Raw genomic sequence first — 55,764 nt, forward strand, 5'->3', positions numbered from 1 at the left:
ACCGGGGCGGGGGGGTCGCCCTGGGCGCCAGCGCCGCGAGCGGCCCCGCCCCCGGCGCGGGGGCGGTGTCGGAGCGCACGCCCTCGGGGTGGGGGCGGCGGCGGCCCGGGGGGGCCGCCGCCGCCCTGGTCTGCTCATGCGCGCTGCTCGCCCTGCCTCTGCAGTCGTCGCTCGCCGGCATCGGAGCGTGCTGGATCCTGGTGCACGGCAGCGTGAACGCGATGCACGCCGCGCTGTGCGCCACCGTTCCCGACCGCGTTCCGGTCAACCAGCGCGGCATGGTCTCGGCCGTCGCCGCGCTCGCGATGCCGCTCGGGCTGGTGCTGGGCACGCTGCTCGTGTCGGGCCTGCCCAACTGGGCCGGGTACGTCATCGTGGGCGGTGTCGTGGCGACGCTGGCCGTCCCGTACCTCGTGCAGAAAGAGGATCCAGCGCCGGCTCGCGACCGGCGCCGGGAAAAGGGCGGCCGGGAGCAAGGACGACGGCGCTCGGTCCGCGGTCTCCTGACAGACCTGTACGTCAGTCCACGGCACAACCCGGACTTCGCGTGGGCGTGGGGCGGCCGGTTCTTCTCGCAGCTGGCGTCGTCGCTCGCCACGCTCTACCTGCTCTACTTCCTGCGCGACGAGGTGCGGCTGGCCGATCCCGACGGCGGGGTCGTCGTGCTCAGCCTGCTCTACACCGTGGGCGTGGTCGCGGCGAGCGTGGCGGCGGGACGCATGTCCGACCGCACCGGCCGGCGCAAGGTGTACGTCGTCGTCTCGTCGGCCCTGATGGCCGGCGCGCTGATCTGCATGGCGCTGCTCCCGGTCTGGCCTGCGGCCCTGCTGTCGGCGGCCGTGCTCGGCGCCGGCCACGGCGTCTACCTCGCCATCGATCAGGCCCTGGTCACCCAGATCCTGCCCAGGGCGCGGGACCGCGCCAAGGATCTCGGCCTGATCAACATGGCCGGCAGCAGCGCCGTCGCCCTCGCGCCGCTCCTCGCCGCCCAGTCGGTGCTCCTCGGCGGGTACTCGCTGCTCTTCGTCCTCGCCGCCGGGCTGGCGTTCGCCGGCGGGCTCCTCATCCAGCCGATCAGCTCGGTCCGCTGAGCCGGTCCGGTGGAGCCGCCGACCTGTCGAGAGAGGTGCCGCAGCTTTTGCTGGCAAGACGTTCAACCGAACCACAACCCGCGTCGCCCGCGTCGCCCGTGTCGTTCGAGGTGCTGGGGCGGCTCTCGATCAGCGCCGGGCGGCAGCCCGTGGCGCTGCCGCGCTCCCAGGTCCTCCAGGGCCTGCTCGGCGTCCTGCTGCTCGCGCAGGGCGAGCCGTTGCGCACCGAGCGGCTCACCCGGCTGGTGTGGTCCGACCGGGCCGAGCTGACCAGCCGGGAGTCCGTGCACGTCGGGATGTCGCGGCTCCGCAAGTGGCTCCGGCAGGCCGGCGGCGGCCGGCTGTCGATCGATCACCAGGACGGCTACCGGCTCGTGGTCCCGGCGACCGATCTCGACCTGCACCGGTTCCGGGCGCTGGCCGGCCGGGCGCGATCGGCCGAGGATCCCGACCTGCGCGGCTCGCTGCTGCTCTCCGCGCTCGACCTGCGCCGCGGGCCCGTGCTCGCCGGGATGGAGTACCTCGACCGCGACGACATCCTGGTGCGCTCGATCGACCAGGACGTCCGCGAGGCGGTGATGAACCTGGCGGCCCTCGCGCCGCGCCTGGAACGGATCGAGCCGGTCATCCGCGTCGTCGGCGCGCTGGCGCGGGAGCTCCCGTTCGACGAGCCGCTGCACGCCGCCCTCATCGAGCTGCTGGCGGCGGGCGGCCGGCCCGCCGACGCCCTGGACGCCTACCGCCGGCTGAACGAGCGGCTGACCACCGAGCTCGGCGTCGAGCCGAACCGGCAGGTCCAGGACGCGCATCTGCGGATCCTCGCCCGGACCCGGCCGTTCACGAGCGCGGCGGAGGCCGGCGAGGCCCTGCCCGTGCCCGCCCAGCTGCCGCCCGACGTCCCCGACTTCACGGGCCGCGCGGACGAGGTGGCGCGGATCGCCGAGAGCCTGGTGGACCCGGCGGACAAGCGGGGATGGCGGGCGCGGTCGGTGGCGGTCACGACGGTCGCCGGCATGGGCGGCATCGGCAAGACCACGCTCGCCGTGCACGTCGCCCACATGCTGACCGCCGCGTTCCCCGGCGGGCAGCTCTACGCCGACCTCGGCGGGGACGGCGACCCGGCCGAGCCCGGCGAGGTGCTCAACCGGTTCCTGCGCGCGTTGGGGATGAGCGGCTCCGGCGTTCCCGCCTCGCTCGCCGAGCGCACCGCGCTCTTCCGCAGCCGCGTCGCCGGGCGCAGGGTCCTCATCGTCCTCGACGACGCGGCGAGCGAGGAGCAGGTGCGCCCGCTGCTGCCCGGGGCCCCGGACGCGGCGGTGCTCATCACCGGCCGCAACCGCCTGACCGGGCTGGAGGGCGCGACGCTGCTGGACCTGGAGGTCCTGTCGCCGCCGCAGGCGGTCGACCTCCTGGCCCGGGTCGTCGGCTCGCGGCGCGTCGCGGCCGAGCCCGGCAGCGCGGTGGAGCTCACCCGGCTGTGCGGGTACGTCCCGCTGGCGGTGCGGATCGCCGCCGGCCGGCTGGTCGGCCGCCCGGACTGGACGCTCGCGCACCTGGCCGAGATGCTCCGCGACGAGCGGGGGCGGCTGGACGAGCTGGCCGTCGGCGACCTGGGCGTCCGGGCCAGTTTCGAGCTGAGCTACCGGCCGCTGCCGCCCGCGACCCAGCGGGCGTTCCGGATCATCGGGCTGCTGGACGCGCCGTCCTTCGCCGCCTGGACGGTCGCGGCCCTGCTCGGCATCCCGCTGAACGAGACGCGCCCGCATCTGGAGACGCTGATCGACGCCCAGCTCGTCGGCGTCGCCGGCCCCGACGACGCCGGCGAGCTGCGGTACCGGATGCACGACCTGGTCCGGCTCTACGCCCGGATGTGCGCGACCACCGAGGACGCGCCGCGGCAGCGCACCGCGGCCCTCGGCAGGGCCCTCGGCGCCTGGCTGTGGCTGGCCGAGCGCGCCGCCGACCGCGTCCCCGGGCCCGCCTACGCCGCCATGCACGGCACCGCGCCGCGCTGGCCGCTGCCGCCGGCGACCGCCGCGCGGTTGCTGGCCGACCCGATGCGGTGGTTCACCGCCGAGCTGCCCGCACTGGTCGCCGCCGCCCGGCAGGCCTGCGACCTGCGGCTCGACGAGCTGGCCTGGGACCTGGCCGCCTGCATGGAGAAGTACTGCGACGTCAGGGGCGTCTACGACGACTGGCGGCAGACGCACGAGCGCGCGCTGCGGCTCTGCCGGGCGACCAAGAACAAGCGCGGCGAGGCCGTGCTCCTCCGGGGGCTTCTGGAGGTGACCACCTGGACGTCGGCGGAGCGGTCGGGGCCCGCCATGGCCACGATGCGCGACACGGCGGAACGGGTCCTGCGGCTGTTCGAGGAGCTGGGCGAGCCGCGCGGAATGGTCGACGCGATGACGGCCATCGGCTGGGGCCAGGTGGCGCAGGGCGACGAGGAACAGGCCCTCGCCACCGCGGACGAGGCCGTCCGGCTGGCCGAGAGCATCGACTACCTGGGCGGGCAGGCCCGGGCGCTGCAGCTGAAGGCCGTGGCGTACGGCGAGAGCAACGCCGAGCAGGCACTCCCCTGCCTGGAACAGGCCCACAAGCTCGCCGACCTGCTGGGCAACCCCCGCCTGGAGGCCACGATCGTGCAGTTCCTCGGCGCGGCCCACGCGCTGACGGGCGACATCGTCACCGGAGAGGAACTCCTCAACACGTCGGTCACCATGGCCCGCCGGCTCGACGACCGTTATCTGGAGACCTTCTCGCTGATCTATCTCGGGAAGCTGTTCGCCGCGCTGGGCGACGAGCGGGCCCGGCCGACCGTGGAGCTCGCCCTCGCCTACAGCCACGCGGGCAACTTCGGGCACCATCTGGCCGAGTCCCTCGCCCTCCTCGGCACGCTGAACCTGGCGGCGGGCGACGCCCCGGCGGCCGTCGCCTGCCTGGAGAAGTCCGTCACGGTGTGGCGCACCCGGGGCTGGTTCTCGTTCCTCGCCGCGACCCTCCGTACGCTGGCCGATGCGCACGATGCCGCCGGAAACGACGAGGCGGCGCGCGAGGCCCGCGCGGAGGCAGATTCCCTACTATCAAAGTAGGTAATCTGGACAAATCGCGAAAGGTCCGGTAAGGGCCCAGTAAGGGGCGTGCCGGTACCGTCGAAGGGCATTGCATTACTTCCCCGCTGCAATGCCGAATCGGTGATTGCCACGCTCCCAAGACGAGGTTATGCATGCACCTCTCGGCACACGACCAGCAGCAGATAACCGCGCTTCTCGGCACGGCGCGAAGCGAGATCCTCTCGCTCGTTCCGTCTTGCGAGGCGCCCTTGTGCGACGCCTACTTCCGCACCCCGACACGGTCGCGGATCGTCGTCTCCCGTTCCCGCCGCGCCCCGTGCCCCTCCCGCGACGGCGCCTCCGAGGTCCGCCTCGGCCGGCGGTTCTCGACCTTCCTTCTGATCGTCGACCGCAAGAGGGCGCTGGCCAAGAACGGCGACGTGCCCCTCGGCCGCTCGGTCGTCCAGCCCGCCGAACTCGACCGGTTGATCGCCCTCTTCGACGACCACTGGGACCGGTCGCTCCCCGTCCCGCGGGGCCCCGCCCGGCTCACCGAGCTCCAGCTGGACATCCTGCGGCAGCTGGCGACGGGCCTGACCGACCAGGCCACCGCCAACGCGCTCAAGATCTCATCGCGCACCGTCCAGCGCCAGGTCAGCCAGGCCATGGATCAGCTGGGCGCGCGCAGCCGCCTGGAGCTGGGCGTCTACCTGGCCGCCACCGAACTGATCTGACCCTGGCCGGTCGCGGGACGACCGGGCCGCGAGGAAGCGGCCCGGCGGTCCGCCGTCCGGCTAGATGATCAGGCCCAGCGCGAGGACGAAGACCAGGCCGCTCACGGAGATGATCGTCTCCATCAGCGACCAGGTCTTGATGTTCTGGCCCACGCTCAGCCCGAAGTACTCCTTGACCAGCCAGAAGCCGGCGTCGTTGACGTGGGAGAAGAACAGCGAGCCGGCGCCGATGGCCAGCACCAGCAGCGAGGTCTCGCCGGTGCTCAGGGTGGTGACCAGCGGCGCCATGATCCCCGACGCGGTGACGGTGGCGACCGTCGCCGAGCCGGTGGCGAGCCGGATCAGGACGGCGACGACCCAGGCCAGCAGCAGCACCGACATGCCGCTGCCGTCCACCCAGTCGGCGACGAGCTTGCCGATGCCGGTGTCGATCAGGGTCTGCTTGAAGCCGCCGCCCGCGGCCACGATGAGCAGGATGCCCGCGATGGGCGGCAGCGACCGTTCCAGCGACGTCGCGATCCGCCCGCGGTCCATGCCGGAGCCGAGGCCGAGGGTGAACATCGCGACGACGACGGCGATGAGCAGCGCCACCAGCGGGGTGCCCAGGTTGTCGAGCACGGTGCGGACCCTGGTGCCCTCGTCGGCGAGGATGTCGGCCAGCGCCTTGCCCATCATGAGGACGACCGGCAGCAGCACCGTGCCGAGCGTGAGGCCGAACGAGGGCCGGGAGCGCTCCGGCTCGTCCTTGCCCGGGTCGGCCTCCGGGTCGGCCTCCGCGCCGTTCTCCGAGCCGTTCTCCGCGGTCCGGTAGAGCTCCGGCGCGGGCACGTTCACCCAGCGGGCGGCGTAGCGGGCGAACAGCGGGCCGGACACCGCGATCGTGGGCAGCGCGACGAGCACGCCCAGCCCCAGCGTGACGCCGAGGTCGGCCTTGAGCGCGTCGATGGCGACCAGCGGGCCGGGGTGCGGGGGCACCAGGCCGTGCATGGCCGACAGCCCGGCCAGCGCGGGGATGCCGACCTGGATCAGCGACAGCCCCGAGCGCCGGGCGACCAGGAAGATCACCGGCATCAGCAGGACCAGGCCGATCTCGAAGAACATCGGCAGCCCGATCAGCGCGCCGACCAGGGCCATCGCCCAGGGGAGCGCGCGCGGGCCGGCGCGGCCCACGATGGTGTCGACGATCTGGTCGGCGCCGCCGCTGTCGGCCAGCAGCTTGCCGAACATCGCGCCGAGCGCGATCAGCGCGCCGACGCTGGCCGCGGTACTGCCGAACCCCTCGCCGAACCCCTTGACGGTGTCGGCCATGGGCAGCCCCGCGACGAGGCCGACGGTCAGCGAGCCGAGGGTCAGGCTCAGGAACGGGTGCACCTTGAGCCAGGTGATCAGCACGACGATCAGGCCGATGCCGAGGAGCGCGGCCAGTACGAGCTGGCCGCCGCCCGCGACGGGCTGCTGGGGTGGCGCTAGGGCCAGGGGGTTCATCGGGTGGCCTCCGGGGTCCCGTGGGTTGTCGTGGCGAGGTAGGCGTCGGTGAGGTCGCCGACGGAGGCGTCGAGGTCGAGGACGACCCCGCGCTCGTCGGGTTCGAGGGGCTCCAGGGCCCGGAACTGGGAGTCCACCAGCGAGGCGGGCATGAAGTGCCCCGGGCGGCCCGCCACGCGCCGCCGGACGACCTCCCGCTCACCGTGCAGGTGGACGAAGCCGACGCCGGGCGCGCAGTCCCGCAGCAGGTCGCGGTAGGCGCGCTTGAGCGCCGAGCAGCCGACCACGCCGCCGCGGTGCGCGTGGCCGGCGAGCCAGGCGCCGATGGCGCGCAGCCACGGCAGCCGGTCGGTGTCGTCGAGCGGGACACCGGCCGACATCTTGGCGATGTTGGCCGGGCCGTGGAAGTCGTCGGCGTCGGCGAACGGCACCCCCAGCCGCTCGCCGAGCGCGGCTCCGAAGGTCGTCTTGCCCGAGCCCGAGACGCCCATGACGACGAGCAGGGGAACGGCCGGCGCGGGATCGGCGGCGGCAGGCATCAGTGTGCTCCCTTCGGATGACGTTTGGCCGAGTGTGACATGAATCATCTGCTCTCATCAAGAACAGTGGTTCATTAATCAGATCTTTTGTCCCGAATGGCCTTCCTGCTGCTCAAATGTGTGATGATTGAGGACTGTGACGGACAATGACCAGGCCGGGCTGCACGGCAGCGTCCTGGACCAGCTCGGCGTGCTGATCACCTCGGGGGAGCTCCTGCCGGGCCGGGTGCTGCGGATCGAGCAGCTGGAGTCCCGCTTCGGGGTGTCCCGGTCGGTGATCCGCGAGGCCATCCGGGTCCTGGAGGCCATGGGCATGGTCAGCAGCCGCCGCCGGGTCGGGATCACCGTCGCCCCCCGCGCGCGGTGGAACCTGTTCGATCCCCGGATCATCGGCTGGCGCCTGGAGGGCGAGGGCCGGGACGAGCAGCTGCGCTCGCTGAGCGAGCTGCGCCGCGGCATCGAGCCGGTGGCCGCGTCCCTCGCCGCCCGCTGCGCCACCCCCGAGCAGTGCGGCACCCTCACCGGCGCGGTCATGCGGATGGCGGTGCACGGCAGGTCGGGAGACCTGGAGGCCTACCTCGACGCCGACATCGTCTTCCACCGCACGCTCCTGGAGGCCTCCGGCAACGAGATGCTGGGCGCCCTCGGCGACGTGGTGGCCGCCGTGCTGACCGGCCGCACCCATCACCACCTGATGCCCACGCGTCCCGAGCCGCAGGCGATCAGCTGGCACGCCGAGGTCGCGCAGGCCGTGCAGGCCGGAGACGCGGCCGCCGCCGAACGCGCGATGCGCGACATCGTCGAGGAGGCGACCCAGGCGATGCTGAACAACGGCTCTCCGGCGCCCGACGCGCCCTGACGAACACCCCTTCCACCACTAAGGGTGCGATACGGCCGGAAGCGGACATGGTCTTGAGTCACCCGTGATGCGGCAGAGGATGGTGGGTGCTCCCGGATTCCCGTTCAAGGAGAGGGAATTGCCATGCGCCGTCGCTCTGCCGCCCGCACCCGCAGCCGTCCGAGCGTGATGGCGGTGATCCTGGCACTGGCGGCCGCAGGGGTGGCGTCCGCCGGGGTCGCGCTGCCGGGTGCCGCGCAGGCGGCCCCTGCCTCCGGCGCTGCGCCCGGTGCCCCGGGCAAGGCCGCGACCTGGGCGGCGGGCGACAAGGACGGTCTCGGCACGGCCAAGAACACCAAGAGCAAGGTCTGGTACACGCTCAACGACGGCGCCCTCACCGAAGTGTTCTTTCCGCGTGTCGACACGCCCGCGACGCGCGACACCCAGCTGGTGGTGTCGGACGGCACCACGTTCACCGACCGGGAGGACCGTGACACGGTGTCCCGCGTCCGGCTCACCGACTCGCGCAGCCTGATCTACCAGCAGGTCAACACGGCCAAGTCCGGCAAATACCGGATCACCAAGACCTACGTGACCGACCCGGCGCGGTCCGCGGTGCTGGCGGACGTCCGGTTCGAGTCGCTCACCGGCCGGCCGTACGCGGTGTACGTCCTGCACGACGCGGGGCTGGGGCTCAACGCCAACGACGACACCGGCCGTACCGAGGGCGGCGGGCTGGTGGCCACCGACGGCGTGATCAGCAGCGCCGTGCTGGCGTCCCCTGGCTTCACCAAGACCTCCAGTGGCTATGCCGATCGCAGCGACGGCTGGACGGATCTGCAGGACAACCGCCGCATGGACTGGTCCTACAGCGCGCCCCAGCGGGGGAACGTGGTGCAGATGGGCCAGACCCGGCTCACCGGCCTGCCGGGGAGCCAGCGTCTGACCCTGTCCTTGGGCTTTGACGCCGGGCTCGACGCGGCGCTCACGACAGCCCGCGCCTCACTGGGCCGTGGCTTCTCTTCGGCGCGGTCGGCCTACTCCTCTGAATGGCACCGCTACGTCTCCTCGCTCAGCCCCGTCCCCAAGGCGGCGAAGGCGTGGCGTCCGGCCTACCTCGCCTCGGTGATGCTCCTGGCCGCGCACGAGGACAAGACGTTCCGCGGCGGCTTCGTCGCCGCCGCGTCCCGGCCCTGGGCCTGGGCGAACGAGCTGCAACACCTGCCGGTCTACATCGCGGTGTGGTCCCGCGACCAGTACCAGATGGCGACGGCGCTGCTCGCGGCCGGCGACAGGGCCGCCGCCGGCCGGGCCCTCGACTACCTGTGGACCGTGCAGCAGCGTCCGGACGGGTCGTTCCCGCAGAACTCGCGGCTCGACGGCGAGCCGGTCTTCGGCGGGCTGCAGATGGACGAGGTGGCCTTCCCGATCGTCCTGTCCCACCAGCTCGGCCGGACCGGATCCGCCGAATGGGCACGGGTGCGCCGGTCGGCGGACTTCCTCGTCGCCCGCGGACCCCGCACCGACCAGGAGCGGTGGGAGAACATCGGCGGCTACTCCCCCGCCACCATCGCCGCGGAGATCGCCGGCCTGGTCGGCGCGGCCGACATCGCTCGCCGGAACAACGCCGCCGGCCTCGCCGCCGGCTATCTGCGCACAGCGGACCAGTGGCAGCGCGACCTCGACCGGTGGACGCTGACGACCAACGGGCCGCTGTCCAGCGAGCCCTACTACCTGCGCATCACCGACAACGGCGACGCGAACTCGGGCGCGCCGATCCAGATCGCCGACGGCGGCCCGCTGGTCGACCAGCGCCAGGTCATCGACCCGAGCTTCCTGGAGATGGTCCGCCTGGGCGTCAAGTCCGCCAAGGACCCCGACATCCTGTCGACCCTGCGGCTGATCGACGCCAAGCTCATGTACCGGACGCCGAACGGCCCGTTCTGGCACCGGTCGAGCTTCGACGGCTACGGCGAACGGCGGGACGGCACCCAGTGGGAGCCGGTACCGGCGGGGTCCGGCGAGACGGTCGGCCGGGGCTGGCCGCTGCTGACCGGCGAGCGCGGCGAGTACGCCCTGGCCGCCCGGCTGTCAGCCCGGCGCTACCTGGACGCCATGGGCCGGGTGGCCCAGGATTCCGGTGGCCAGGTCATCGCCGAGCAGGTCTGGGACCACAATCCTCCGGCGGGCGCGGGGCGCTTCACCCCGGGCGAGAACACCTTCTCCGCCACCCCGCTGGCCTGGTCGCACGCCCAGTTCATCCGGCTCGCACGCTCGATCGACGCCGGACGCCCGGTGGAGACCCCACGGATCGTCGCCTGCCGCTACAAGACGACGCTCTGCTGATGTTTCACCACAGCGCCTCCACCGCGGCGTCGGCTGCGCCGATCACGTCGTCGTCGGGCGGATAGAGCAGACTGCGCCCGACGACGAGACCCCGGACGTTCGGCAGCCGCATGGCCTTCTGCCATCCCGCGAGCGCCGCGTCCGGGTCGGCGGGCACCTCGCCGCCGAGCAGAAGGGCGGGCATCGTGGTGGCGGCCATCACCCGTTCCATGTCGTCGACCACCGGCACCTTGAGCCAGGTGTACGCGGACGTCGTCCCGAGCCCGGACGCGATGGCGATCGCACGGATCATCGCCTCGGGGGTGAGCAGGTTGCGGACGCGCCCGTCGACCCGATGCGACAGGAACGGCTCCACCATCGCCATCAGCCCGCGCTCGGCCAGCCCGGAGACCGCCCCGGCACAGGACTCGATGGTGGCCACCGTCGCAGGGTCACGTTCGTCGATCCGCAGCAGCATCTTCCCGCCGTCGAGCCCGGCGGCGCCGATCGCCGCCGCGCTGTAGGCGGTGAAACGATCGTCGATCTCGAAGACGGCCCCGGCCAGCCCGCCGCGGTTCATGCTCCCGATGACGACCTTCCCGTCCAGCGCGCCGAGCAGCAGGAGGTCCTCGATGATGTCCGGGGTGCCGAGGACTCCGTCCACGCCGGGTCGTTCCAGCACCGTGCACAGCCGTTCGAGCAGGTCGCGCCGGTCGGCCATCGCCAGTGACCGCGTGCCCGCGCCGAGCGACCCCCGGGCCGGATGGTCGGCGGCGACGATCATGAGGCGCCCGCCCGGCCCGAGCAGGTTCCCGCGCCGCACCCTCCGCTGCGCCGCCTCGCCGATCGCCCCGGGCCGCACGGCCCGCGTCTCGATCAGTGCCGCCATCCGATCGGCGAAGGTGCCCTCACCCACACGTCCTCCCCAGCGAGTCCGGCTGCCCACGGTACTTCGCGGACCTCAAGCACCGGCGCGCTCAGAGTTTGCGGACGACCACTCCGACGCATTCGCCCGGGCGAATGAAGCCGAAGTCGCGCGAGTCCCAGCTGGCGCCCGGATTGTCGCCTAGGACGACGAGGGAGGCAGGTGGTACGACCGTCTCGGGTGCTTCGCGCAGCGCGGGGATCCGTTCCCGAGGCACACGGTCGCCTGGGACGGCGATCGCTCGCTTGATGAGCAGTCGTTCGCCTGGCTGCGGCAGGGTTTCCACGGTGGTCGTCGCGAGCTCGTCCTCGGCCGGGAAGGTTCCGGGTGGCAGGTGCACGAGGGGCGGGTCGGGCGCGATCACGACGACGATCTGGCCGGTGCGGATTCGCTGGGTCCGCCGCACCAGGACGCGGTCCGCGTCGCAGAGGGCGGGTTCCATGCTGCGGCCCGAGACGGTCGTCAGCAGGTAGCGCCGCCGGATCCAGAGCGTCGCGAGGCCGCCCGCCACCGCGAGGCCGGCGCCCACCGCGGTGCGCGCCCGCCTCCGCTTCATACCGCCGAGCCGAGGGGCAGGTCCTCCAGGCGGCCGCCGGTCGCGACGACCGCGTGGTCGGGGCCGAGCAGGTAGACGGCGGGAGTCCAGGAGTTCTGGAACGCCCCGGCCACCGGCCCGTCGTGGTCCTCGACGACCACCCGGGCGACCGGTGCCAGCGCGGCGGCCAGTTCCTCGTCGTTTCCGCCGATGACCGCGAGGACGTCGGCGCGGCCCATCGCGCCGGCGCGTTCGGCGAAGTGCGGCAGCATCGCGTGGCAGGGCTCGCACCCCGCGGAGAAGAAGCCGACCAGCCCGGTGAGGTCCGCGGCCGAGACCTGCTCGCCCGCGGTGGTCGTGGCGGTGAACGCGGCCGGGCGCGATCCCGGCTTGAGCGCGACCGGCGGGGTCGCGCTGACGGCGTGCCCGTGTCCCTGTTCACGCAGGCGCCGGATGACGGCGAGGGTGAGCGTCAGGTTGAGGACGCAGAGGACGCCGACGAGGACGACGGCGGCGGTCAGGTAGGCCATCAGCAACTCCCTGCGGGCGGGTGAGGAGACGGACGGCGGCCGGAGCGCCGCCGCCCGTCGAAGGGTCACTCAGACCGGGTCAGCACTTGCCTTCTTTGACGGTCTGGCAGCCCTGGTCCAGGCAGCAGACCCGCACGTACTTGTTACCCCCACTGCAGTAGTGGTAGTAGCTGCAGCCCGCCTGGGCGCTGGCCTTGGGTGCAAGGCGCGAGATCAGGCGGTCGGCGAGACGGGACATGGTCGTCTCCTCTCCGGCCGGGTTACGGCCGATGTGGCGTGTCGAAAACGATCATGGGAACGGGCGGGTTTCGGCACAAGGCCCCTAGATCGACTTCTTGGAAAACGATCAAGAAGCCCAGGTCGGCGATTCTCGGCCGACCCCCGGGCGGCCACCCGGGCGACCGAAACGATCTTGACATTCCCCACAACCGGTGGGTTGGACGATCTTGTCAGCCGCACCGCCCCACATCCCGGCGGAGACCCTCGACTGTCGCTGTATGGACCACCGCAGATCGCGGTCGGCGACACGCTATTCGGGCTCGGAATGGTCGGAGGCGAGCTGAAAGCGCGAGTATCGGGTGCGTTCGGCGACGAAGTCGGAACTTGGGTCTTGACCCGTCGAACATCGCCGTGAGAACGTTCTCTCCAGTTGGCCGAGAGAACGTTCTCTCAGATGTTCGTCCAGCGTAACGCGGCCGTTGGCGGCACGTCACGACCTCTCTTCGAATCGAACCTTCATCCATCCCGTCCGCCTTCGCGCGGCCCCCCTGGAATGCATTGGAGAAAGATGAGAAAGCTCGCTATGGCCCGGACGGCGATCGTCGCGGCGGCGGTGTCGCTCTTCGCGGCGACCGGGTGCGGCTCCGGCTCGGACGGCGGTTCCGGTGGTTCGGGGAACGCCGACGGGGTCGCCAAGGCCGGCGTCCTGAAGGTCGGCACCACCAACAACACCAAGCCCTACTCCTACGAGGAGGGCGGCAAGCTCACCGGTTTCGAGGTCGACCTCATCGAGGCCGCCGCCCAGAAGCTCGGGCTCAAGACGAGCTTCGTGTCCCTGGAGTTCTCGGCGCTGCTGCCGGCCGTGAACAACCGCCAGTTCGACGTGACCGCCGCGGCCGTCGGCATCACCGCCCCGCGCAAGAAGATGGTCGACTTCTCCGAGGGCTACCTCGCCGGCTACTTCGGCGTGCTGACCCGCCCGGACAGCGGCATCACCTCCGACGTCGGCTCGGTCAAGGGCAAGCGGCTCGCGGTGCTGCAGGGCTCCATCCAGGACACCAACACGGCGACGTTCGTTCCCGGGGCGCAGATCGTCCGCTTTCCCGACAACAACACCGCGGACCTGGCTCTCAAGAACAAGCGGGTCGACGGGTTCTTCAACGATTTCGAGCCCAACCTCAGCATCGTCAAGAAGTACCCCGACCTGCACCTGGTCCAGCCGATCCTCATCCCCGCCACCGACTTCCCCGCGGGGTGGGCGGTCCGCAAGGGCAACACCACGCTCATCACCAAGCTCAACGGCGCGCTCAAGCAGGTCGTCACCGACGGCACCTGGCTGAAGCTCTACAAGAAGTACTTCCCCCAGAACCCGGTGCCCACCGGTAGCCAGCTGCCGCCGTACAAGCCGAAGGCCGGCCATGAGTAACCTCCTCGACACCTTCTTCGACTGGCAGCTGATCCGTGACGTGCTGCCGGACCTGCTCACCTACGGGCTCCGCAACACCCTCGTGCTCTCGGTGGCGTCCGCGGCGCTCGGCAGCGTCATCGGGATGGTGCTGGCGATCATGGGCCTGTCGCAGCGCTGGTGGCTGCGGTTCCCGGCCCGGATCTACACCGACCTGTTCCGCGGCCTGCCCGCGGCGCTGACCATCCTGATGGTCGGCGAGGGCGTCTTCTCCGCGCAGATCAGCTGGCTGGCGTCCCCGTACCCGGTGGCCATCGTGGCGCTGAGCCTGATGTCGGGCGCCTACATCGGCGAGATCTTCCGCTCGGGCATCCAGAGCGTGGAGAAGGGCCAGGGCGAGGCGTGCCGCGCCCTCGGCATGACCCACGTCCAGTCGCTCCGGCTGGTCGTGGTGCCCCAGGGTGTGCGGCGGGTCCTGCCGGCGATGGTCAACCAGTTCATCGCCATCATCAAGGACTCCAGCCTGGTGTTCTTCCTGGGCCTGGTCATGAACCAGCGCGAGCTGTTCCGCATCGGCCAGGACGACTCGGTGACCACCGGCAACCTGTCCCCGCTGGTGGCCACGGGGCTGTGCTACCTGCTGCTCACCGTCCCGCTCACCCATCTCGTCAACTTCATCGACCGCCGGCTGCGCGAAGGCGCGCGGCGGGCGCCGACGGCCGACGGGACGCCGGCCGTCAACGCGGAGGGGGCGCTCGCATGACCACCTCGGATCTTCCACTCGCCACGGGCGAACCCCGCTACCAGGGGTCGTCGCTGGAGGCCCGCGACATCCGGATGTCGTTCGGCTCGCTCGAAGTGCTGCGCGGCGCCGATCTCCTGGCGCCGGCGGGCAACGTCGTGTGCGTCGTCGGTCCATCCGGCTCGGGGAAGTCGACGCTGCTGCGCTGCCTGAACGGGCTGGAGACGCGGACGTCCGGCCAGGTCCTTCTCGGCGGCGAGGACACCGCCACGCTGGACATCAACGTGCTGCGGCAGCGGATCGGAATGGTGTTCCAGCACTTCAACCTTTTCCCCCACAAAACCGCTCTGCAGAACGTTACGCTCGCCCTGACGAACGTGAAGAAGATGTCCAGGGACGAGGCCACGACGATCGCCAAGCAGCGCCTCGCCGACGTCGGGCTCGCCGACCGTGGCGGGCACCGGCCCGCCCAGCTGTCCGGTGGTCAGCAGCAGCGTGTCGCCATCGCGCGGGCCCTCGCGATGGCGCCGGAGGTCATGCTGTTCGACGAGGTCACCAGCGCGCTCGACCCGGAGCTGGTCAAGGGCGTGCTGCAGCTCATGGCCGAACTCGCCGGCGGCGGCATGACCATGGTCGTCGTGACGCACGAGATGGGTTTCGCCCGGCAGGTCGCCGACCAGGTGGTGTTCATGGACGCCGGGGTGGTCGTCGAGGCCGGCCCGCCCGAGCGGCTCTTCGAGGCCCCCGAGTCGCCCCGGCTCAAGAAGTTCCTCTCCCAGGTCCTGTGATGGCCGAGCATCCGAAGTCCGGGCGGCGGAGCCCGACCGTGGCCGACGTGGCCCGCGAGGCCGACGTCTCGGTCGCCACCGCCGGACGGGCGCTCGGCAACTACGGCCGCGTCCGGGACGATCTGCGCGAGCGCGTGCAGGAGGCCGCCGCGCGGCTGGGCTACTCGCCCAACGTGGTGGCCCGCAGCATGCGGTCGGGCGGCACGCGGAGCATCGGCTTCGTCGGGGCCGACATCTCCAACCCCTACTTCGCGACCGCGATGCGGGGCGTGTGCGACGTCGCCCGGGAGGAGGGGTACGAGCCGCTGCTGTTCAACGTCGACGACCGGCTCGACGCCGAGCGCAACGCGATCAAGGTGCTGCTGGAGAAGCAGATCGACGGCATCGTGGTGTCGCCGACGTCGGTGACGGACATCGGCCACCTCCGGCAGGCCCGGGAGCGGGGGGTGCCGATCGTCCTGCTCGACCGCGGCAGCCCCATGATGGACGTCGACAGCGTCGTGATCGACAACGAGGCGGCCGCCCGCGACGCCGTGACGTACCTGCTCGGCCTGGGGCATCGCCGGATCGGCCTGCTCGCGGCCATCGACCCGGCGGAGGGGCCGCAGCTGGTGACCGAGGACGATGGCCGGGTGGGAGTAAGGGGCGCGCCGCGTCCCTCCGTCGACCGCGTCCGCGGATACCTGGCCGCACTGGACGCTCACCAGGCCGAGTCCTCTCCCGAGCTGATCCGTTTCTGCCCGCTCGACGCCGTCCCGCACGCCGAGGCGGAGGCCCGCGAGCTGCTGTCTCTGCCGGAGCCGCCCACCGCCGTGTTCGCCGCCGACAACGTCAGCACGCAGGGCGCGTTCATGGCGGCGCGCCACCATCGCAGGGCGATTCCGGGCGAGCTGTCGCTGGTCGGCTTCGACGACCTCGACTGGACCGCCCTGGTCGAGCCGCCCCTGACCGTGGTCGCCCAGTCGCCGCTCGACATGGGCCGAACGGCGGCGCAGCGGCTGTTCCAGCGGATCAGAGGGGACGATCGGCCCGCCGAGCGGATCGTCATGCCGGCGAAGCTCGTCGTCCGATCGAGCGCCGCCCGGCACTGACACCCCGCTCCCCTTCCGCCTCCCGCCTTCCACACATCCGGCTCGCCCTGAGGCGAGCCGCACGCCCGGCATGCCCAGACTCACCCGATCATCGAAAGGTCACTCGCATGTCCACCTCCAGTTCCCGTCCCCGCGTCGCCGTCCTGGGCGGCGGTGTGATCGGGGTGTCGGCCGCGGTCCAGCTGGCCCGCCGCGGCGCCGACGTCGTCCTGGTCACCGCCGGCCGGCTGGCCGACGGGGCGACGGGCCGCTCGCTGTCCTGGCTGAACTCCTTCGGCGGCCGGCGCTCGGAGGCCTACCACCGGCTGCGGCTGCTCGGCGTCGAGCGGTACCGCACCTTCGCCACGCGCGTGCCGTCGTCGGACTACCTGACGTTCGACGGCGGGCTGACCTGGGCCGCGCCGGGCGAGGCCGGGTCCCACCGCGCGGACTTCGAGCACATGCGCCGCAACGGGTACGAGGCGCACTGGCTGAGCCGCGACGAGGTGGCGGGCTGGACGCCCGGCGTCGACCCCGCCGCGATCCCCGACGAGGGCGCGATCTTCAACCCCGGGGAGGGCTGGGTCGACCTCGCCGCCCTCGTCCGCCACCTCGCGGGCGAGCTCACCGCGGCCGGCGGACGCGTCGTGACCGGCGCGGGAGCCGCCTCCGTCGTCGTCGGGAACGGCCGGGCGACCGCGGTGAGGACCGCCGCGGGCGAACGGATCGACGCCGACGCGGTGCTGATGGCGACCGGTTCGGACGTCCCCCGGATGGCACGGGAGTTCGGCGCGCGGATCGCGGACGCGACGCCCCTGGCGCTGCTCGTGCGCGCCAAGCCGGCCGGCACCGCCCTGCGGGCCACGCTGAACACCCCGCGCGTCGCCGTCCGCCCGGCGCCGGGCGGCGGGCTGGTCATGGACTCCGACGCCGCGGCGGCCGAGGTCGTCGCGCACCCGGACGGCACCTACGAGGTCAAGGACGCCACCGTCGACGGGCTGCTGCGCGAGGCGTCGGCCGTGCTCGCCGGCAACCCCGAGCTCGTCCTCGACTCCTACGGGGTGGGCCCCAAGCCGATCCCCGGGGACGGCGAGCCGGTGTTCGGTGAGCTCGACCAGGTGTCCGGCCTGCACGTGGCGTTCACCCACAGCGGCGCCACGCTCGCCCTGATCGCCGGCGAGCTCCTCGCCGGCGAGATCGTCACGGGCGACCGCAGCCCGCTGCTGGCGGCCTTCCGTCCCGGCCGTTTCGGCTGACATCCGGTCCACGACAGGCACGAGGAGTCTCCATGACAGAACCAGTACGCATCGGACTGGCCGGCTACGGCTTCGGCGGCAGGTACTTCCACGCCCCGCTGCTCGCCTCCGCCCCGGAGTGCGACTTCCTGGGAGTCGTCACGTCCTCCCCCGAGCGGCGCGATCAGGTCGCCCGCGAACTGGACCGGCCGGCGTACGGCTCGCTGGCGGAGCTGGCCGCCGCCGGAGCCGAGGCGGTGGCGATCTCGACTCCGGCGGCGACTCATGTGCCGCTGGTCCAGCAGGCGCTCGGGCTCGGTCTCGCGGTCGTCTGCGACAAGCCGTTCGCCCTCGACGCCCGTACCGCGCGCGAGACGGTGGAACTGTCCGAGCGGCTCGGGGTGCCCCTGACCGTCTACCAGAACCGGCGCTGGGACTCCGACTTCCTGACGTTGCGGCGGCTGGTCGACTCGGGCGCGCTGGGCGAGCTCACCCAGTTCGAGTCACGGTTCGAGCGGTTGCAGCCCGACCCGGGCCCGCCGTCGGCCGGGGGCGGCACGCTGCTGGACTTCGGCAGCCACCTGGTCGACCAGGCGCTCGTCCTGGCCGGGCCCGTCGAACGGGTGTACGCCGAATGGCACGTGCGTGACGGCGAGGACGGCCTTGACGACGACGTGTTCGTCGCACTGAGCCATCGCGGCGGCGTCCGTTCCCATCTGTGGGGCAGCTGGCGGCAGGGCGCCCCAGGGCCGCGCCTGCGCGTGAGCGGCACGTCTGGCGCCTACGTCGTCGAGGGAGTGGACGGGCAGGAGGCGCTCCTGGTCGGCGGCGCGTCCCCGGCGTCGGAAGGCGACCGCTGGGGCGCCGAACCGGAGGAGCGCTGGGGACAGGTGCGGCGTGGTGACCATGCCGAGCCCGCGCCGAGCGCGCACGGCGCCTGGGACCGGTTCTATCCGGCGTTCGCCGCCGCGGTGCGCGGTGACCGGCCGGTGCCCGTCGACCCGTGGGACGCGGTCGCCACCGCCACCGTCCTGGACGCGGCCCGCACCAGCGCGACGACCGGCGAGGTCGTGCGCCTGCCCGCTTGATTCGACCGTGTGATCCGCCCGCCTGATCCGTTCCACCGCCCTGAGGAGGCCTTGAGATGAGCCCGCACGATCCGGTCTTGCGACCGCTGAAGGTCAACGACCTCGTGCTGCGGAACCGCGTCTACAGCACCGGCCACGCGCCCGCCGGCTATCTGGACGGCGGCGCGCCCGGCCTGCGCTACGAGCTCTACCACGAGGAGAAGGCCAAGGGCGGCATCGCGCTGACGATCATCGGCGGGTCGAGCAACGTCGCGCCCGACTCGGCGAGCGTGTTCGACCAGATCGACGCGGGCGGCGACGCGATCCTGCCGTTCTACCGCTCGATCTCGCGGCGGGTGCACGAGCACGGCGCCGCGATCATGATCCAGCTGACCCATCTCGGCCGCCGCTCCCGCTGGGACATCGACCGCTGGCTGCCCGCGGTCGCCCCCTCGGGCGTGCGCGAGCGGGCGCACCGCAGCTTCCCGAAGGTCATCGAACGGTCCGACATCGACCGGATCGTCACCGCCTATGGCGCGGCGGCCCGGCGGGCCCGGGAGGGCGGCCTGGACGGCATCGAGATCGCGGCGATGGCCGGCCACCTCATCGACCAGTTCTGGTCCCCCCGTACCAACCAGCGGACGGACGAGTTCGGCGGGGTCCTGGAGAACCGGATGCGCTTCGGCCGGATGGTGCTGGAAGAGATCCGGCGGCAGGCCGGCGACGACTTCGTGGTCGGGATGCGCATTCCGGGCGACGAGGGCGTGCGGGAGGGGCTGCGCCCGGAGGAGTGCGGCGCCATCGCCGCCGCCGTCGCCCGCACCGGCATGGTCGACTTCCTGTCGGTCGTCTACGGGTCCGGCAACACCGACCGGGAGCTGTCGGAGATGATCCCGGTCTTCGGCCGTCCGCTGGGGGCCGGGCTCTCGGTCGCCGGGGCGATCCGCAAGGAGGTCGACATCCCGATCTTCCACGCCGGCCGGATCGCGGACCTGCCGACCGCGCGGCACGCCATCGACGGCGGCCACGCCGACATGGTCGGCATGACGCGCGCCCACATCGCCGACCCGCACATCGTCGCCAAGCTCATGGCCGGCGACGAGGACCGTATCCGGCCCTGCATCGGCGCCACGTACTGCGCGTCCAGGGTCGAGACGTTCTGCCTGCACAATCCGGCGACGGGGCGGGAGGCGCAGATCCCGCAGCTGGTCGGCGCCGCCCCGGCCGGCAGGCGCGTGACCGTCGTCGGCGGCGGGCCGGCGGGGCTGGAGGCCGCCCGGGTGTGCGCCGAACGCGGGCACGAGGTGACGCTGCTCGAAGCGTCCGACCGGCTCGGCGGGCAGGTGCTGCTCGCCGCCCGCACTCCGCGCCAGTCCGAGAAGGCGGGCATGGTCCACTGGCTGGCCCAGGAGGTCCGGCGCCTCGGCGTGACCGTGCGGCTGAACGCCTACGCCGACGGCGCGGACACCCTGGCGTCAGGGCCCGACGTGGTCGTGGTCGCGACCGGCGGCCTTCCCGACGTCCCGGCGCTGGAGTCGGGAGCCGAACTCGCCACGTCCACCTGGGACGTGCTGAGCCAGGCCCCGAAGCCGGGCCGCCGCGTGCTGATCTTCGACGACCACGGCGGGGAGCAGGCGCTCACCGCGGCCGAGCGGCTGGCCGCCGCGGGTGCCCAGGTGGAGATCGTGACCCCCGACCGCATGGTCGGCGCCGACGTCACCGGCACGATCTATCCCGACTACCTGCGGACCCTGTACGCGGCGGGCGCGACGCTGACCCCGGACCACGTCCTGAGGTCCATCCGGCGGGAGGGTGGCGCGCTCGTCGTCACCCTGGCCAACGCCTACAGCGACGTGCCTGTCGAACGCACCGTGGACGACGTGGTCGTCGAGCACGGCACCGTCCCGGTGGACGAGCTCTACGAGGAGCTGAAGGCCGGCTCCCGCAACCTCGGCGAGACCGACCTGGACGCCCTGCTCGCAGGGCGACCGCAGGAACTGGTCACCAACAAGGACGGCGCGTACCACCTGTTCCGCATCGGGGACGCGGTGGCCCACCGCAACGTCCACGCCGCGATCCTCGACGCACGCCGCCTCTGCATGACGCTCTGACCCTGCCGCGCGCCGACGCGCGCCGCGGCCCGGCGGTCAGCGGACGCAGCCGCAGGAGTCGCGGTGCATGAACCGGGGCTTGAGCCTGATGGTGCGCGGCGGCTGGTCGGGGTCGGCGATCCGTTCCGCCAGGAGCTGGACGGAGCGGGTCGCCATCTCCCCGATCGGCTGGGCGATCGCGGTCAGCCGGGGGCGGAAGATCGACGCCCATTCGAAGTCGTCGAACACCGTCAGGGCGACGTCGTCCGGCACCCGGATCCCGCGCCGGTCGAGCGCCCGCATCACGCCGATCGTCATGTGGTTGTTGGCCACGAACAAGGCCGTCGGCGGGTCGGGCAGCTCCATCAGCTCCTGGGCGGCGGTCTCGGCCGCCGAGGCGTGGGACCGCCCATGCCCGACCAGCTCCGGGTCGAAGGTCAGCCCGGCACGGGACAGGCCCACCTGGTAGCCCTTGAGGCGCTCGGTGGAGGTCATCAGCCCCTCACGCCCGGCGACGATGCCGATCCTGTGGTGCCCCAGCTGCGCCAGATGCACCACCAGGTGGGCGCTCGACTCGACGTTCTCGGTGCCGATCTGGTCGAACCGGGGCGAGGCGCACCGGTCGACCAGCACCGTGGGGATGCTCAGCTCGTCCAGGTAGCGCAGCGACGGTGATCCCGGGCCGTGCGCCTCGGTGGCCAGCAGGATGCCGTCGACCCGCCGCTGGTGCAGGGCCTGGACGACCTTGAGCTCCTCGTCGGCGTCGTCGTGGGTGTCGGTGAGCAGCAGCGTGTACCCGGCGAGCCGTACCTGCGCCTCCATCGCCGCGACCAGGTCGGCGAAGTAGAAGTTGGAGATCGCCGAGATCGCCAGCCCGATCGACTTGGTGCTGGAGGTGACCAGGGAGCGGGCGACGGTGTTCTGGATGTAGCCGGTCGACTCGATCGCCGCCATGACCTTCTGCCGGGTCGGGTCGGCCACGAACCGGGTCCCGTTCAGCACATGGGACACCGTCGAGATCGACACCCCGGCCTGACGTGCGACATCGGCCATCGTCGCCATCGCTCACCCCTTGATCAAAGCGTTTGCGCAAACGTTTGCGCGAACGTTTTCGCGTGAGCAAGATAACGCCAACGCAACCGGGGCGAAACCCCCGAGACATCCCCGAGGAGAAACCATGATCCGCAAAGGCGCCGCCTTCGCCGTGATCGGAGCGCTCGCGCTCAGTGCCGCCGCCTGTGGTGAAGGCTCGAAGGGGTCGAGCTCCGGCGGCACCGCCAAGGTCGGCCTGATCACCAAGACCGAGACCAACCCGTTCTTCGTCAAGATGCGCGAGGGCGCGCAGAAGCAGGCGTCCGCCGACGGCCTGCAGCTCATGACGGCCGCCGGCAAGTTCGACGGCGACAACGAGGGCCAGGTCACCGCGATCGAGAACATGGTCGCGGCGGGCGTCAAGGGCATCCTGATCACCCCCAGCGACACCAAGGCGATCATCCCGGCGATCGCCAAGGCCCGCGCCAAGGGCGTGCTGGTCATCGCGCTCGACACGCCGACCGAGCCGCAGGACGGCACCGACGCGCTCTTCGCCACCGACAACTTCAAGGCGGGCGAGCTGATCGGCCAGTACGCCAAGGCCAAGACCGCCGGCACCACCCCGAAGATCGCGATGCTGGACCTGGCGCCGGGCGTCAGCGTCGGCATCCTGCGCCACAACGGCTTCCTCAAGGGCTTCGGCGCCGCCACCGTCGACGCCAAGGCGAGCAAGGCCGTCACCGCGCCCCAGGTGGTCTGCGCCGCCGACACCGCCGGCGACCAGGCCAAGGGGCAGACCGCCATGGAGACCTGCCTGCAGAAGGCCCCCGACCTCAACATCGTCTACACGATCAACGAGCCCGCCGCGCTCGGCGCCTACACCGCCCTGAAGAACAAGGGGCTGGAGAAGAAGGTGCTGATCGTCTCGGTCGACGGCGGCTGTACCGGCGTCAAGGGCGTCAAGGACGGCCAGATCGCCGCGACCTCGCAGCAGTACCCGCTGAAGATGGCCTCGCTCGGCGTCGACGCCATCGCCAAGTTCGCCAAGGACGGCACCAAGGCGTCCGGCTACACCGACACCGGCGTCACGCTGGTGACCGACAAGTCGGTGGCTGGCGTGGACGCCAAGGACACCGCCTTCGGCCTGCAGAACTGCTGGGGCTGAGCATCGTGACCTCCTCCAACGCCGATTCGATCGCGGGGCGGCTGCGGGCGGTCTCCCCGCGCCTGGCGGTCCCCGCCGGCTCCACCGTCGGGCCGCTCGCGGCCTTCCTGCTGGCCTGCGTCTTCTTCACCACCCAGTCCTCGCAGTTCCTGTCCGGCGGCAACCTGGCCCTGGTGATCCAGCAGGTGATGGTCGTCGGCACGCTGGCCATCGGCCAGACCCTGATCATCCTGACCGCCGGGATCGATCTGTCGTGCGGCGCGATCATGGCGTTCGGCGGGATCGTCATGGCCAAGCTGGCCGTCGACACCGGGATGCCGCCGCTGCTGGCGATCGCCGCGGGGATCACGGTGTGCGCCGCGTTCGGCCTGATCAACGGACTGCTGGTCACGCGGGTGTCGCTGCCGCCGTTCATCGTCACCCTCGGCATGCTGAACGTGGCGTTCGCCCTCACCCACATCTACTCCGACGAGCAGACGATCAGCGGGCTGCCGTCAGAGCTGACCGCGCTCGGCAACACCTTCCCGCTCGGCAGGACCGACGTCACGTACGGGTCGGTGCTGATGCTCGTGCTGTTCGCGGTGTTCGCCTACGTCCTCGGCCAGACGGCCTGGGGCAAGCACGTCTACGCCGTCGGCAACGCGCCCGAGTCCGCACGCCTCACCGGCATCCCCGTCCGGCGCCGGCTGCTGGCCGTCTACACGATCGCCGGCGCGGTGTACGGGATCGCGGCGCTGCTGCTCATCGCCCGGACGGGTGTCGGCGACCCCAAGGCCGGCCAGACCGACAACCTCGACTCCATCACCGCGGTCGTGCTCGGCGGCACCTCGCTGTTCGGCGGGCGCGGCCTGGTCATCGGGACGCTGATCGGCGCGCTGCTCGTCGGGGTCATCCGCAACGGCCTCCAGCTGATGGGAGTGCCGTCGATCTACCAGATCCTGATCACCGGCATCCTGGTGATCCTGGCGGTGACCGTCGACCAGATCTCCCGCAAGAGGTCCCAGCGATGAACGAGGAAGCAGTGGTGGACAAGGAATCCGGTACGGCCCAACCGGTTCTGAAGGCGCGCGGACTGGTCCAGCGGTACGGGCCCGTCACGGCGCTGGACGGCTGCGACTTCGACCTGATGCCCGGCGAGGTGCTGGCCGTCATCGGCGACAACGGCGCCGGCAAGTCGTCGCTGATCAAGGCCCTGACCGGCGCGGCCCGTCCCGACGAGGGGAAGATCTGGCTCGACGGCGAAGAGGTGCACTTCAGGTCGCCGCTGGACGCCCGCCGCCAGGGCATCGAGACCGTCTACCAGAACCTGGCGGTCGCCCCCGCGCTCGACATCGCGAGCAACCTGTACCTGGGCCGCGAAAAGCGCCGCAAAGGCCCGCTCGGTACCGTGTTGCGAATGCTCGACAAACCCGCGATGAAGGCCGCGTCGGCCCGGCACATGAGCGAGCTGAACATCGGCCTGCAGTCCCTGACCGGCGCGGTGGAGAACCTGTCGGGCGGGCAGCGCCAGGGCGTCGCCGTCGCCCGCGCCGCCGCCTGGGCCAGCCACGTCGTCATCATGGACGAGCCGACGGCCGCGCTGGGCGTCAAGGAGTCGGCGCAGGTCCTCCAGCTGATCGGCAAAGTCCGCGACCGCGGCCTGCCAGTGGTGCTGATCAGCCACAACATGCCGCACGTGTTCGAGATCGCCGACCGGATCCACATCCAGCGGCTCGGCCGCCGCGCCGGCGTGGTCAAGCCCGCCGACCACTCGATGTCCGACGTCGTCGCCATCATGACCGGAGCCGTCCAACTATGATCACGGTCATCGGGGAGACCGTGGCGGACACCTTCGTGCCCGCCCACCAGCCCACGCCCGGCGCGCTCGACCTGCGGGTGCGGCCGGGCGGCGGGCCGGCCAACACCGCCGTCGCGCTCGGCAGGCTCGGCGCGCCCGTCACCTTCGCCGGGCGGATCCCGGCCGGCCCGCTGGGCGACCTGCTGCGCGCCTACCTCAGCGACTCCGACGTCGACCTGTCGCGGGCCGTCACCGCCGCCGAGCAGGCGACCCTGGCGCTGGCGGCCGTCGACGAGGCCGGTCACGCCCAGTACGCCTTCTACGCCAACGGCACCGCCGACTTCCAATGGACCGCCGCCGAACTCGCCTCCGCGACACCCGAATCAGCCTGCGTCCACGCCGGCTCACTGGCCCTTGCCCTGGAGCCCAGCGGCCCACTGATCGAGAAACTCCTGCACGAACGCCGCGCCGCCGCCACGATCTCGATCGACCCCAACATCCGCCCCGGCATCGTCCCGCCCGACCGCTACCGCCGCCTGCTGCCCGGCTGGACCTCGGTCGCCGACGTGTTCCGGCTCAGCTCCGACGACCTCACGGTTCTGCGCCCCGGGGCGACCCTGCCGCAGGCATGCGACGACTGGCACGCCGACGGCGTCCGCCTCGTCGTCATCACCTGCGGAGCCGACGGCGCGTACGCGTCCCTGGACGGGCAGCGCTTCCAGGTGCCCGCCCGCCCGGTCACCCCGGTCGACACCGTCGGAGCCGGCGACGCCTTCACCGCCGGCCTCCTCTACCGCCTCCACACCGGCGGAGCCCTCGGCGAGCGCCTCACCGGCCTCACCCCCGACCTGCTCACCAGGGCCCTGACGTTCGCCTCCGACGTGGCCGCCGAAACCTGCCGCAAACAGGGCGCAGACCCTCCACGCCTGGCCGACCTCGCCGCCTGACTCCCTCCCCCGCCAACTGACCGCTCGCGGACGCGCGCGGAGGGGCGAACGGGAAGGCTCTCACTTGGAACTCGGCGGTAACGCCGCTGTCATCGTTCGCGGCGATGCTGACGTAGGAGAGTTCGCTCGGCTCGGTCGCGTACCGCCGCGCGGGACGGGACCGCATGGCCCCGTCCCGCGTGCCGGTCATGAGCCGGCGGGCTTGCCGGCCCGGCTTCCGCCGCACGGCAAAGGCGCCGTCGGCGGGAGTCGTCGTGGTCAGATGCGGTCGGCCGCGATCAGGAGATAGTGGAAGCTTCCGTCGGTGTAGGCGTTGAGGAACGCCTCCTCGATGCCGGTCGCCAGATGGGAACGTTCCCGCAGGCGCCAGTACGGGATCGTGGCGGGGGTCAGGTCGATGACGTCCATCGGGACGAGGCGGTGGGCGGCCATCGCCGCGAAATAGGCGCTGCGCGGATGGATGTCGCAGATGTAGTGCGTGTTGATCTGGCTGACCGACCTGGACGGCAGGCCGTACACGTCGTTGTAGCAGCCGGTGATGCACACGTAGCGGCCACCGGGCTTCAGGAGCCTGCTGTGTTCGGCGAAGAGCTCGTCGAGGTTGACGTACATCGTGGACTCGTTGTTCCAGATGCCGTCGAACGAGCCGGTGTCGAAGCCGGTGTCGAGCATGTTGCGGAACTCGAACGTCACCTTGTCGGCCACGCCGCGCGCGCCGGCCTGCTCGTTGGCGAAGGCGACCTGCTCCTCGGAGATCGACACTCCCGTCACCTGGCAGCCGAATCGCTGGTTGGCCATGAAGCTCGTGCCGCCCCGCCCGGACCCGGCGTCCATGAGCCGGCCCGCGGCCGGAATCGGGCCGAGGTGATCGAGCAGGATGTCGGCCTGTGCGGTCTCCAGCCGGTGCAATTCGGCGGTGAGGCGTTCTTCGCGGGTCTCCTCCGGGCCTTCCAGCACCGACCAGTCGGGATCGCCGATGCCGTAGTGGTGGTGATAGGTGCCCGAAACCTTGCCCAGCTCGAGGTTCACCGGATCGCGTTCGGCGTTCCAGTAGTCGGCGACCGAGCGCTGGTAGGCGCTGGCCAGAACACTTTCGGCGGGAGCTGTCATGAAGCGTCCTTCCTGGAGTAACGGGCGTTGGTGGCGTGCCATTCGAAGCCGCCGCCCATCCACGCCCGCAGCCCCCGCAGGAACCACTGGAGTTCAGGGGACGGGACGGCGGCCAGTGCCTGGTGGTCGCGCTCGAAACCGCGGACCAGGTCGTTGTGGTGCTCGACGGCGATCGCGGCGGCCTCCGGAAGCGAGCAGCCCCGGTCGGCCGCTACCAGCAGCACCAGGTTGCACACCGGTTTGTCGTCGGCGGCGTCCTTCTCCACCGAGTGCAGATCGTTGACGATGACGGACGCGGTGCCAGCGCGGAACGCCGCGTGCCGCACCCGCGGGTCGTAGAAGAGGTTCGCGGGCACCTCGTAGCCTCCGACCACGTCGATCAAGGTCATGGACGTGTAGAAGCTGTCGTGCTGGCGAGCCGCCAGATACTCCCAGGCGGCCGGGTGCTCACCGCGTTCGCGCCAGGACGCGTAGGCCGTCCAGCTCACGAACATCGCGAACGTCGAGTAGCAGATGCGCTGAACCTGGGCGGGCGTGGCGTGGCGGCCCAGGTGCTCGACGGCCGAGCTGAACATGCGCAGCACGAGGTCGTCGGCCATGGCGTCCTGCAGCGGAGACGTGAACTCGCCCGCGGGCGGCGGGGGGTCCATGGCCGACATCGCGAGCGTGAGGCGTTCGGGCAGCAGGGCCGGTACGGCACCCAGCGCGGTGTCGTCGGCGTAGTAGTCGTCCGCGGCCCACCAGCTCGCGTTGAGCTGGGCGGCGACGAGGAGGGCGTCGGGATCGCCGGTGTCGGGATGGGTGAGCATGGCGAGGCGGCCGAACCGGGCCTCGCTCAGTCCGGCGAGCTCGTGTTCCTGGAAGCCCCGTTCGGCGGCCCAGGCCAGCAGCCGCGCGTCGACCTCGGCGGCGAGCCGGTCATCGACGCGTTCGACGGGCGGGCAGTACAGGGGCGGCCCGCTGCCGTCCCCCCACGCGCGCTCGACGTAGGTGACCTGCGGAGCGAGCGCCAGCGGCGGGCAGCCGCGCCCGGGCGGGCACGCACCGAACAGCGCGGGGAACTCGGCCGCGGCCGTGCCCAGCCCGGTCGGTCCCGGCGTCCGCCACGCCCCCGCCGCCGCGAACCCGCCAAGGAGATTCCCATGCATGATCCCGGACCTCTTTCGTCGCTCCGAACCTCTGGAGAATCTCACGCAGAGTATCGAATCGAACACCATAGGTCACTGGCCCACCAGTAACAGGACAAGCACCTCCAGGAACGATCAACCCACCGACCTGCGCATTCCCGTGAACGGCGATGCGCGGCCATGACCCTCTTCCCGCTGGACCGAGCCGGCCCACCGCGACAGACAGTGCCCACAGGGCGTCGGCGATCAGAATTCGCCAACAAAAATCCACTACGTATAGTGACAGTTTAACTACTCACTGCTACTTTGAGCGTCGTTCCCGCGCCAACCGGGCAACGGGACCACACCACAACGGAGACCCCCCGCACATGACAAAGACACTCGCCCGCACCGCCGTGCTCGGCATCACCGCCCTGGCCTTCGCGGCGGTCGCCGCCGGCACCGCCGCCGCCCACTCCGTCGCCATCGCCCCGGCCCTCGGCCCCGACCCGAAAGTAGCCCCCAACGTCGCTCCCCACGTCGCGCCGCATGTCGCTCCGCAGGTCGCTCCCGGAGTGGCTCCCAACGTCGCCAACGGCTAGACCGACGGCCGATCCGCACCGTGTCCCGCGGCAAGCCGGCGCCAACGACGAGCACCGCATGCGGCGGCGCCGACCGGGACGACCTTGCCGCCAAGGCGGCGGCGAGAATCGGGCGACATGAAATAGCCGAACCGCCGCGGGGAACACCGCGCCCACCGGATTCGCACCATCCGGTCGCGGCGCGCTGACCAGCCCCGCCGGTACCGGCGCGGCGCCCGGCCGCCGAGGGAGAGCCTTCTCGGCGGCCGGGCGCCGCAATCGGCACGCACGTCATCCAGACCCTGGCCTGCCTTCGGCCGGGTAGAACTCGTCCAGCGGGTAGGCAGCAGTACTGAGCCGATGTCACTCGTGGAGGAGGAATCGACGTGGCCCGCCATGTCGAGATCGAGCGCAAGTACGAGACCGATCATGAGTTCACCCTGCCCGACCTACGCGATGTCCCGGGGTTGTCGAGCGTCGCTCCCCCGGTGCGGCATTCGCTCCTGGCCCGCTATCACGACACCGAGGACCTGCGGCTCGCCCGCCACGGCATCACGTTGCGCCGCCGGACGGGCGGAGATGACGACGGCTGGCATCTCAAGCTGCCCAAGACCGGGGACGAGCGGCACGAGATCGGCCGCCCCGCCGGCGACCCCGCCGACGGGGTGCCCGCCGAGCTGGCCGACCTGGTCCTCGCCCGCACCCGCGGCGGACCTCTGATCCCCGTCGCGGAGCTGCGCACCGACCGCACCGAGTACGCGCTGCTGGCCGACGACGGATCGGTCCTGGGCAAGCTCGCCGACGACCGCGTCTCCGGCCTCCGGCTCGGCCGGCTCGGTGAGGGAGTCACCTCCTGGCGCGAGCTGGAGGTCGAGCTCGTGGCGGGCCCACCCGACCTGCTGGCGAACGTGGGCGACCAGCTGATCGACTATGGAGCACGATCGAGCGACGCGCCCGCCAAGCTCGCCGTCGTGCTCGGCGACGATGCCGTCCCGGCCGAGCCTCCCGCCAGAACGCGCACCGCCGCCGAGGTCATGACCGGTTACCTGCGCGCGCAGGCCGACCGGATGCTCTCCTACGACCCGCTGGTACGGCTGGCCGACCATGACGACGACTCGGTGCACAAGATGCGCACCTCCATCCGCCGGATACGGAGCGTCCTGCGGACCCATCGCCGCCTGCTGGACCGTGGCCGGACCGACGTGCTCGACTCCGAGCTGAAGTGGCTGGCCGGCGTCCTGGGCGAGGTCCGGGACCTGGAGGTGCTCCAGGCTCGCTTCCGTGACCAGCTCTCCAGGTTCCCCGCCCCGCCCGCCCAGCCGGGCTGGCTGTCGGAACTGGCGATCCAGGAGGGCCTCGCCCGGGACAGGGTGCGCGACCGGCTCCGCAGCGCCCGTTACATGGCCCTGCTGGACCGCGTCGACACCATGCTGGCCGATCCGCCGGTCACCGATCGCGCCCACCGCTCGGCGCGCGAGCAGCAACGCAAGATCGTGGCCCGCGCACGGCGCAAGATGATCCGCAAGTACAAGGCCGCCGAGGCGTTGCCGGAGGGCCCGGACCGGGACGCGGCGCTCCACGGGACGCGCAAGGCGGCCAAACGGCTGCGCTACACCGCGAAGGCCGCCGAGCCCGTGCTCGGCAAGCCCGCTCGCCGTATCTCCCGCCGCGCCAAGAAACTGCAGGACGTGCTCGGCGCCCATCAGGACCGCATCGTCGCGTCCGAGCATCTGTCGCGGGTCGAGAACGCGAGGGCCGACAGCCCGGCCGACGGCTACACGCTCGGGCTGCTCATCGCCGTCCAGGAGGGGGCCGACACGCTCGAAGACCTTCCCGGTACATGGAAGAAGGCCGCCGACGGCAAACTCGCCAAGAAGCTCTGATTCGCGGGCAAGGATTGACAGGCCGGGACCCCTCCGTCAATGTAAGCAAGCGCTTCTTTGATATGCCGGAAGCGATCTGAATCGGGGGCAGGCGGAAGGGACTCGGCCGTGCGAAGCCCCCTGGTGTTCGGTGTCGGCATGTCCGTCGCGCTGTCCGGCCTCGGCGCGTGCTCGGACGCTCCGAGCGGCCCGTGCCGGACGGTCGTGGTCGCCGTGGCGGCGAGCGTGGCGGCGCCGATGCGCACCGCCGCCGCCCGGTTCCAGGGGAACGAGGTGGACGGGCGATGCGTCTCGGTGCGGATCGAGCCGAGGTCCCCGGCGTCGGTCTCGGAGACTCTGGCCGGCACGGTGGAGGAGCCCGGCGCCGCTCCGCCGGACGCGTGGATCCCCGATTCGTCGCTCTGGATTCCACTGGCGCGCAGCGGCAGCGCCGGCCCCGCGGCCGTCGCCTCGGCCGGGCCCTCGCTGGCGAGTTCGCCCATCGTCTGGGTGCTGTCGGCGAGCGCCGCCCGCCGGTTCGGCGCGCAGGGAGCGAAGGCGAGCTGGCGTTCACTCATGCCGAGCGGAATCCCCGACCCCAAGCAGCGGGCGAACGCCGACGCGCCGCGATTCGTGGTCCCCGAGCCGGCCACCTCGACCGCGGGGATGGGGCCGCTGCTGGCCCTGCACACCCTCGCCGGACCCGGGCAGCGTGGGCTGCTGAACTTCGCGACCGCGATGCTGGCTCTGCGCGCGATGACCGTCAAGGACCCCGTCGCGGTGCACGCCGCGGTCGGCGAGACCGGGCGGACGACGATCGGCGTCGCATCCGAGCAGTCTCTGCTGGAGAACGAAGCTGTTGGCGAGCGCACCCTCGTGCCCGTCTACCCCACAGAGGGCACGATCGTGCTCGATTATCCGTATGCCCGCGTCACCCATGACAGAGGCCAGGGCAAGGCGGCCGACGCCTTCGGCAGATTCCTTGGGGAACAGACCACACGTGAGCTGCTGATCAACGCCGGCTTCCGCACCCCTGAAGGTCGGGCCGGCACTGCCCTGGATCCCAAACTCGGCTTCGCTCCAGAGCCGCCCAAGCGGATCCAGTTGCCCGACTCCGCGTCCGCCGTGAAGATCCGCGAGATGTGGAACCGGATGCGGCTGGGCGCCCGCCTGCTGGACGTCCTGGACGTCTCGCCGTCCATGCGCCAGAAGGTGCCCGGCACGTCCACCAGCCGGCTGACCGCGCTCAGCCGGCAGATCCAGCAGAGTCTCCAGCTCACCCCGGACTTCGTGGAGATCGGGCTCTGGGAGTTCGCCACCAGGCTCGACGGCGCCCGCGACCACCGCGAGGTGGTGCCCATCCGGGCGGTCGGGTCCGCGAAGAACGGTGTCCGGCAGCGGGAGCGGCTGATCTCCGCGGTCGCCCGCTCGACGCCGGTCCCGGGAACCCATACCGGCTTGTACGACACGATCCTGGCGGGCTTCCGCGAGGTCAGCCGGCACCACCGGCCCGAGGTCTTCAACGTGGTGACCGTCTTCACCGACGGCGAGGAGAGCGACCCCTTCAACGGCATGAAGCTCGACGAGCTGATCCGCACGCTCCGCGAGGAGTACGACCCCGCGCGGCCGGTCAGCATCATCATCGGCGCCTATGGCGACGACATCGACACCCGTCCGCTCAAACGGATCGTGCAGGTCACCGGCGGCAAGGTCTATCTGTCGAAGGATCCGCGGCAGGCGCAGCGCATCTTCGGCGACCTGCTGGTGCGGATGTTGTGCAACGGCGCCCAGTGCCCGGTCGCCTAGCGCCGGCGTCCGCCCGGATCACCGGTCGATGACGACCTGCTGGCGCTCACCGGACTTGCCGGCGGCCTGCGGCACGCCGCGCACGAACACTCGCGCGGCACCGCCGTCGCTGAGCACGAGGATGAGCGGGGCGGTGTTGAAGTGCACGGACTCCCCGGACTTGACGAGCCGGTTGAACAACACCTTGCTGCCCTGTGTGCTGGCGAAAACGTGGCAGCCCGCTCCGGTGACCGTCACGGTCACCAGCCGCTGCGTCGGCCGGACCTTCTCGGCCACGGTGTCGGCCGGCGCCGCCGGTGGTTCGCGCCCGTCCAGGCCCATCCCGAGCACGCCCACTCCCACGAACGCGAGCATGGCGGCGAGACCGATCGGCACTCCCACGGACAGGAGCTGCCGCTTGGCGTTCGCCTTCGCCCGGTGCCGAGCCATAGCCCGGAGGCTACCGCCGATGCACTCACCGGACCAGACGGTGCGATCAGGTTCCGGTTTCCTTGCGGGATCGCGCGGCGGACGAGGGTGGTCAGAGCGTCCAAGCAAGCGTACGCTTGGGCGCTGACGTCCGGTCGAGAGGGTGCGGAGCCGCGGTGGACCAGCTCGGAATGTCGCGCAGGCGAGTGCTGGGCGCGGGTGCGGGCGGCCTCCTCGCGGCCGGCCTGCCCGGCAGGGCCGTGGCCGATGATGGTCGGCGCGGGCCGAACATCCTGTGGCTCGTGAGCGAGGACAACAGCCCGTTCATCGGCGCGTACGGGGACCGGCAGGCGCGGACACCCGCCATCGACAGGCTGGCCCGGGAGGGCGTGCGGTACGAGAACTCCTTCGCCACCGCGCCGGTGTGCGCGCCCTCCCGATTCGCGATCATCACCGGCATGTCCCCGGAGAGCTGCGGCCCCGGCCGAGGACATGCGGGCCGGCGGAAGGATCCCCTCGTTCCTGCGCGGCTTCCCCGAGTACCTGCGAGCGGGCGGCTACTACTGCACGAACAACGCCAAGACCGACTACAACGCGCCGATCGACGCGCGGCGAACCTGGAACGACTCCAGCGCCTTCGCGCACTGGCGCAACCGGCCGAAGGGCGCGCCCGTCTCCTCCGTCGATCTGGCGCCGACAGTATTGTCGCTGGCCGGCATCGGGATTCCGGCGTACATGCAGGGCGCCTCCCTGACCGCCCGCCGTCCCCGCTATGCGTTCGGCATGCGCAACCGCATGGACGAGCGGTACGGCATGATGCGTACCGTCCGGGACGAACGGTTCCGCTACATCCGCAACTACTCGCCGCACCGCGTCTACGGCCCGCGTGATGCGTGGCGGCTCCTACCTCTGCCACTCCTCGTACTGCCACCGCTACCGCGTCGCGGCGCGCTCCAGCAACACACCGGACTCCGCCTCGGCCAACATTGGCTTCCGGTGTGCGAACCCCGTCGCTGTCTAGCCCCCTGTGAAGTGGACCAGTCGGCCGCTACTGGAGGCCGAGCGAGCGGGCGAGGTGGGTGGTCCACCAGCCGAGCTGGGGCTCGGAGGCGGTGGCCTCCCCGCCGGTGAGGCCGGCGCTGCGGCGGAACGCCGGGCCGTAGAGGGGCTCGGTGGCCAGGGCCTGGTGGAGAGCGGCGACGGCGAGCCGGGTGTCCTCGACGGGCGTGTCGCCGGCGTCGGGTCGCAGGGCGTGGAGCGCGTCGACGACCGGGGCGAGCATCCCCGACCCGTCGTCGCGCCACCCGGCGGCGTGCAGCGCCACGGCCAGCTCGCCGTAGCCCCGGCGGTAGAAGGCCGCCAAGGCGCCGACCAGCTCACCTAGGTCGGCGCCGCGGTCGAGCCAGGACTCCAGCACCTCCTCCACCCCGGCCCGGATCGTCCGGCCGCCGTGGCGCAGCAGAGCCGCCAGGAGGCGGTCACGCGTCCCGAAGTGGTGGCTGACCCCCGCATCGGTCATGCCGACGCGAGTGGCGATCGCCCGGACCTGGACGGCGGCCACGCCGCCTTCGGCCAGCAGGCCTTCGGCCGCGTCCAGGATCAGGCGCCGCGCCTCCTCGGGCGGACGGCGCACACGCGAAGGTGTCACGCCGATCACCTTACCTTGACCAACCAAGGTAGGGCGCCTACCGTCTTACCTTGACGCCACAAGGTATGGAGCCGCCATGACCGACCCGCGTGCACGCCGAATCGTCCGGCCCGACGCGGTCCTCCGGGGGGACGAGTCGGGTGCCGGGCCGACCGTCCTACTGCTCCATGCCGGTGGTGAGCGCCGCCGGGTGTGGACGCCGGTGATCGACGTCCTCACCGGCGCCGGGTTGCGGTGCGTGGCCTTCGATCAGCGCGGGCACGGCGACAGTGGCGGCTTCCCGCGGGCGCTCGCGCCCTACGCCGGCGACGTGGCCGCCATGCTCCACGCCGAACCGCCGGGCTGCGTGGTGGTCGGCGCCTCGCTGGGCGGGCTCGCCGCCGTCGCCGCCCTTGAGGATCCGGCGGTGCGAACGAGACTGGCGGGTCTCGTGCTGGTGGACGTCGTCCCCGACCTCGAGCCCCGCCGGGTCCGCGGCTTCCTCGCTGCCGGCGGCCTGCTCGGCACCCACACCGAGCTCGTCGACGACATTCTCGGCCAAGTTCCACGGCTGCGGCACAATCTCGCGGGGCTCGACCTGCCCGTCCTGCTCGTCCGAGGCGGCGACGGGTCCGCCGTGACCGGCGAGGACGTCGACAAGCTACTGCGCCTGGCTCCGCAGGCAACGGTGATCCGCATCTCCGGTGCCGGACATCTCGTCGCCCGGGACCAACCTGCGGCGCTGGCCGAAGCCATCGCCACCGTCACCGCCGAGTGGCCGGCGCTGGCGCTCCTGCGCGATCTCGGCGCGGGGCAGGTCGCCCACCCCGGCGGAAACCTGCTCGACCACCTCCAGCGGGTGTGCGAGCTGGTGGAGAGCTGGGGTGGCGGTCGGCGCGTGCGCCTCGCCGCGCTCTGCCACGCCGCCTACGGCACCGACGGCTTCCCGCACGCGCTGCTGCCGCGCGGGCGGCGAGGCCGCCTGCAAGCGGCGATCGGCGACGAAGCCGAGTCTCTCGTCTACCTCTACGACGCCTGCGACCGAAGCACGACCTACACCCGCCTCGGCGCATCGCCGCTCCCCCTCACCGATCGGTTCACCGGTGAGGTCATCGCGCTGGCCGATGCCGATCTCACCGATTTCGCTCTGCTCACCATCGCCAACGAGCTCGACGTCGCCCGCAACGCTGCGCTCACCCCCGAAGCCCGCCGCGACATCCGTGCCCTCGTCGCCGTGCTGGCGGCCTACGTCCCCGACGTCGCCGCCCTGGCCCTCGCCGATCCGTCCCTCGTCTGAGGTCAAAACAGCCGCAAGGTTCGCGCAAGGCTCACGCAAAGACGAACGCGGACTATGAGACACGTACAGATCCTTTTGCACACGAAACGAGCTGATCATGGAGGATCGGCATGGCTCTCAAACGTTTTCGTGGTGGCGGCTCAGGAAGATGGTCGAGGCTGCTGGTCGTCGTGGCGAGCACAGCCGCGTTGACGACGGTGCTGTCGGGCACCGCCGACGCCGCCGCGGCGGCCTGCGCCAAGGCGGCCGGTCAGGGCGACGGCGCGCCGGACTCGGCCGCGAGGTTCGCGAGCGCGATCGGCGACCTCGCGCAGTGGGGCACCAAGGCGCCGTACGCGGGCGCGTTCGCCAGCATCAAGGTGGATGAGAAGGCCCAGCGTGTCACCGTCTTCGCCAAGGACGTCGATCGCGCCCGCACGGTGGTCGCCGCCGCGCGCGGACGGGTCGATTCCCGCGTGCGCAAGCAGGTGAAGGTCGAGGTCCACCAGAGCAAATACAGTCGCGCCGAGCTTGAGACCGCCCGCGAGCGGTTCTTCAAGTCCGTTCCGCAGCTGAAGCAGGCCGGTACCGAGGTGTACGGAGTCTCAATCAAGCCTGATGGGCTCGCCGTGGACGTGCCAGACCCAGCCAAGGCCACCTCGCTCATGCAGACACGGGCCTTCACCGGCGCGGCTCCCGGTGTCGACGTGTCCTTCCGGCGCGGCGAACGCAGCAAGGACGCCCCCGTGGCCAAGGAGACCGTAGGGGTACTCAGCAGAGCTGACGATTACCCGCCGTTCGCGTCAGGCACCTACATGGGTCATCCCCTGCTCGGGAACTGCTCCACCGCGTACTCGATCGCCCAGAGCAACGTGACGTACCTGATGACCGCGGGGCACTGCTTCAACCCGGGCACGCAGATCTCCACCGCGGGCGGCTCCCCCGTCGGCCGCGTCGTGTCGCACGACACCCTGACCGACGCCGCGTCCATCGCGACCAACACCTGGAGCGGGGTGTTCTACTTCGGCGAGAACTGGACGCACTTCCGCGACTCGCTGTGGTCCTACGACAACGAGCGGGTCTGCCACAGCGGATACATCAGCGACCAGATCTGCCTGACCGTGGTCGACGAGGAGTACTGGTGGATCGGCGACAACGGCTACCAGCGGATGGGCGTTCGCGCCCTGGCCGATCCAGGATGCGGGCCGGGTTCCTACGAAGGTGACAGCGGCGGGCCGGTGTGGTCCTGGCGCGGCGACTGGGGCCTGCACAGCCGGGGCCTGGTCAGCAGCGGCGGTTTCGCCAGCAACTACATCAACTTCACCGAGACCAACCGGCTCCTCGAACGATGGCCGGGCACTCGCCTGCTCACCAGGTGACCGCTCGTACGACGACGCCAAGCCCCGGCCGCGCCGGCCGGGGCTTCCCGCTGCTCGCCTGCCTGATGACTCTCATTCGGTGACGAGGGTGAGGCCGTAGGCGGAGAGGATCTCGGCCACGGGGACGAAGAACGACGAGCAGGTGCCGGATCCCGATGAGCCGATGAGGATGCCCTGCGCCTGGCCGTTCGCGATCAGCGGGGAACCGGTCTCGCCGGGGAAGGCGCAGATGTTCGTGCGGATCAGGCCGGTGATGCTGCCCTCGGGGAAGTTGACGGTGAGGTTCCTGCCGGTGATGGTCCCGCATCGCCAGCCACCGACCGGGCCCGACATGCAGGCGGCCGCGCCGACCGGTGCCGGGGTGGAGCCGCGCACCGTCACGTCCGTGCCGCCGTGACGGTTGACCAGGCCCCGGGGGCGCCAGCTCGCGTTCGTCCGTACCCACGCGCTGGTCTCGCCTGGAAAGGACGATCCTTGGACGGTGCCTTGCGCGACTCCGTTGTGGCCCACGGTCGACTGGCCTGCCGAGGCGCACTTGCCGGACGTGATGTAACCGCTGGTCACCGAGAACCCGATCGTGCATCGGCCTCCTGAGGGCGACGTGGTGAAGGTGTCACCGCCCCGGACGTCGTAGATCACCGCTGTTTCGGGGGCGGCGGCGGTCGCGGGCAGGGTGGTCACGGACGCGGCGACAGGGACGGCGGCGAGGAAGACAAGACTCCGGATCATCGGTCTCTCCCGGGGAGCAGAGGGATGCTCCTGTCATTGAGACCATGAAAGGCAGTTCGGGTCCACCCCTTGTGGCCGTGGCGAGTGCTCAGCCCTTCAGGCCTGAATGGGCCAGGCCCTCGATGAACTGTCGCTGGGCCAGGACGAACACCACCAGGATCGGCAGGGTCGACATCGTCGCCGCGGCCAGTTGGACGTTCCACATCGGCCCGCCATAGGCGTCCACGAACTGGGTGAGCGCCTGCGGCAGGGTGAACATGTCCTTCGACGACAGGAACACCACGGGCTCCAGGTAGAGGTTCCAGGAGTGCAGGAAGGTGAAGATGGCTACAGCGCCCAGGGCCGGCCTGGCCAGGGGCAGGGCGACCCGGTAGAAGGTCCCGAAGCGGCCGAGGCCGTCCACCCGCGCGGCGTCCTCCAGCTCGTCGGGCAGCGTGATGAAGAACTGCCGCATGATGAACGTCGCCAGCACGCTCGGCGCTCCCAGGATCGGCACGAGGATGAGCGGCCAGTGCGTGTCGACCATCCCCGCCTTCTGGAACATCTGGAACAGCGGGACGATCGTCACCTCGCTCGGGATCAGCAGCCCTGTCAGCACCACCACGAACAGGACGTTCTGCCCGGGGAACCTGATCCGCGCGAAGGCGTATCCGGCCATGGACGAGACGATCATCGTCCCCGCCGTGACGGCCAGCGCGATGTACAGGCTGTTGAAGTACTGCCGCGCGAACGGCTGGAGCTCGGCCGCCTGGCGGTACGCCGCGAGATCGAACCGGCTGGGCAGCAGCGACGCGGGAAAGTCGAACACGTCCGCGGCCGGCTGGAACGAGGCGGTGACCATCCACCAGGTCGGGAAGACGAACGGCACGCACAGCACCAGCATCACGCCGTACAGGGACAGTTTCGCTCTACGACTCATGGAAGACCCACCTCCGCCGCATCCGCCACTGCAGGAAGGTCAGCGCGGCGACGATCGCGAACAGCAGGACCGACAGGGTGGCCCCGTACCCGAAGTGATGGAACTGGAATGCCTGCTGGTACAGGTAGTAGACGAGCACCGTGGTGGACGTCCCCGGCCCGCCCTGGGTGAGCACCGCGATCTGCGCGAACACCTGCAACGACCCCACGACGGTGATGATCGAGGTCAGCAGGATGGTCGGGCTGATCAGCGGCAGGGTCACCCGCCGGAACCGGGTCCACGCGCCGGCCCCGTCGAGCTCGGCGGCCTCGTACAGCTGCCGCGGGACGCCCTGGAGCGCCGCGAGGAACAGCACCATGTTGAGCCCCACGTTCTTGAGCACCTGGACGACCACGACCGACGCCATCGCGGTCGACTCCCCCCGCAGCCAGTTCGGCCCGGTCACCCCGAACACGTCGAGCAGCCCGTTGACCCCGCCGTTGGACTGGAGCAGGAACTGCCAGACGATCGTCCAGGCGACCAGCGAGACCACGACCGGCGAGAAGAACAGGGTCCGGAAGACGACCGTCCCGCGCAGCCGCTGGTTGAGCAGCACGGCCAGTGCGAGCGCGAGGCTCAGATTGAGCACCACGAGCCCGATCGAGAACAGGACGGTCGCGCCGAGCACCGACCGCAGCTTCGGGTCGTCCACGAGCTTGCCGTAGTTCTCGCCGCCGGTGAACTCGAACGTCCCGGCCAGCACGTTCCACTCGTGGAGGCTGTACCAGAACACCAGCCCGAGCGGCACGAGCACGAACAGCACCGTGCCGGCGAGCTGGGGCGCGGCCATCAGGTAGCCGACGAGGTTGTCGCGGCGCCGGATCGTCCAGTAGGAGCCCCGGGGGGCGGGGGCGGCGGTCTTGGCCGCCCCCGCCCTCCGGGTCCGCGGTTGGGTCGCGGTCATCACGACCCCAGCAGTGGCTGGATCTTCGTGCAGACCCCGTCGAGCACCGACTTGACGTCCGCGCCGGGCTTCCACAGCGGGTCGAGCGACGCCCGGACGGTCTGCGCCAGCTCCGCCTGGCCGGTGTGGCTCGGCTTGACGACGCCCTTGCCGATGCCGTTCACGACGACCTTCTCCAGCTGGGCGGGCTTGAGCAGCGGATTGCTCTTGGCCAGGGTCTCGGTGTTGAGCTGCGAGGAGCGCGGCGGCGGGAAGTAGGCCGCGAGCTTGGCCGAGTTGGCCTGGTTGGTGAAGAAGGCGAGGAAGTCGGCGGCCGCCGCGGCGTTCTTGGACTTCTTCAGGACGCCGAGCCCGCCCTGGCCGATCACGGAGTACTCGCCCTTCGGCCCGGACGGCAGCGGGACGAGGTCCCAGCCGAACTTCGCGTCCTTCAACAGCGACGCACGGGAGATCTGGGTGATCGTCATCGCGGCGTCACCGGTGAAGAAGTCGACCGTGGTGCCGGGGCCCGGCACCGCCTTGTCGGTGAAGATCGCCTTGTGCAGGAAGGTCATCGCCCCGGTCATCTCCGGGCTGTTGAACCCGCAGGTCTTCCCGTCCTCGCTCCAGGCGCGGGCGCCCCAGCCCGTCCAGACCGAGGCGAGGTTGTCCCAGTTCTTGTAGTCGAAGTCGCGGATGACGAGCCCCTTGCCGCCCTTCGCGGCGACCGCGGCGTTGACGGCCGCGACCTTCTCCCACGTCCAGTCGCCCGATTTGATCAGCTTCTGCGGGGAGTCCTGCCCGGCCTTCTTGAGCGCGTCGGTGTTGACGAACACGCCGAACGGCGAGGTGGAGAACGGGTAGGCGTACAGCTCGCCGTCCTTCTCCCACAGCTTCGTCGTGGACGGCACCAGCTCCGTGTTGTTCTCGATCTTCGACTTGAGCGGGGCGAGCGCGCCGGACGCCACGAAGTCGGGGGCCGAGCTCTCCAGGATCCAGGCCAGGTCGGGGGCCTTCCCGCCGGCCAGCTGGGTGGTCAAGGTGGTGGTGTAGGACTCGACCGGGATCGGGTCGAACTTGATCTCGGTGATGTCCGGGTGGGCCTTCTTGTAGTCGGCGGCGATCTCGTTGAAGAGCTTCAGATGGGCGTCGTTGGAGGTCCAGATCGTCATGCGCAGCGCGTGCGGCTTCTGGTCGCCCGACGAGCCGCCGCCGCACGCGGCGGTGGTGGCGAGCAGTGCCGCGACGGAGGCGGCGGCGAGGGCGCGGAGTTTCATGGGGTGGAGGTCTCCTCAGTATCCGACGATCTCGGGCCAGCGAAGGCTGACGCCGTCCCGGATGAGGCGGTGCTGGAAGTCGGCCAGCAGGGTCTCGTCCTCCCGGACGGCGTGCGGCGTGGTGGCGCGGTCGAGGCAGAACGCGGCGAGCGCGCCCGCCGCCTCCCCCGCGTTCCACTCGACCGGATGCAGGCGGTAGGCGCCGTTGGTGATGTGGGTGGTGCCGATGTTCTTGCTCGCGGGCAGCAGGTTGGCGACGCGCCGGGGGATCAGCGCGCCGAGCGGGATCTCGAACGGCGAGCAGGCGACGTCGAGATAGTTGTCGCCTCCGGTCGAGGGGTGCAGATCGATCCGGTACATCCCGATGCCGACGGAGTCGGCGTAGGAGACCGCGCCCTTGTCGCCGCGCACGGCCAGCGACAGGTCCTGTTCGGTGACGGTGTACAGCGCCCTGATCCGGCGCGACTCCCTGATGTAGGGGGCCTGGGCGAGGCCGTCGGCGGAGCCGGTGACGTCGCCGCGCAGCCGCAGGCCGGGGTAGCCGGTGCCGCCGTCGTGGCGGGGCGCCTCGGTCTGCATCCAGTACAGGACCGACTTCGACAGCTCGCGGGCCGCGGCGAGGTGCTCGGCCGCGTCGGGGACGTCGAAGGCCGGCCCCTCCAGGTAGTCGATCATCGGCCAGTTGACGAGGGTGATGTCGCTGGCGTAGGTGCCGGGCAGGAAGTTGCGGCGGGCGGCGATCCTTCGGAACGTCCAGAGGTTGCCGTCGCCGGGGCTGATCCGCTGGTCGGCCACGACGGCGAGCGGGTCGTCGTCCGGGTTGGGCGTGAAGGAACGCTCCATGATTTCGAGCGTGCGCGGGTTGGGGCAGCGCCAGGACAGGAGCTTGTCGCCCCAGAAGGACGGCTGGTAGTCGCGCCAGTAGTCGTAGGAGGCGGGACGATCGATGGTGTGGTCGCCGTCGACGTGGTCCATCGCGAAGCACACCGAGACGGCCTGCATGTTGAGCGGCTGCGACTCGGCGGGGGCGCTCGGCTCACCGGTCTCGGCCTGCGCCTCGAAGCCGGTGACGTACTCGGTGCCGGTCAGCGGGAGGAGCTCGCCGGTCTCGGTGGCGTCCAGGATGTAGGCGCCGGTGACGACCACCTCGTCCGCGCCGCCGGCGTCCGTGTTGCCCGCACCTGTGACGGCCGCGAGCGTTACGGAGGTGACGCGGTCGCCGTCCACGGTGGCGGCGACCGGCCGGTACGGCTGGAGCACGCGCAGCCGGCCCGATCCCCGGTAAGGGGCGAGCATCGCCTCGATCACCGCCACCGCGACGCGCGGCTCATGGCACAGCCTGCTGACATGGCCGCCGCCCGGATTGAACTCGCGGGCCGCCCGCGCCGCCTCGGTGAGCGGGTAGTGGTCGCGGTAGTAGCGGCGGACGCCCTCGCGCAGCGCCCGGTAGGAGGCCGTGACGCCGAGGTTCTCCACCCAGGACGGCTCGTCCGGCGGCACGGCCTGGCTGGTGAGCTGGCCGCCGAGCCAGTCGAACTCCTCGGACAGGACCACGGTGCGGCCGGCCCGCAGCAGGGCCAGCGCGGCGGCGACGCCGCCCAGCCCGCCGCCGACGACGACCGCGTCCGCATGGATCTCGTGCACATCAAGCCTTCCGGTTGCGGGGGGCTGCGAGCGTGGTTCCCTCGACGGGCTCGCATGGGAGCAGTTCCTGGGGCATTCCGCCTCGTTCGAGGACGTCCGTCAGCAGCTCGACGGCCCGCCAGCCGATCTCGCGCCGCGGGATGCGGAAGCCGGTGAAGCCGGGTCCCCGGTCGCCGGGCTTCCAGTCGGGCGCGCCGAGCACCAGGATCGACAGGTCGTCGGGGATCGAGAGGCCGCGGGCCTTGGCGGCCTCGGCCAGGGCGGTGCCGTCGGCCGGTTCCTCGACGAACACGGCGGTCACGTCCGCCGCGCTCAGCTCGTCCAGGATCGCGGCGTGGTCACCCGCTCCGACGGGGAGATGGAGAGCACGGGGGCCGGCCGCGTCGCGGAAGCCGCGCATGCGGTCGGTCCGCGATTCGCCGCCCTCCCCCGCCCCGACATAGGCCAGCCGGGTGTGGCCGAGCGCCGTGACCCGCTCGACCAGGGCGCGGACCGCAGGTGGATAGTCCACCCCGACATACGGGACGGGCCCGCCCGCGTCGTCGCGTCGGCCTATCGAGACGAAGGGGAAGCCCTCGGCCAGCAGCCGGGCGAGATCGTCGCGATCGACGGTGCGGCCCAGCAGGAGGCAGCCGTCGGCCAGCCGGATCCGGCTGTCGGCGTTGAAGATCCGCCGCTGCTCCCCCGAGGCCGCCTTGGCGCTGGTGAACAGCAGCAGGTCGCAGCCCGCGTCCTCGGCCCGTTCCTCGATCCCGAGCAGGAACGGATGGTAGAAGTCGGCGCTCGCCGAGGGGAACACGGCCTCGTAGGTGAACACGCCGATGATCCGGTTGCGCCGCTCGGCGAGCCTGCGCGCGGCGGGATCGGCGATGTAGCCGGTCTCGCGGATCACGCGCAGGACGCGCTCGCGGGTCTCGGGTGAGATGCGCACCTCGGTGTCGGTGCGGTTGTTCAGCACCATCGACACCGTCGTCTGGCTCACGCCGGCCATCCGGGCGATGTCCTGCTGGGTCAGGCGCCTGGGAGGGGTCACGGTAGGTAGTAGCCCAATCTGGTGATAATGCGCATTGGCAGTTCGGCGGGCCTCATTCTGAGATGCCGTTCCCGCCGCTGTCAAGAGGTGATTTTCCCTGTAGTAATTCGCATTATCACCTTGACGACGGATCTGGCCGACGATGAGACTGTGCGGCCAGCCGGACCTTTCGTCGTCACCGAGGGCGAGGGTCGCCGCACCACCCCCCGAGGAGCTGGCACGGTGTTCGAACCCAGAGACATCAGCCGTCGTGGTCTGCTGACCGGAGCGGGAGCGGCAGCACTGCTCACCGCACTGCCCGCTGGCACTGCCTCCGCTGCGAGCCGCGCGTCCGCCGCAGGCCAGGCCGCTGCTGGCCAGGCCGCCGGACGGGGCGCCGCCGCGAGCTCGGCCGCCGCCGCGGGGCCGCTGCCCGACCTGGCCGGGCTCGGCCGGATCTCGCGGCGGGCCTTCGCGCCGGCGGAGCAGCGTGTCGCGCCCTACCTGGTGTCGCTCGCCCCGATGGTCAACGGGATCTCCGACGCCGACGCCGACTACGGCTTCTTCACCGGCGGCTGGTGGCGCTCGCCCGCCAACGCCACGAACGCCCGGGTGCAGGAGCACGTCCTGACCCTGGCCTGGTTCTACGCCAAGGACCGCCGCTGGAACCCCTACTCGGGCGACCCCGCGCTGCTCGCCGGGCTCGACGCGGCCATCGGCTACTACCTGCGGCTGCAACACTCCGACGGCAGCTGGCCCGAGTACTCCGGCGGCGAGCACTCCCTTCCGGCGACGGGGTTCGCGCTCGGCTACCTCAGCAAGGTCCAGTCGCTGCTGCGGTCGGCGAACGCGCTGCCCGCCCGCCGTGCCCAGATCACCGCGTCGCTGCGGAAGGCCATGACGTGGCTCCTCAATCCGGCCAACGGTGGCGTCTGGCAGAGCGACCTGACCTTCTCCAACCAGGTCACCGCCGGGCTCTCCGGGTCGGCCCTCGCCCTCAGACAGGATCCGGACGCGGCCCTGCGCTCGCAGCTCAAGGCCGCGATCGGACGGCTGGCCGCCGACGGGCAGAGCCCCGCGGGCTTCTTCTACGAGAAGTCCGGGGCCGACATGAACTACAACTTCGAGGTGATGCTGCCTGAGCTGGCCGACTGCTGGCTGCAGACCGGCGACTCCCGCCTCGTGAGGATGGCGTCCGCCTACACGGGCTGGCTCGGCTACAACATGCTGCGCGAGCCGGACGGGTCAGGCTGGATCACCAATATCGCGCCGTCGTCCCGCACCAGCGCCCTGTTCTACGACGACACCAGGCCCGATCCGGACCGGACCGCGCTGAACGGACGGTTCGTCCCGGACGTCCCCTCGCTCGGGGCGTTCCTGTCGGCGCGCGAGGATCTCGCCGCCGCCCGCCGGGCCTGGGCCGCCGATTCCGCGCCTGTCCCCGCCCTCGTCAAGCCCGACACCTCGCCGCGCATCATCGCCCACGGGCTCTACCGCGAGCATTTCGCGACCCGGAACCGCAAGAACGCGGCGATCAAGCGGCTGCCGTACCTGGCGTCGAAGCACTTCACCGAGCGCCGCAGTGACCTCGGCCAGGAGTTCCTCTTCCTCCGCAGACGCGACCTCTATCTGGGCGGCTACTTCGGGACGCGCCGGGCCACCGACTATTCACGCACCGGTTTGACGTTCCTGTGGCACCCGGTCGCGGGAACCGTGATCCAGTCGCTGAACAACAACGACCACGGCTGCTGGGCGACGGTCTTCCCCGGCCAGGTCGCGGACGCCGACGGCCCCCAGCCCGTCGAGTTCCTCGGCGGTTCGCCCTACGCCTTCCGCTTCCGCACCCCCACCTCGTCGGTGGTCACCACCGTGACGGCCGCCGACGGGCGGCTGACCAGGTCGGTCCGCGCGACCTCGGCGGCCGGTGAGCAGATCCCGCTCGTGCTGCGTCCCGACGACACCGTCGTCTTCACCAACGGGACGAGGGCTCCCTTCGGCGGCTCGGTCACGACCACCGCCGACGGCCTGGACCTGCACCGGCGCGGGGGCGTCGTCCGGTTCCGGTGGGGCGGGCCACGAACCGTGAGCTTCAGGCCGTCGTCGGTCTACCTGCTGGACGGCGCGCGGCGTACCCACATCCTGCTCGTCCAGCACGACGGGAACCTCGACCTGTCGATCGGGCTCGCGTACTGACCATGCATCCGAACCTGGACCCCGAACTGCGCGAAGCCCTGACCCGGTCGCCCCTGGCCAGGGTCGACTACACCCGCCTGTCCCCGGACGAGCTGAACGACCTGCGGGAGCTGCGGAAGAAGGCCGCCGCGCCGCCGCTGCCGGACGTGCGGGTGGAGGACAGGGTCATCGCCGGTTCGGGGATCCGGGTGCGGATCTACCGCCCGGCGGACGCCGCACCGGACGCTCCCTGCCTCTACTGGATTCACGGCGGCGGGATGATCCTCGGCTCTCCCGAGGGGGACGACGCCCGGGTGTCGCGGTATGTCGCCGAGACGGGAGCGGTGGCCGTCTCGGTCGACTACCGGCTGGCCCCGCGGCATCCCCACCCGACCCCCGTGGAGGACTGCTACGCCGGGCTCGTCTGGACCTGGAAGAACGCCGCCACGCTCGGCATCGACGCGTCGCGCCTGGCCATCGGCGGCATCAGCGCGGGCGGCGGCCTGGCCGCGGGAACCGCCCTGCTGGCCCGCGACCGGGACGGCCCTTCCCTGATCTTCCAGCTCCTGCTCTGCCCCATGCTCGACGATCGGGACGCGACCCCGTCCAGCGCGGCCTTCGCCGAGGCGATCACCTGGCCGCGCGCCTTCAACGTCTTCGGCTGGTCGTCCCTGCTCGGCGCGGCCGCGGGCGGGCCCGACGTTCCCATCTACGCGGCCCCCGCCCGCGCCACCGATCTGTCCGGGCTTCCGCCGGCCTACCTGGACGTCGGCGAGCTGGAGGTCTTCCGCGACGAGTGCGCCGACTACGCGCTGCGGCTGGTGCGCTCCGGCGTCTCCGTCGAGTTCCACCTGTGGCCCGGGGCCTTCCACGGTTTCGACGACGCCCCGCTGCCGGTGACCGGCCTCGTCCAGCGCGCCCGCGCGGAGCAGGTAGCGGCCCTGCTGCGCGCATTCACTCACCGCACACCCGCGTAGCCCCGTCAAGCGATCGAACCCACAGCCAGGCCGCGCGCATCCGACTTCTACGGCTGATTGAGCCTCCCCTGTCCGTATTAGGGTGATGGAAAAGGTGTGAGAGGAGCGTCATGGCCGCCAGAACGACCCCACCGTTTCGCGCCGACCATGTCGGAAGCCTGCTTCGACCGCCCGAGTTGCTGCGCGCCCGGGCCGACCACGCCGCCGGGCGAATCAAACCCGACGAGCTGCACGCCATCGAGGACGAGGCCATCCGGTCGGTGGTGGCCATGCAGAACGAGGCGGGCCTGCGCTCGGCGACCGACGGCGAGTTCCGCCGCGCCTCCTGGCACATGGACTTCATCTACCGGCTCGGCGGGATCAGCCCGGCCGACGAGCAGATCAAGGTCCAGTTCCACCGCGAGAACGGCGACATCGAGTTCACCACCGCCGCCCTGCGGGTGCACGACCGGATCCGCCTCGACGAGACCATCTTCGCCGACGACTTCGGCTACCTGCGCGACCTGACGGCCGGGACCGGCGTGACGCCCAAGCTCACGATCCCGTCCCCCAACATGGTCCATTACCGCGGCGGCCCGGCGTCCATCGATCCGGCCGTCTACCCCGACGTCGAGGAGTTCTGGTCCGACCTGGCCGCCGCCTACGCCGAACAAGTACGGCACCTGGGCGAGCTTGGCTGCACCTACCTGCAGTTCGACGACACCAGCCTCGCCTACCTCAACGACCCCGCCCAGCGCGCGATGATCACCGAGCGCGGCGACGACGCCGACCATCTGCACCTGCGCTACATCCGGCAGATCAACGGCGCGCTCGCCGGACGCCCCGAGGGCATGGCGGTCACCACCCACATGTGCCGCGGCAACTTCCGATCCGCCTGGACCGCGCAGGGCGGCTACGACTTCGTCGCCGAGGCGCTGTTCAGCGAACTGAACGTCGACGGATTCTTCCTGGAGTACGACGACGACAGATCAGGCGGATTCGAGCCGCTGCGCTTCGTCCCCAAGGGAAAGACCGTCGTGCTCGGCCTGGTCACCACCAAACGCGGCACCTTGGAGACCAAGGACGACCTGAAGCGCCGCATCGAGGCCGCAAGCCGCCACGTTCCGATCGAACAGCTCTGCCTCTCGCCGCAATGCGGCTTCTCCTCCACCGTGGAAGGCAACGTGCTCAGCCACGACGAGCAGAAGGCCAAACTCCGCCTCATCGTCGAGACCGCCGAGGAGATCTGGGGCTGACCTCCTGACGGGGCCTGCCCGCCAGAAGGTCAGAGCCTTGCGTCAGCGGGTGACCTCGAAGATGTGGTGGTATGCCGCCAGGCATTGCCGACCAGCGCCAGCTCGTGCATGTGGCTTCCGTCGGAGCTGAGCCCGTTGTAGACCACGGCGCGGTGACTCCATCGCCGCGGACGTAACCACGCGGGTTGAAACCGCGAGGGTCGCCCGCCGTGCTCGGCCATCTCGCCAAAGTGGAAATCGAAGAGGCCTACACGCTGGCCCTACAGGACGGCCTCACCATCGCGCTCAGCGAAGCACAACCGAGGTGCGCCACTTCGAAGACGGCCGTTTCATCTGGTATCGGCTGACGCTCAACGAACTGGCCGAGAACGATCGCGAGTTGCTGCAACAAGCCGCGCCAAGCACACGGGTGATCCCGCTCTTGGACGTCGATGAGCCCTTCCCGCGGCCTTGCGGGCGCAAGCTCGGCCATCAGCAAGTCGTAGCCGGGGCCTCTGGAAGAGGCCCCGGCTCGTCGTCGCCGCTGGACCGGCTCAGTTCACCTTGGGCGAGCCGCCCAGGGACCCGTGCTTGTCCCCCAACCCGTCAAGGTTGAAGTTGAAGGTGTAGGAACCATCGCCCGTCCAGCCGCCCATGGCGTTCGAGTTGGTCCACGGCGTGAAGCAGTACTTCTTCAGGGACGTGTACCGGTTCATGTCGGAGGTCCAGTTGCAGGAAGCCTTCGCCTTGTCGGCGTCGTTCCGCTCAAGGCGCGGATAGACGATGAACTTGTCCCAGTCCGTGCCTCCGTAGGTCCGCGCGTAATCCATCTGGATATAGGCCCTGCGGAGGTAACCGTCCGTCTCGATGCAGGCCTTCAGGAGGGCGTGGCCGACGACGGGAGACGTCTGCTCCTTGGTCGGCCCGCACTTGATCGTGGCATGGGCGGGCGCCGCGGTCAGCGCGACCAGGGCGCCCGCCGCCAGCGCCGGAACGGTGGCGGCGGTAGAGATTCTCCGGATGGTGCGTGACGAGAGTCGGGTCATGGCGTGGGCTCCTCTCGAATCAGAGCCGGAAGGCCCTGGATCGGATGAATGCCGCCTCCCCCGCCGGATCGGCACGCCCTAACTGAAACCTGTTCTCGCTAGTCCCTCCAGGATCCGCTCGCCCTTTTGAAACTTCCCTAACAATCCCGCACGCACCGCAGTCGCCCAACCACGCATCCCTGCAAGCTCACAGATCGTCCGGAGCCGGACAACGGAACGTGCTCGTCACGACACGGTCAGGCGTTGCAGGTGACTTCGGAGGATGTCGCGGCTGTCATCGGGCGGGAGGGCCGACTTGTCCTCGATCAGGGTCCACAGGTCACTCAGGTCGACTGTCGCCAGTTCCATGCCGAGAACATGATGAACAAGGCTGATCCGGTCGCTGATGCCAGGAAACTCCAGGACGTCGAAGTTGCTGGCACGGTCCTCGAACAGCGGGGCGCTCGAGGGGACGATCCGCACCTTGGCCTCGTCGGGCCGTTCGCTCAGGTCCAGCAGGTACTGGACCTGAGGGATCATGACCGCGGGCTCCGGTATCCGGGTCAGCGTGGACTCGTCGATGATCAGATCGAGAAAGCGCGGCCGTCCACCGGCGCGGAACGCCTGGCGCATGCGCATGGTCTCCCACTCGGCCTCCGGGTTGCGGGGCGGGAGCGCGTGATTGTTGAGCAGGCGGACGTACGGTTCTGCCTGGGCCAGATGCGGCACCTGAAGCATTCCGTAGGAACGGACGACACAGGCCTCGGCCTCGGGGATGAGGGCGTCCCGCTTGAGATCGTTGATCTCTGGGAGCAGCGGCGCGAGCCAGTCGGGGCCGTTGAGCCGGGTCGCCAGGTCGACCATCAGATCGGCCACTTTGGCGGCGCGAACTTCATAGCGTTCCAGCAGCCGCTCGACCTCGACGGGTGTGGGCTGGGCGAAGCCGGTCTCCACCCGGGCCAGCCAGTCGGCCTCGCAGCCGGTACGCGCGGCGGCCTCCTCGTAGGACAGTTCAACGATCTCCCGGGTCCGACGTAGGTAGAGCCCCAGCCGTCGGATGTTGATGTTCGGTGTGCCCTGCGATCGACTGGTCAACTGGAAACCTCCCCGGCCAATCGTGCCGGACGCGGACACCACCAGGGGCGGTGATCCGTGACTTCCGCAACGTCCCAGCACCTGCGAGGTCGCGTCGATCAGCACGACCAGGTCGGGGACCTCGCCCAGGATCTCGGTGATGAGATCGCCGCTGGTGACGCGCCGCACCCACAACTCGGGCCGCAGGCTGATGCGGTGCGCGAGGCGGGCAGGGCGACGTCCTCGGGGATCACGTAGTCACGTCCGGCGAACATCGCGCGGGCGAGCTGGACGACCGCCAGTCCTCCATGAACCCCAGCATCAGGGCGCGAGCGGCAGCGACTCGCCACCGCCGCCGAGTACCAGAGCGTCGGCCGTCCGCTAGCCGGGTGTCTTGTCGCGCTCGCTTTTTTGGGCGAGGCGCTGGGCTTGCCCGGTGTGCACATCGTTTACCCATTCCCAGCCGGGTTTGGCCGCTGGGCCGATCCGCGGGTCACTGGGAACGTGGCCCTCACGCAAGGCGAGCAGGTACGCCCGATCCTGCTCGACCCGTGCGTGTACCTGGTCGGCTCCGCCGACCGAACCGTGGCCGGGGACGACGACATCGACGTCGCCCGCCACACCTTCCAGCAGCCGCAACGCCGCGAGGTAGTCCTCGATCGGATCAGCGGGGTCCAGGTCGAGCATCGGAACCAGGACATCAGAGAGCGTGTCGCCGGCGACGAGAACCCCGCGTTCCTCGATGAACAGCGCCGCATGGCCCGGAGCATGCGCTTGGTGCTCGATGATCCGGACCTGCGGGCCGTGCCACGGAATCCGCGCCGTCTCAGCGGGCAGGGCGGTGACGAGGCCGTACAGGTCCAGCGGGACCTGCCCGCCGATTTCCGTCTCGAGCAGGTGGTCGGCGACGCGGGCCTTCGCGCCCGGCTCCGACAGCTGATCCCGGACGGCGGCCGCGCAGCGGGCCGTGGCGTAACGAGGAGCCGCGCCGAGCCGGGCGTGCCAGAGCAGATGATCCCAATGCGGATGCGTCGAGAAGCCCGCCACAACGGTCTGGTCCGAACCGGCCAGATCGTTCGCGAGGCAGGCCATTTCGTCGCCTGTGATCCCGGGGTCGATGAGCAACACGCCGGCTCGGCCGTGCACGACGACGGTGTTGCTCTGGACGAACTCGCTCTGGTGGACCAGCACACCCTCCGCGACCTGCGTCAGCACGGTGACTCCTTCGTAGAGTCCATCTCGCGGTTCGTCTCTGCCACGAAGCCGTCCAGTGACATTGTGAGGTGCCAGAGCACCTTTCCATCCGCGGTCTGTGGATTGGTGTCGTTCATTCGTTGCCTCCTGCCTTGAGTCTGTCTGTCAGGGTCATTCTGTTTGCTGGCGCGGCCTGCCCTGCCAGGACGACGTACGCGAGAGCCGGGAGGAGGCCGAGGTCCATGCCGTCGAGCCTGGGGCTGATGCGGTCCAGTCTGAAGGTCCACTCGGGGAGCCGCTGAGTGGACCACCTGGTGTACTGGTGGCATGACGGTGGAATGGGCCCGCGGCGGGCCCGACCTTCTGGTGGCGCTGGACCGCGACGCCGGCCCGCTCGGGATTCAGATCCAGGACCAGTTGCGGGCGGCGATCCGCGATCGACGGCTCGGCGCCCGAGAACGCCTGCCGTCGACTCGACGTCTGGCCGAACTGCTCGGCGTCTCACGCGGCACGGTCGTCGATGTCTACCAGCAGTTGCTGGCCGAGGGGTACATCGAGGCAGCGGCCGGCTCCGGGACGCGGGTGGCCGCGATGCCGTCCGGCGGGCCGGTCCGCCAAGCGCCCGGCGATCTGGCGGCCTTGTCCTCGCCGTCCCGAGCGGCCGTGGTCGACTTCGAGTACGGCATCCCCGATCTCGGCTCGGTGCCGTTGACAGACTGGACTTGGGCGGTGTCGGAGGCGACGCGGTCCCTGACGACCGCCGAGTTGGGTGACGAGGACCCGGCCGGTTCCAGACACCTGAGAGAGGTCGTCACCGCCTACCACCGTCGCGTCCGGTCGGGCTGCGCGGCCGCCCAGGACACCGTCGTCGTCTCCGGTTTCCGGCAGGGGCTGGCTTTCGCCCTGGCGACGCTGGCGCAGCACGGCATCCAGCGCATCGCGCTGGAGGATCCCGGCCCCCGCGAGCACGACGTCATCGCCCGCCGCGCGGGCCTGGACGCCGTGCCGGTCCCCGTCGACGACCACGGCCTCGACGTGGGCCGCCTGCGCGAGACCGGAGCACGGGCGGTGTTGCTGACGCCGGCCCACCAATGCCCCACCGGTGTCGCGCTCGGCCCCTCGCGGCGACGCGACCTGGTCGCCTGGGCGGACGAGGTCGACGGGGTGATCATCGAGGACGACTACGACGCCGAATTCCGGTACGACCGTCAGCCGGTCGGCTCACTGCAGGGCCTCAACCCTGCCCGCGTGATCGCCCTGGGATCGGTCAGCAAGACGCTCGCACCCGCCATCCGACTGGGCTGGGTGCTCGCGCCACCGCGGTTCGTGCCGGGGATCGTCGAAGAGAAACGGCTCAGCTGCCGCGGGGCTCCCGGGCTGGACCAGGAGGCGCTGGCGCTGCTCATGGAGTCGGGCCGCTTCGACCGCCACCTGCGACGCGTCCGCGAGATCTACCGCGCACGCCGGGACGTGCTGGCAGCCGAGGCCGAGGCCGCCTTCGGACCGGGCCGGCTGCACGGCCTGGCGGCCGGCTGCCACGCTCTGCTGCGCCTGCCCGACGGGACATCCGAGCGCGCCGTCGTGGCGACCGCGGCCACCATGGGCGTCCGGGGCAACGGACTCGACCACTACCGGTTCGCGGCCGCGGCGGAAGCTGAACCGGCCCCACGCCCGCCCGCCCTCGTGCTCGGCTTCGGCAACGTCAGCGAGCACCAGATCAGCCGGGGCATCCGCGCACTCGCCGCAGCTGTCCGACGCCAGACTCACGCGCCCGCCGGTCCAACCCAGCGCGCTGAGGCACAGGCCGCCCTGAAACGCCGCACCACGACCCCCGCCTGATCAAGCAGGGATCCGGCTCGGCCGCCGCTCTGCCCGACACGACGGCACTGCCGCCGAGTGACGATCCGGACTGCACGGACTGATGAGCCGGACAGGCCCGGCGATCGAGTACCACCGCGCGGATCCCGCGATGACCTGGGATCTCGGGTGTGCGACGTGGTCGATGCCGAGGAGAGCTCAGAGCTTGAAGAGCCTGGCGTAGGGCTCGGTGATCCGCATCTTCTGGGGCCCGAAGTCGATGACGACCGCCTGGTGCTCGACCTTCAGGACGCGTCCGAGACCGTACTTGTCATGGGTCACCAGCTCATCCGGAGCGAACTCGTCAAAGACCGGGACGGGCGGGCGCTTGAAGGGACTCGTGGGCAGATGCCGCCGCGTGGCGGACCGGGAAGTTTTCATTGCCCCCAGTATGCGTGCGATGGCGGCCGCAACGAAACACTCTCCGACTTTCGCGAAATCACACCGCTCGCACAGGGCGATTACCGTCCGTTCACTCACGTGCGTGCTATGGTAGGGATCAGTTGCGGTTCCCATAGACATTTTGTGCGCGCCTGACGGTCCTACCTCAGGCGCCTTTTTTGTTGCTCTGGATCTTCCGGATGGGCCCATCGCGGCACCCGGCCCTGCACGGTGCACGGCCGGGATCGACCAGAAGGAGATCATCATGGCCACCGGCACCGTCAAGTGGTTCAACGGCGAAAAGGGCTTCGGCTTCATCGAGCAGGACGGCGGCGGCGCCGACGTCTTCGCCCACTACTCCAACATCGCCGCCTCGGGCTTCCGCGAGCTCCAAGAGGGCCAGAAGGTGACGTTCGACATCACCCAGGGCCAGAAGGGCCTCCAGGCGGAGAACATCGTTCCCGCCTGAGCTTCGAACTGACGGCGTCGCGGCGGGTCCGGCCTGAGCCGGCCCGCCGCGCACGTCGCCTGATCCAGCGGCACCGTCACCACGATCGCTGCCGTATTCACCAAGACCGGGCCGCATACCTGTCGCCCGCCGTCTTCCGGTTCGTTCTTGTGAAATCCTCCGCTCGCCCTCGCGGCCCTGGAGCACTCCTCGAAACGCGCCGATTCGAGGAAGGTTCCACTGCCATGTCCCGCAGCACCCAACGGCCCGTACGCGGTCGTTCATCCCGAAATACCGATCACCGCACGCCGCCGACGCGAACGAGCGGCGAGTTCGCGCTTCCGAAGACGTCCACACCGCCTCTTCCGCCGGTTTCGGCGTTTTCCGACCTGGAAATGCCGTCGCCCCTGCTGACGACGCTGGCCCGTCATGGGATGACCACCCCGTTCCCGATCCAGGCCGCGACCCTGCCGAACACCCTGAACGGCCGGGACGTCCTGGGCCGCGGCCGCACCGGCTCGGGCAAGACCCTCGCGTTCGGCCTCCCGCTGCTCGCCCGCACCGCGGGCAGCCGCGCTGAACCGCGACACCCTCTCGCCTTGGTCCTCGTCCCGACCCGCGAACTCGCCCAGCAGGTCACCGACGCCCTCACCCCGTACGCCGACGCCGTCCGGCTGCGGCTGACCACCGTGGTCGGGGGCATGTCACTGCCCCGCCAGGCGAACGCGCTCAAACGCGGCACCGAGATCCTGATCGCCACCCCCGGCCGCCTGGTGGACCTGATCGACCGCGGCCACTGCCGGCTCGACAAAGTGGCGATCACCGTGCTGGACGAAGCCGACCAGATGGCCGACATGGGCTTCCTCCCCCAGGTCACCGGTCTCCTCGAGCAGGTCGCGCCCGGCGGTCAGAAGATGATGTTCTCCGCGACGCTCGACCGCAACATCGATCGGCTGGTACGCCGGTTCCTCAGCGATCCGGTGACCCACTCGGTCGACCCTTCGGCTGGAGCGGTCACCACCATGGAGCACCACCTGCTCCACGTCGCCGACGCCGACAAGCACGACACCACCGCGCACATCGCCGCCCGTGACGGCAGGGTCATCATGTTCGTCGCCATGAAGCACGGCGCCGACCGGCTCGTCCGCAAGCTGGCATCCCAGGGGCTCCGCGCCGGCGCGCTGCACGGCGGCAAGTCCCAGTCCCAGCGCAACCGCGTCCTGAACGGCTTCCGTACTGGAGAGGTCGACGTCCTGGTCGCCACCGACGTCGCGGCCCGCGGCATCCACATCGACGACCTGGACCTCGTCGTCAACGTCGACCCGCCCGCCGACCACAAGGACTACCTGCACCGCGGCGGCCGCACCGCCCGAGCCGGACGGCCCGGCACCGTGGTCACCCTCGTCCTCCCCTCCCAGCGCCGCGACATGAACCGGTTGATGACCACGGCGGGCATCGTTCCGCACACCACCAGCGTGCGCCCGGGCGACACCGAACTGGCCCGCATCACCGGCGCCCGTACCCCGTCCCACACCGCCGCCGGAACCTCCCCCGCGACGACGGACCGCACGCGCGCACACCGCAGCGCCCCCGCGATGCCCGCCACACGCAGCAGGAACGTCGAACGGCACCGTCCCACCTCCCCGGGGCGCCCGGCCCGGCGCAAGACCTCCTCACGAAACACCTGACAGAAGCCCGTTCGCTCTTGCCGCAGCCCATCTCTCGTCAGCTGTTCTTCGTCGGCATGCAGATCAACATCGTCGGCACGATCTTCGATCAATCCGGTCAAGAGCACGCCGTCACCTTGACCACGGCCCGGTGAACGCCACATGACGCCGAATCCGCTGGGATGTCGAGCCCGGGTCTCACAGAGTCAGCCCGAGCCGTCTTGGGCCAGGTGATCGCGCAGCCATTCCTCGGTGGTGGTGATGTGGATGAGTGCCGCGGCCTTGGCGAGCGGCGCGTTGGCGGCGGCGAGCGCGGCATAGATGGCCTCGTGTTCGGCGAGGGTCCGGCCCGCGGCGTTCTCGTCCACCAGGCCGCGCCAGACCCGGGCCCGGAGCGTACGTCCGGATATACCCTCCAGCAGGCTCGCGAGGGTGGCGTTGCCGGTGGCCGCGATGACGGCACGGTGGAAGGCGGCGTCATGTTCGTTGAGCGCCTCGATGTCGT

General features: G+C 70.9%; 52 protein-coding genes (1 of these 52 running past the window's edge). 30 read left to right on the forward strand and 22 right to left on the reverse strand.

What is annotated here, in order from left to right; translation table 11 throughout:
* The 3 genes from ACGFNU_RS14310 to ACGFNU_RS14320 form a co-directional block, all read left to right on the forward strand.
* The coding region (locus ACGFNU_RS14310; protein ID WP_392593581.1) for an MFS transporter at window positions 1–1,091 on the forward strand (1,091 nt) is incomplete at its 5' end.
* A gap of 98 nt (window positions 1,092–1,189) precedes the next feature.
* Window positions 1,190–4,183, forward strand: a complete 2,994-nt coding sequence (locus ACGFNU_RS14315) for a BTAD domain-containing putative transcriptional regulator (protein ID WP_392593583.1) — start codon at window positions 1,190–1,192, stop codon at window positions 4,181–4,183.
* Window positions 4,184–4,317: 134 nt separating this feature from the next.
* Window positions 4,318–4,878: a LuxR C-terminal-related transcriptional regulator gene (locus ACGFNU_RS14320; RefSeq protein ID WP_392593585.1), complete on the forward strand. Its 561-nt coding sequence runs from the start codon at window positions 4,318–4,320 to the stop codon at window positions 4,876–4,878.
* A 60-nt stretch (window positions 4,879–4,938) separates the two neighbouring features.
* Here the strand turns inward: ACGFNU_RS14320 and ACGFNU_RS14325 are convergent, their stop codons facing one another.
* Together ACGFNU_RS14325 and ACGFNU_RS14330 are read right to left on the reverse strand one after the other, a co-directional pair.
* On the reverse strand, window positions 4,939–6,363 hold the full coding sequence (locus ACGFNU_RS14325) for a GntP family permease (protein WP_392593587.1): 1,425 nt from the start codon (window positions 6,361–6,363) through the stop codon (window positions 4,939–4,941).
* Entirely contained in the window at window positions 6,360–6,902 is a 543-nt protein-coding gene (locus ACGFNU_RS14330; RefSeq protein WP_392593589.1) for a gluconokinase, read from the reverse strand. Before ACGFNU_RS14330 ends, ACGFNU_RS14325 begins: the two co-directional genes overlap by 4 nt.
* Before the next feature lie 136 nt (window positions 6,903–7,038).
* Between ACGFNU_RS14330 and ACGFNU_RS14335 the strand changes: the two genes are divergently transcribed.
* Both ACGFNU_RS14335 and ACGFNU_RS14340 read left to right on the forward strand, forming a co-directional pair.
* Window positions 7,039–7,761: a FadR/GntR family transcriptional regulator gene (locus tag ACGFNU_RS14335; RefSeq protein WP_392593591.1), complete on the forward strand. Its 723-nt coding sequence runs from the start codon at window positions 7,039–7,041 to the stop codon at window positions 7,759–7,761.
* Window positions 7,762–7,884: 123 nt separating this feature from the next.
* On the forward strand, window positions 7,885–10,086 hold the full coding sequence (locus tag ACGFNU_RS14340) for a glycoside hydrolase family 15 protein (protein ID WP_392593592.1): 2,202 nt from the start codon (window positions 7,885–7,887) through the stop codon (window positions 10,084–10,086).
* A gap of 4 nt (window positions 10,087–10,090) precedes the next feature.
* Here the strand turns inward: ACGFNU_RS14340 and ACGFNU_RS14345 are convergent, their stop codons facing one another.
* The 4 genes from ACGFNU_RS14345 to ACGFNU_RS14360 all read right to left on the reverse strand — a co-directional run bounded on the left by ACGFNU_RS14345 (window position 10,091) and on the right by ACGFNU_RS14360 (window position 12,293).
* Window positions 10,091–10,954 carry an aldolase gene (locus tag ACGFNU_RS14345; RefSeq protein ID WP_392594898.1) on the reverse strand — a complete coding sequence of 288 codons (864 nt, stop codon included), beginning with the start codon at window positions 10,952–10,954 and terminating at the stop codon, window positions 10,091–10,093.
* A gap of 88 nt (window positions 10,955–11,042) precedes the next feature.
* Entirely contained in the window at window positions 11,043–11,546 is a 504-nt protein-coding gene (locus ACGFNU_RS14350; protein WP_392593594.1) for a S26 family signal peptidase, read from the reverse strand.
* Complete coding sequence (locus ACGFNU_RS14355; RefSeq protein WP_392593595.1) at window positions 11,543–12,055, reverse strand: TlpA family protein disulfide reductase; 513 nt, start codon at window positions 12,053–12,055, stop codon at window positions 11,543–11,545. The genes ACGFNU_RS14350 and ACGFNU_RS14355 overlap by 4 nt, the downstream gene beginning before the upstream one ends.
* 79 nt (window positions 12,056–12,134) lie before the next feature.
* A complete protein-coding gene (locus tag ACGFNU_RS14360) occupies window positions 12,135–12,293 on the reverse strand; it encodes a hypothetical protein (RefSeq protein WP_392593596.1) in 159 nt (52 codons plus the stop codon).
* 549 nt (window positions 12,294–12,842) lie between these two features.
* Here ACGFNU_RS14360 and ACGFNU_RS14365 point away from each other — a divergent pair.
* The 7 genes from ACGFNU_RS14365 to ACGFNU_RS14395 all read left to right on the forward strand — a co-directional run bounded on the left by ACGFNU_RS14365 (window position 12,843) and on the right by ACGFNU_RS14395 (window position 20,692).
* Window positions 12,843–13,700, forward strand: coding sequence for an ABC transporter substrate-binding protein (locus ACGFNU_RS14365; RefSeq protein ID WP_392593598.1), 858 nt, complete (start codon window positions 12,843–12,845; stop codon window positions 13,698–13,700).
* The gene (locus tag ACGFNU_RS14370; RefSeq protein ID WP_392593600.1) at window positions 13,693–14,442 is read left to right on the forward strand and encodes an amino acid ABC transporter permease; all 750 of its coding nucleotides are present in this window, start codon (window positions 13,693–13,695) and stop codon (window positions 14,440–14,442) included. Before ACGFNU_RS14365 ends, ACGFNU_RS14370 begins: the two co-directional genes overlap by 8 nt.
* On the forward strand, window positions 14,439–15,209 hold the full coding sequence (locus ACGFNU_RS14375) for an amino acid ABC transporter ATP-binding protein (RefSeq protein WP_392593602.1): 771 nt from the start codon (window positions 14,439–14,441) through the stop codon (window positions 15,207–15,209). The genes ACGFNU_RS14370 and ACGFNU_RS14375 overlap by 4 nt, the downstream gene beginning before the upstream one ends.
* On the forward strand, window positions 15,209–16,300 hold the full coding sequence (locus ACGFNU_RS14380) for a LacI family DNA-binding transcriptional regulator (protein WP_392593604.1): 1,092 nt from the start codon (window positions 15,209–15,211) through the stop codon (window positions 16,298–16,300). The genes ACGFNU_RS14375 and ACGFNU_RS14380 overlap by 1 nt, the downstream gene beginning before the upstream one ends.
* Window positions 16,301–16,407: 107 nt before the next feature.
* Entirely contained in the window at window positions 16,408–17,535 is a 1,128-nt protein-coding gene (locus ACGFNU_RS14385) for an NAD(P)/FAD-dependent oxidoreductase (RefSeq protein ID WP_392593605.1), read from the forward strand.
* 32 nt (window positions 17,536–17,567) lie between these two features.
* Complete coding sequence (locus ACGFNU_RS14390) at window positions 17,568–18,602, forward strand: Gfo/Idh/MocA family protein (protein ID WP_392593607.1); 1,035 nt, start codon at window positions 17,568–17,570, stop codon at window positions 18,600–18,602.
* Between the two features lie 56 nt (window positions 18,603–18,658).
* Window positions 18,659–20,692 carry an FAD-dependent oxidoreductase gene (locus tag ACGFNU_RS14395; RefSeq protein WP_392593608.1) on the forward strand — a complete coding sequence of 678 codons (2,034 nt, stop codon included), beginning with the start codon at window positions 18,659–18,661 and terminating at the stop codon, window positions 20,690–20,692.
* Between the two features lie 36 nt (window positions 20,693–20,728).
* On the opposite strand, the gene ACGFNU_RS14400 is transcribed toward ACGFNU_RS14395, so the two are convergent.
* A complete protein-coding gene (locus tag ACGFNU_RS14400) occupies window positions 20,729–21,733 on the reverse strand; it encodes a LacI family DNA-binding transcriptional regulator (protein WP_392593609.1) in 1,005 nt (334 codons plus the stop codon).
* Window positions 21,734–21,848: 115 nt separating this feature from the next.
* Here ACGFNU_RS14400 and ACGFNU_RS14405 point away from each other — a divergent pair, with 115 nt between their 5' ends.
* Genes ACGFNU_RS14405 through ACGFNU_RS14420 form a run of 4 tightly spaced genes read left to right on the forward strand, consistent with a single transcriptional unit; the run spans window position 21,849 to window position 25,592 of the window.
* Entirely contained in the window at window positions 21,849–22,868 is a 1,020-nt protein-coding gene (locus ACGFNU_RS14405) for a sugar ABC transporter substrate-binding protein (protein WP_392593611.1), read from the forward strand.
* Window positions 22,869–22,873: 5 nt separating this feature from the next.
* Window positions 22,874–23,878 carry an ABC transporter permease gene (locus ACGFNU_RS14410; protein WP_392593613.1) on the forward strand — a complete coding sequence of 335 codons (1,005 nt, stop codon included), beginning with the start codon at window positions 22,874–22,876 and terminating at the stop codon, window positions 23,876–23,878.
* Window positions 23,875–24,666 carry an ATP-binding cassette domain-containing protein gene (locus ACGFNU_RS14415; protein WP_392593615.1) on the forward strand — a complete coding sequence of 264 codons (792 nt, stop codon included), beginning with the start codon at window positions 23,875–23,877 and terminating at the stop codon, window positions 24,664–24,666. Before ACGFNU_RS14410 ends, ACGFNU_RS14415 begins: the two co-directional genes overlap by 4 nt.
* Window positions 24,663–25,592, forward strand: coding sequence for a carbohydrate kinase (locus ACGFNU_RS14420; RefSeq protein ID WP_392593616.1), 930 nt, complete (start codon window positions 24,663–24,665; stop codon window positions 25,590–25,592). Before ACGFNU_RS14415 ends, ACGFNU_RS14420 begins: the two co-directional genes overlap by 4 nt.
* Window positions 25,593–25,850: 258 nt before the next feature.
* Here ACGFNU_RS14420 and ACGFNU_RS14425 read toward each other — a convergent pair whose 3' ends face one another.
* Complete coding sequence (locus ACGFNU_RS14425) at window positions 25,851–26,702, reverse strand: geranyl diphosphate 2-C-methyltransferase (RefSeq protein ID WP_392593618.1); 852 nt, start codon at window positions 26,700–26,702, stop codon at window positions 25,851–25,853.
* A complete protein-coding gene (locus ACGFNU_RS14430) occupies window positions 26,699–27,850 on the reverse strand; it encodes a family 2 encapsulin nanocompartment cargo protein terpene cyclase (protein WP_392593620.1) in 1,152 nt (383 codons plus the stop codon). Before ACGFNU_RS14430 ends, ACGFNU_RS14425 begins: the two co-directional genes overlap by 4 nt.
* Before the next feature lie 347 nt (window positions 27,851–28,197).
* On the opposite strand from ACGFNU_RS14430, the gene ACGFNU_RS14435 reads away from it, so the two are divergent.
* From ACGFNU_RS14435 to ACGFNU_RS14445, 3 genes are all read left to right on the forward strand, one after another.
* Window positions 28,198–28,410 carry a hypothetical protein gene (locus ACGFNU_RS14435; protein ID WP_392593622.1) on the forward strand — a complete coding sequence of 71 codons (213 nt, stop codon included), beginning with the start codon at window positions 28,198–28,200 and terminating at the stop codon, window positions 28,408–28,410.
* Window positions 28,411–28,775: 365 nt separating this feature from the next.
* A complete protein-coding gene (locus tag ACGFNU_RS14440; RefSeq protein ID WP_392593623.1) occupies window positions 28,776–30,272 on the forward strand; it encodes a CHAD domain-containing protein in 1,497 nt (498 codons plus the stop codon).
* Window positions 30,273–30,380: 108 nt separating this feature from the next.
* A complete protein-coding gene (locus ACGFNU_RS14445) occupies window positions 30,381–32,057 on the forward strand; it encodes a substrate-binding domain-containing protein (RefSeq protein WP_392593624.1) in 1,677 nt (558 codons plus the stop codon).
* A gap of 18 nt (window positions 32,058–32,075) precedes the next feature.
* Here ACGFNU_RS14445 and ACGFNU_RS14450 read toward each other — a convergent pair whose 3' ends face one another.
* A complete protein-coding gene (locus ACGFNU_RS14450) occupies window positions 32,076–32,486 on the reverse strand; it encodes a hypothetical protein (RefSeq protein WP_392593626.1) in 411 nt (136 codons plus the stop codon).
* A gap of 170 nt (window positions 32,487–32,656) precedes the next feature.
* Here ACGFNU_RS14450 and ACGFNU_RS14455 point away from each other — a divergent pair, with 170 nt between their 5' ends.
* Together ACGFNU_RS14455 and ACGFNU_RS14460 are read left to right on the forward strand one after the other, a co-directional pair.
* Complete coding sequence (locus ACGFNU_RS14455) at window positions 32,657–33,355, forward strand: sulfatase-like hydrolase/transferase (protein WP_392594899.1); 699 nt, start codon at window positions 32,657–32,659, stop codon at window positions 33,353–33,355.
* The gene (locus tag ACGFNU_RS14460; RefSeq protein ID WP_392593627.1) at window positions 33,355–33,486 is read left to right on the forward strand and encodes an SUMF1/EgtB/PvdO family nonheme iron enzyme; all 132 of its coding nucleotides are present in this window, start codon (window positions 33,355–33,357) and stop codon (window positions 33,484–33,486) included. Before ACGFNU_RS14455 ends, ACGFNU_RS14460 begins: the two co-directional genes overlap by 1 nt.
* A 27-nt stretch (window positions 33,487–33,513) precedes the next feature.
* Here ACGFNU_RS14460 and ACGFNU_RS14465 read toward each other — a convergent pair whose 3' ends face one another.
* Complete coding sequence (locus tag ACGFNU_RS14465) at window positions 33,514–34,113, reverse strand: TetR/AcrR family transcriptional regulator (RefSeq protein ID WP_392593629.1); 600 nt, start codon at window positions 34,111–34,113, stop codon at window positions 33,514–33,516.
* Between the two features lie 76 nt (window positions 34,114–34,189).
* Here ACGFNU_RS14465 and ACGFNU_RS14470 point away from each other — a divergent pair, with 76 nt between their 5' ends.
* Both ACGFNU_RS14470 and ACGFNU_RS14475 read left to right on the forward strand, forming a co-directional pair.
* Window positions 34,190–35,389 carry an alpha/beta fold hydrolase gene (locus ACGFNU_RS14470; protein WP_392593631.1) on the forward strand — a complete coding sequence of 400 codons (1,200 nt, stop codon included), beginning with the start codon at window positions 34,190–34,192 and terminating at the stop codon, window positions 35,387–35,389.
* Between the two features lie 110 nt (window positions 35,390–35,499).
* Window positions 35,500–36,747: a hypothetical protein gene (locus ACGFNU_RS14475; RefSeq protein WP_392593633.1), complete on the forward strand. Its 1,248-nt coding sequence runs from the start codon at window positions 35,500–35,502 to the stop codon at window positions 36,745–36,747.
* Between the two features lie 72 nt (window positions 36,748–36,819).
* Here ACGFNU_RS14475 and ACGFNU_RS14480 read toward each other — a convergent pair whose 3' ends face one another.
* From ACGFNU_RS14480 to ACGFNU_RS14505, 6 genes are all read right to left on the reverse strand, one after another.
* A complete protein-coding gene (locus ACGFNU_RS14480; protein ID WP_392593635.1) occupies window positions 36,820–37,476 on the reverse strand; it encodes a S1 family peptidase in 657 nt (218 codons plus the stop codon).
* 88 nt (window positions 37,477–37,564) lie between these two features.
* Window positions 37,565–38,395 carry a carbohydrate ABC transporter permease gene (locus tag ACGFNU_RS14485; RefSeq protein WP_392593636.1) on the reverse strand — a complete coding sequence of 277 codons (831 nt, stop codon included), beginning with the start codon at window positions 38,393–38,395 and terminating at the stop codon, window positions 37,565–37,567.
* Complete coding sequence (locus ACGFNU_RS14490) at window positions 38,385–39,338, reverse strand: carbohydrate ABC transporter permease (protein ID WP_392593638.1); 954 nt, start codon at window positions 39,336–39,338, stop codon at window positions 38,385–38,387. Before ACGFNU_RS14490 ends, ACGFNU_RS14485 begins: the two co-directional genes overlap by 11 nt.
* Complete coding sequence (locus ACGFNU_RS14495; RefSeq protein WP_392593640.1) at window positions 39,338–40,594, reverse strand: ABC transporter substrate-binding protein; 1,257 nt, start codon at window positions 40,592–40,594, stop codon at window positions 39,338–39,340. The genes ACGFNU_RS14490 and ACGFNU_RS14495 overlap by 1 nt, the downstream gene beginning before the upstream one ends.
* Before the next feature lie 15 nt (window positions 40,595–40,609).
* Window positions 40,610–42,238, reverse strand: a complete 1,629-nt coding sequence (locus ACGFNU_RS14500; protein WP_392593641.1) for an FAD-dependent oxidoreductase — start codon at window positions 42,236–42,238, stop codon at window positions 40,610–40,612.
* 1 nt (window position 42,239) lies between these two features.
* Window positions 42,240–43,271, reverse strand: coding sequence for a LacI family DNA-binding transcriptional regulator (locus tag ACGFNU_RS14505; RefSeq protein ID WP_392593643.1), 1,032 nt, complete (start codon window positions 43,269–43,271; stop codon window positions 42,240–42,242).
* Between the two features lie 222 nt (window positions 43,272–43,493).
* Between ACGFNU_RS14505 and ACGFNU_RS14510 the strand changes: the two genes are divergently transcribed.
* The 4 genes from ACGFNU_RS14510 (at window position 43,494) to ACGFNU_RS14525 (ending at window position 47,981) form a co-directional block, all read left to right on the forward strand.
* Complete coding sequence (locus tag ACGFNU_RS14510; protein WP_392593645.1) at window positions 43,494–45,443, forward strand: hypothetical protein; 1,950 nt, start codon at window positions 43,494–43,496, stop codon at window positions 45,441–45,443.
* A gap of 2 nt (window positions 45,444–45,445) precedes the next feature.
* Window positions 45,446–46,399 (forward strand): alpha/beta hydrolase, encoded by a 954-nt coding sequence (locus tag ACGFNU_RS14515; RefSeq protein ID WP_392593647.1) that lies wholly within the window; start codon window positions 45,446–45,448, stop codon window positions 46,397–46,399.
* A gap of 110 nt (window positions 46,400–46,509) precedes the next feature.
* A complete protein-coding gene (locus ACGFNU_RS14520) occupies window positions 46,510–47,634 on the forward strand; it encodes a 5-methyltetrahydropteroyltriglutamate--homocysteine S-methyltransferase (RefSeq protein WP_392593648.1) in 1,125 nt (374 codons plus the stop codon).
* Window positions 47,635–47,843: 209 nt separating this feature from the next.
* Complete coding sequence (locus ACGFNU_RS14525; protein ID WP_392593650.1) at window positions 47,844–47,981, forward strand: hypothetical protein; 138 nt, start codon at window positions 47,844–47,846, stop codon at window positions 47,979–47,981.
* Window positions 47,982–48,167: 186 nt separating this feature from the next.
* Here the strand turns inward: ACGFNU_RS14525 and ACGFNU_RS14530 are convergent, their stop codons facing one another.
* From ACGFNU_RS14530 to ACGFNU_RS14540, 3 genes are all read right to left on the reverse strand, one after another.
* Window positions 48,168–48,659, reverse strand: a complete 492-nt coding sequence (locus tag ACGFNU_RS14530) for a hypothetical protein (RefSeq protein ID WP_392593652.1) — start codon at window positions 48,657–48,659, stop codon at window positions 48,168–48,170.
* A 225-nt stretch (window positions 48,660–48,884) separates the two neighbouring features.
* The gene (locus ACGFNU_RS14535) at window positions 48,885–49,901 is read right to left on the reverse strand and encodes a Scr1 family TA system antitoxin-like transcriptional regulator (protein WP_392594901.1); all 1,017 of its coding nucleotides are present in this window, start codon (window positions 49,899–49,901) and stop codon (window positions 48,885–48,887) included.
* A 192-nt stretch (window positions 49,902–50,093) separates the two neighbouring features.
* Window positions 50,094–50,927, reverse strand: coding sequence for an MBL fold metallo-hydrolase (locus tag ACGFNU_RS14540; protein ID WP_392593654.1), 834 nt, complete (start codon window positions 50,925–50,927; stop codon window positions 50,094–50,096).
* Between the two features lie 306 nt (window positions 50,928–51,233).
* Here ACGFNU_RS14540 and ACGFNU_RS14545 point away from each other — a divergent pair, with 306 nt between their 5' ends.
* Window positions 51,234–52,745: a PLP-dependent aminotransferase family protein gene (locus tag ACGFNU_RS14545; RefSeq protein ID WP_392593656.1), complete on the forward strand. Its 1,512-nt coding sequence runs from the start codon at window positions 51,234–51,236 to the stop codon at window positions 52,743–52,745.
* A gap of 177 nt (window positions 52,746–52,922) precedes the next feature.
* Here ACGFNU_RS14545 and ACGFNU_RS14550 read toward each other — a convergent pair whose 3' ends face one another.
* Window positions 52,923–53,144: a hypothetical protein gene (locus tag ACGFNU_RS14550; protein WP_392593657.1), complete on the reverse strand. Its 222-nt coding sequence runs from the start codon at window positions 53,142–53,144 to the stop codon at window positions 52,923–52,925.
* Between the two features lie 265 nt (window positions 53,145–53,409).
* On the opposite strand from ACGFNU_RS14550, the gene ACGFNU_RS14555 reads away from it, so the two are divergent.
* Together ACGFNU_RS14555 and ACGFNU_RS14560 are read left to right on the forward strand one after the other, a co-directional pair.
* Window positions 53,410–53,613 carry a cold-shock protein gene (locus ACGFNU_RS14555; RefSeq protein WP_151560497.1) on the forward strand — a complete coding sequence of 68 codons (204 nt, stop codon included), beginning with the start codon at window positions 53,410–53,412 and terminating at the stop codon, window positions 53,611–53,613.
* Window positions 53,614–53,837: 224 nt separating this feature from the next.
* Entirely contained in the window at window positions 53,838–55,280 is a 1,443-nt protein-coding gene (locus tag ACGFNU_RS14560) for a DEAD/DEAH box helicase (RefSeq protein WP_392593660.1), read from the forward strand.
* 185 nt (window positions 55,281–55,465) lie between these two features.
* Here ACGFNU_RS14560 and ACGFNU_RS14565 read toward each other — a convergent pair whose 3' ends face one another.
* Window positions 55,466–55,764: the 3' end of a FadR/GntR family transcriptional regulator gene (locus ACGFNU_RS14565; RefSeq protein ID WP_392593662.1), read on the reverse strand. Its footprint extends 394 nt past the window's final position; only the last 299 of its 693 coding nucleotides appear in the window; its start codon lies off the right edge, out of view; it ends in the stop codon at window positions 55,466–55,468.

It is taken from the genome of Spirillospora sp. NPDC048911, from assembly GCF_043198015.1.
Classification (GTDB): Bacteria; Actinomycetota; Actinomycetes; order Streptosporangiales; family Streptosporangiaceae; genus Spirillospora.

Coding starts and splice junctions, on each gene's coding strand:
- ACGFNU_RS14320 (WP_392593585.1), top strand. CDS start 4,318: ATGCACCTCTCGGCACACGACCAGCAGCAGATAACCGCGCTTCTCGGC.
- ACGFNU_RS14325 (WP_392593587.1), bottom strand. CDS start 6,363: ATGAACCCCCTGGCCCTAGCGCCACCCCAGCAGCCCGTCGCGGGCGGC.
- ACGFNU_RS14330 (WP_392593589.1), bottom strand. CDS start 6,902: ATGCCTGCCGCCGCCGATCCCGCGCCGGCCGTTCCCCTGCTCGTCGTC.
- ACGFNU_RS14340 (WP_392593592.1), top strand. CDS start 7,885: ATGCGCCGTCGCTCTGCCGCCCGCACCCGCAGCCGTCCGAGCGTGATG.
- ACGFNU_RS14345 (WP_392594898.1), bottom strand. CDS start 10,954: ATGGCGGCACTGATCGAGACGCGGGCCGTGCGGCCCGGGGCGATCGGC.
- ACGFNU_RS14350 (WP_392593594.1), bottom strand. CDS start 11,546: ATGAAGCGGAGGCGGGCGCGCACCGCGGTGGGCGCCGGCCTCGCGGTG.
- ACGFNU_RS14355 (WP_392593595.1), bottom strand. CDS start 12,055: ATGGCCTACCTGACCGCCGCCGTCGTCCTCGTCGGCGTCCTCTGCGTC.
- ACGFNU_RS14360 (WP_392593596.1), bottom strand. CDS start 12,293: ATGTCCCGTCTCGCCGACCGCCTGATCTCGCGCCTTGCACCCAAGGCC.
- ACGFNU_RS14365 (WP_392593598.1), top strand. CDS start 12,843: ATGAGAAAGCTCGCTATGGCCCGGACGGCGATCGTCGCGGCGGCGGTG.
- ACGFNU_RS14370 (WP_392593600.1), top strand. CDS start 13,693: ATGAGTAACCTCCTCGACACCTTCTTCGACTGGCAGCTGATCCGTGAC.
- ACGFNU_RS14375 (WP_392593602.1), top strand. CDS start 14,439: ATGACCACCTCGGATCTTCCACTCGCCACGGGCGAACCCCGCTACCAG.
- ACGFNU_RS14380 (WP_392593604.1), top strand. CDS start 15,209: ATGGCCGAGCATCCGAAGTCCGGGCGGCGGAGCCCGACCGTGGCCGAC.
- ACGFNU_RS14385 (WP_392593605.1), top strand. CDS start 16,408: ATGTCCACCTCCAGTTCCCGTCCCCGCGTCGCCGTCCTGGGCGGCGGT.
- ACGFNU_RS14390 (WP_392593607.1), top strand. CDS start 17,568: ATGACAGAACCAGTACGCATCGGACTGGCCGGCTACGGCTTCGGCGGC.
- ACGFNU_RS14395 (WP_392593608.1), top strand. CDS start 18,659: ATGAGCCCGCACGATCCGGTCTTGCGACCGCTGAAGGTCAACGACCTC.
- ACGFNU_RS14400 (WP_392593609.1), bottom strand. CDS start 21,733: ATGGCGACGATGGCCGATGTCGCACGTCAGGCCGGGGTGTCGATCTCG.
- ACGFNU_RS14405 (WP_392593611.1), top strand. CDS start 21,849: ATGATCCGCAAAGGCGCCGCCTTCGCCGTGATCGGAGCGCTCGCGCTC.
- ACGFNU_RS14415 (WP_392593615.1), top strand. CDS start 23,875: ATGAACGAGGAAGCAGTGGTGGACAAGGAATCCGGTACGGCCCAACCG.
- ACGFNU_RS14420 (WP_392593616.1), top strand. CDS start 24,663: ATGATCACGGTCATCGGGGAGACCGTGGCGGACACCTTCGTGCCCGCC.
- ACGFNU_RS14425 (WP_392593618.1), bottom strand. CDS start 26,702: ATGACAGCTCCCGCCGAAAGTGTTCTGGCCAGCGCCTACCAGCGCTCG.
- ACGFNU_RS14430 (WP_392593620.1), bottom strand. CDS start 27,850: ATGCATGGGAATCTCCTTGGCGGGTTCGCGGCGGCGGGGGCGTGGCGG.
- ACGFNU_RS14435 (WP_392593622.1), top strand. CDS start 28,198: ATGACAAAGACACTCGCCCGCACCGCCGTGCTCGGCATCACCGCCCTG.
- ACGFNU_RS14450 (WP_392593626.1), bottom strand. CDS start 32,486: ATGGCTCGGCACCGGGCGAAGGCGAACGCCAAGCGGCAGCTCCTGTCC.
- ACGFNU_RS14455 (WP_392594899.1), top strand. CDS start 32,657: ATGTCGCGCAGGCGAGTGCTGGGCGCGGGTGCGGGCGGCCTCCTCGCG.
- ACGFNU_RS14460 (WP_392593627.1), top strand. CDS start 33,355: ATGCGTGGCGGCTCCTACCTCTGCCACTCCTCGTACTGCCACCGCTAC.
- ACGFNU_RS14470 (WP_392593631.1), top strand. CDS start 34,190: ATGACCGACCCGCGTGCACGCCGAATCGTCCGGCCCGACGCGGTCCTC.
- ACGFNU_RS14475 (WP_392593633.1), top strand. CDS start 35,500: ATGGCTCTCAAACGTTTTCGTGGTGGCGGCTCAGGAAGATGGTCGAGG.
- ACGFNU_RS14480 (WP_392593635.1), bottom strand. CDS start 37,476: ATGATCCGGAGTCTTGTCTTCCTCGCCGCCGTCCCTGTCGCCGCGTCC.
- ACGFNU_RS14485 (WP_392593636.1), bottom strand. CDS start 38,395: ATGAGTCGTAGAGCGAAACTGTCCCTGTACGGCGTGATGCTGGTGCTG.
- ACGFNU_RS14490 (WP_392593638.1), bottom strand. CDS start 39,338: ATGACCGCGACCCAACCGCGGACCCGGAGGGCGGGGGCGGCCAAGACC.
- ACGFNU_RS14495 (WP_392593640.1), bottom strand. CDS start 40,594: ATGAAACTCCGCGCCCTCGCCGCCGCCTCCGTCGCGGCACTGCTCGCC.
- ACGFNU_RS14515 (WP_392593647.1), top strand. CDS start 45,446: ATGCATCCGAACCTGGACCCCGAACTGCGCGAAGCCCTGACCCGGTCG.
- ACGFNU_RS14520 (WP_392593648.1), top strand. CDS start 46,510: ATGGCCGCCAGAACGACCCCACCGTTTCGCGCCGACCATGTCGGAAGC.
- ACGFNU_RS14530 (WP_392593652.1), bottom strand. CDS start 48,659: ATGACCCGACTCTCGTCACGCACCATCCGGAGAATCTCTACCGCCGCC.
- ACGFNU_RS14545 (WP_392593656.1), top strand. CDS start 51,234: ATGACGGTGGAATGGGCCCGCGGCGGGCCCGACCTTCTGGTGGCGCTG.
- ACGFNU_RS14550 (WP_392593657.1), bottom strand. CDS start 53,144: ATGAAAACTTCCCGGTCCGCCACGCGGCGGCATCTGCCCACGAGTCCC.
- ACGFNU_RS14555 (WP_151560497.1), top strand. CDS start 53,410: ATGGCCACCGGCACCGTCAAGTGGTTCAACGGCGAAAAGGGCTTCGGC.
- ACGFNU_RS14560 (WP_392593660.1), top strand. CDS start 53,838: ATGTCCCGCAGCACCCAACGGCCCGTACGCGGTCGTTCATCCCGAAAT.